The sequence below is a fragment of the Tissierella sp. P1 genome, assembly GCF_002266425.1.
Lineage (GTDB): Bacteria > Bacillota > Clostridia > Tissierellales > Tissierellaceae > Tissierella > Tissierella carlieri.
The window spans coordinates 115,344-173,014 of the sequence record NZ_NPMN01000002.1; the positions used below are offsets into that span (position 1 = coordinate 115,344).

The 57,671-nt window shown below is 30.7% G+C and carries 61 protein-coding genes, 3 pseudogenes and 1 riboswitch (2 of these 65 cut by a window edge); of the genes and pseudogenes, 56 read left to right on the forward strand and 8 right to left on the reverse strand.

The genetic code is table 11. The annotated features are described in order from the left end of the window. The 13 genes from CIW83_RS02215 to CIW83_RS02275 all read left to right on the forward strand — a co-directional run. On the forward strand, positions 1-355 hold the 3' portion of the coding sequence (locus tag CIW83_RS02215) for a DUF523 domain-containing protein (RefSeq protein WP_094899049.1). The gene continues 89 nt to the left of window position 1, outside the view; 355 of the gene's 444 nt are visible here — the last part of the coding sequence; the start codon falls outside the window, past its left edge; its stop codon occupies positions 353-355. 172 nt (positions 356-527) lie between these two features. Continuing rightward, the gene (locus tag CIW83_RS02220) at positions 528-1,031 is read left to right on the forward strand and encodes an NUDIX hydrolase (protein ID WP_094899051.1); all 504 of its coding nucleotides are present in this window, start codon (positions 528-530) and stop codon (positions 1,029-1,031) included. A gap of 100 nt (positions 1,032-1,131) precedes the next feature. After that, positions 1,132-1,881, forward strand: coding sequence for an aminoglycoside adenylyltransferase domain-containing protein (locus tag CIW83_RS02225; protein WP_094899052.1), 750 nt, complete (start codon positions 1,132-1,134; stop codon positions 1,879-1,881). 220 nt (positions 1,882-2,101) lie between these two features. Next, a complete protein-coding gene (locus tag CIW83_RS02230) occupies positions 2,102-2,785 on the forward strand; it encodes a hypothetical protein (protein ID WP_094899054.1) in 684 nt (227 codons plus the stop codon). Positions 2,786-2,958: 173 nt separating this feature from the next. Continuing rightward, positions 2,959-3,294, forward strand: coding sequence for a divalent cation tolerance protein CutA (locus CIW83_RS02235; RefSeq protein ID WP_094899055.1), 336 nt, complete (start codon positions 2,959-2,961; stop codon positions 3,292-3,294). 301 nt (positions 3,295-3,595) lie between these two features. Next, on the forward strand, positions 3,596-4,066 hold the full coding sequence (locus CIW83_RS02240) for a GNAT family N-acetyltransferase (protein WP_094899057.1): 471 nt from the start codon (positions 3,596-3,598) through the stop codon (positions 4,064-4,066). Positions 4,067-4,105: 39 nt separating this feature from the next. Next, on the forward strand, positions 4,106-4,684 hold the full coding sequence (locus tag CIW83_RS02245) for a GNAT family N-acetyltransferase (protein ID WP_094899058.1): 579 nt from the start codon (positions 4,106-4,108) through the stop codon (positions 4,682-4,684). 2 nt (positions 4,685-4,686) lie between these two features. Further along, on the forward strand, positions 4,687-4,941 hold the full coding sequence (locus CIW83_RS02250) for a hypothetical protein (RefSeq protein ID WP_094899060.1): 255 nt from the start codon (positions 4,687-4,689) through the stop codon (positions 4,939-4,941). Between the two features lie 267 nt (positions 4,942-5,208). Next, positions 5,209-5,772, forward strand: a complete 564-nt coding sequence (locus CIW83_RS02255) for a nitroreductase family protein (RefSeq protein ID WP_094899061.1) — start codon at positions 5,209-5,211, stop codon at positions 5,770-5,772. 160 nt (positions 5,773-5,932) lie between these two features. Continuing rightward, positions 5,933-6,478 (forward strand): DUF6144 family protein, encoded by a 546-nt coding sequence (locus CIW83_RS02260; protein ID WP_094899063.1) that lies wholly within the window; start codon positions 5,933-5,935, stop codon positions 6,476-6,478. Positions 6,479-6,618: 140 nt separating this feature from the next. Next, positions 6,619-7,026 carry a DUF3795 domain-containing protein gene (locus CIW83_RS02265; RefSeq protein ID WP_094899064.1) on the forward strand — a complete coding sequence of 136 codons (408 nt, stop codon included), beginning with the start codon at positions 6,619-6,621 and terminating at the stop codon, positions 7,024-7,026. A gap of 94 nt (positions 7,027-7,120) precedes the next feature. After that, positions 7,121-8,344, forward strand: a complete 1,224-nt coding sequence (locus tag CIW83_RS02270; RefSeq protein WP_094899066.1) for an SDR family NAD(P)-dependent oxidoreductase — start codon at positions 7,121-7,123, stop codon at positions 8,342-8,344. Between the two features lie 204 nt (positions 8,345-8,548). Beyond that, positions 8,549-10,690, forward strand: a complete 2,142-nt coding sequence (locus CIW83_RS02275; RefSeq protein WP_094899068.1) for a M1 family metallopeptidase — start codon at positions 8,549-8,551, stop codon at positions 10,688-10,690. 53 nt (positions 10,691-10,743) lie between these two features. Here the strand turns inward: CIW83_RS02275 and CIW83_RS02280 are convergent. The 4 genes and pseudogenes from CIW83_RS02280 to CIW83_RS02295 form a co-directional block, all read right to left on the reverse strand. Next, positions 10,744-11,549 (reverse strand): annotated as a pseudogene (locus CIW83_RS02280) (MetQ/NlpA family ABC transporter substrate-binding protein). Positions 11,550-11,568: 19 nt separating this feature from the next. Beyond that, on the reverse strand, positions 11,569-12,213 hold the full coding sequence (locus tag CIW83_RS02285) for a methionine ABC transporter permease (RefSeq protein WP_094899069.1): 645 nt from the start codon (positions 12,211-12,213) through the stop codon (positions 11,569-11,571). After that, entirely contained in the window at positions 12,213-13,217 is a 1,005-nt protein-coding gene (locus CIW83_RS02290; RefSeq protein WP_094899071.1) for a methionine ABC transporter ATP-binding protein, read from the reverse strand. The genes CIW83_RS02285 and CIW83_RS02290 overlap by 1 nt, the downstream gene beginning before the upstream one ends. 96 nt (positions 13,218-13,313) lie before the next feature. Then, a riboswitch (SAM riboswitch) is annotated at positions 13,314-13,413 on the reverse strand. 89 nt (positions 13,414-13,502) lie between these two features. Continuing rightward, positions 13,503-13,709, reverse strand: coding sequence for a hypothetical protein (locus CIW83_RS02295; protein WP_094899072.1), 207 nt, complete (start codon positions 13,707-13,709; stop codon positions 13,503-13,505). Positions 13,710-13,833: 124 nt separating this feature from the next. Here CIW83_RS02295 and CIW83_RS02300 point away from each other — a divergent pair, with 124 nt between their 5' ends. The 12 genes from CIW83_RS02300 to CIW83_RS02355 all read left to right on the forward strand — a co-directional run bounded on the left by CIW83_RS02300 (position 13,834) and on the right by CIW83_RS02355 (position 23,072). After that, a complete protein-coding gene (locus CIW83_RS02300; protein ID WP_235601199.1) occupies positions 13,834-14,040 on the forward strand; it encodes a hypothetical protein in 207 nt (68 codons plus the stop codon). Positions 14,041-14,055: 15 nt separating this feature from the next. Continuing rightward, positions 14,056-14,349, forward strand: coding sequence for a spore coat protein (locus tag CIW83_RS02305; protein ID WP_235601200.1), 294 nt, complete (start codon positions 14,056-14,058; stop codon positions 14,347-14,349). A gap of 256 nt (positions 14,350-14,605) precedes the next feature. Next, entirely contained in the window at positions 14,606-15,529 is a 924-nt protein-coding gene (gene pyrB, locus CIW83_RS02310; protein WP_094899075.1) for an aspartate carbamoyltransferase, read from the forward strand. After that, entirely contained in the window at positions 15,529-15,957 is a 429-nt protein-coding gene (locus tag CIW83_RS02315; protein ID WP_094899077.1) for an aspartate carbamoyltransferase regulatory subunit, read from the forward strand. The genes pyrB and CIW83_RS02315 overlap by 1 nt, the downstream gene beginning before the upstream one ends. A 1-nt stretch (position 15,958) precedes the next feature. Further along, positions 15,959-17,146 carry a dihydroorotase gene (locus CIW83_RS02320; protein ID WP_094899078.1) on the forward strand — a complete coding sequence of 396 codons (1,188 nt, stop codon included), beginning with the start codon at positions 15,959-15,961 and terminating at the stop codon, positions 17,144-17,146. Positions 17,147-17,163: 17 nt separating this feature from the next. After that, on the forward strand, positions 17,164-18,021 hold the full coding sequence (gene pyrF, locus CIW83_RS02325; RefSeq protein ID WP_094899080.1) for an orotidine-5'-phosphate decarboxylase: 858 nt from the start codon (positions 17,164-17,166) through the stop codon (positions 18,019-18,021). Continuing rightward, positions 18,011-18,745 (forward strand): dihydroorotate dehydrogenase electron transfer subunit, encoded by a 735-nt coding sequence (locus CIW83_RS02330; protein WP_094899081.1) that lies wholly within the window; start codon positions 18,011-18,013, stop codon positions 18,743-18,745. The genes pyrF and CIW83_RS02330 overlap by 11 nt, the downstream gene beginning before the upstream one ends. Further along, positions 18,738-19,634: a dihydroorotate dehydrogenase gene (locus CIW83_RS02335; RefSeq protein ID WP_094899083.1), complete on the forward strand. Its 897-nt coding sequence runs from the start codon at positions 18,738-18,740 to the stop codon at positions 19,632-19,634. The genes CIW83_RS02330 and CIW83_RS02335 overlap by 8 nt, the downstream gene beginning before the upstream one ends. Positions 19,635-19,796: 162 nt before the next feature. Beyond that, the gene (gene pyrE, locus CIW83_RS02340) at positions 19,797-20,351 is read left to right on the forward strand and encodes an orotate phosphoribosyltransferase (protein ID WP_094899084.1); all 555 of its coding nucleotides are present in this window, start codon (positions 19,797-19,799) and stop codon (positions 20,349-20,351) included. 319 nt (positions 20,352-20,670) lie between these two features. After that, positions 20,671-20,934 carry a CD3324 family protein gene (locus tag CIW83_RS02345; RefSeq protein WP_094899086.1) on the forward strand — a complete coding sequence of 88 codons (264 nt, stop codon included), beginning with the start codon at positions 20,671-20,673 and terminating at the stop codon, positions 20,932-20,934. Positions 20,935-21,141: 207 nt separating this feature from the next. Continuing rightward, the gene (locus tag CIW83_RS02350; protein ID WP_094899087.1) at positions 21,142-22,140 is read left to right on the forward strand and encodes a GNAT family N-acetyltransferase; all 999 of its coding nucleotides are present in this window, start codon (positions 21,142-21,144) and stop codon (positions 22,138-22,140) included. A 137-nt stretch (positions 22,141-22,277) separates the two neighbouring features. After that, the gene (locus CIW83_RS02355) at positions 22,278-23,072 is read left to right on the forward strand and encodes a bifunctional 2-polyprenyl-6-hydroxyphenol methylase/3-demethylubiquinol 3-O-methyltransferase UbiG (protein ID WP_094899089.1); all 795 of its coding nucleotides are present in this window, start codon (positions 22,278-22,280) and stop codon (positions 23,070-23,072) included. Between the two features lie 242 nt (positions 23,073-23,314). Here CIW83_RS02355 and CIW83_RS02360 read toward each other — a convergent pair whose 3' ends face one another. Then, positions 23,315-23,578 (reverse strand): hypothetical protein, encoded by a 264-nt coding sequence (locus tag CIW83_RS02360; RefSeq protein ID WP_094899091.1) that lies wholly within the window; start codon positions 23,576-23,578, stop codon positions 23,315-23,317. A 252-nt stretch (positions 23,579-23,830) separates the two neighbouring features. On the opposite strand from CIW83_RS02360, the gene CIW83_RS02365 reads away from it, so the two are divergent. Then, the gene (locus CIW83_RS02365; RefSeq protein WP_094899092.1) at positions 23,831-25,477 is read left to right on the forward strand and encodes an ABC transporter ATP-binding protein; all 1,647 of its coding nucleotides are present in this window, start codon (positions 23,831-23,833) and stop codon (positions 25,475-25,477) included. After that, positions 25,474-27,087 carry an ABC transporter ATP-binding protein gene (locus CIW83_RS02370; RefSeq protein WP_094899094.1) on the forward strand — a complete coding sequence of 538 codons (1,614 nt, stop codon included), beginning with the start codon at positions 25,474-25,476 and terminating at the stop codon, positions 27,085-27,087. Before CIW83_RS02365 ends, CIW83_RS02370 begins: the two co-directional genes overlap by 4 nt. Positions 27,088-27,158: 71 nt before the next feature. Here CIW83_RS02370 and CIW83_RS02375 read toward each other — a convergent pair whose 3' ends face one another. Then, positions 27,159-28,382 carry an MFS transporter gene (locus tag CIW83_RS02375; protein WP_158219985.1) on the reverse strand — a complete coding sequence of 408 codons (1,224 nt, stop codon included), beginning with the start codon at positions 28,380-28,382 and terminating at the stop codon, positions 27,159-27,161. Positions 28,383-28,509: 127 nt separating this feature from the next. Here CIW83_RS02375 and CIW83_RS02380 point away from each other — a divergent pair, with 127 nt between their 5' ends. The 29 genes and pseudogenes from CIW83_RS02380 (at position 28,510) to CIW83_RS02520 (ending at position 55,822) form a co-directional block, all read left to right on the forward strand. Next, a complete protein-coding gene (locus CIW83_RS02380; RefSeq protein ID WP_094899097.1) occupies positions 28,510-29,112 on the forward strand; it encodes a hypothetical protein in 603 nt (200 codons plus the stop codon). A gap of 117 nt (positions 29,113-29,229) precedes the next feature. Beyond that, a pseudogene (locus tag CIW83_RS23525) lies at positions 29,230-29,433 on the forward strand (holo-ACP synthase); the annotation flags it as partial. A 96-nt stretch (positions 29,434-29,529) separates the two neighbouring features. Then, positions 29,530-30,378: an NAD(P)H-hydrate dehydratase gene (locus CIW83_RS02385; protein WP_235601201.1), complete on the forward strand. Its 849-nt coding sequence runs from the start codon at positions 29,530-29,532 to the stop codon at positions 30,376-30,378. 14 nt (positions 30,379-30,392) lie between these two features. Further along, positions 30,393-31,010 (forward strand): outer membrane lipoprotein carrier protein LolA, encoded by a 618-nt coding sequence (locus CIW83_RS02390; protein WP_094899099.1) that lies wholly within the window; start codon positions 30,393-30,395, stop codon positions 31,008-31,010. 13 nt (positions 31,011-31,023) lie between these two features. Continuing rightward, positions 31,024-32,193 carry an alanine racemase gene (gene alr / locus CIW83_RS02395; RefSeq protein ID WP_094899100.1) on the forward strand — a complete coding sequence of 390 codons (1,170 nt, stop codon included), beginning with the start codon at positions 31,024-31,026 and terminating at the stop codon, positions 32,191-32,193. Between the two features lie 109 nt (positions 32,194-32,302). Then, on the forward strand, positions 32,303-32,593 hold the full coding sequence (locus tag CIW83_RS02400) for a CopG family ribbon-helix-helix protein (protein ID WP_235601202.1): 291 nt from the start codon (positions 32,303-32,305) through the stop codon (positions 32,591-32,593). Then, entirely contained in the window at positions 32,590-32,940 is a 351-nt protein-coding gene (locus tag CIW83_RS02405; RefSeq protein ID WP_094899102.1) for a type II toxin-antitoxin system PemK/MazF family toxin, read from the forward strand. Before CIW83_RS02400 ends, CIW83_RS02405 begins: the two co-directional genes overlap by 4 nt. Before the next feature lie 183 nt (positions 32,941-33,123). Next, on the forward strand, positions 33,124-33,597 hold the full coding sequence (locus tag CIW83_RS02410; RefSeq protein ID WP_094899103.1) for a hypothetical protein: 474 nt from the start codon (positions 33,124-33,126) through the stop codon (positions 33,595-33,597). A 10-nt stretch (positions 33,598-33,607) separates the two neighbouring features. After that, on the forward strand, positions 33,608-34,678 hold the full coding sequence (locus tag CIW83_RS02415) for a GNAT family N-acetyltransferase (protein WP_158219986.1): 1,071 nt from the start codon (positions 33,608-33,610) through the stop codon (positions 34,676-34,678). Between the two features lie 29 nt (positions 34,679-34,707). Continuing rightward, positions 34,708-35,988 (forward strand): nucleotide sugar dehydrogenase, encoded by a 1,281-nt coding sequence (locus CIW83_RS02420; RefSeq protein ID WP_094899106.1) that lies wholly within the window; start codon positions 34,708-34,710, stop codon positions 35,986-35,988. 1 nt (position 35,989) lies between these two features. Beyond that, the gene (locus CIW83_RS02425; RefSeq protein WP_094899108.1) at positions 35,990-37,246 is read left to right on the forward strand and encodes a glycosyltransferase; all 1,257 of its coding nucleotides are present in this window, start codon (positions 35,990-35,992) and stop codon (positions 37,244-37,246) included. A gap of 23 nt (positions 37,247-37,269) precedes the next feature. Then, positions 37,270-37,737, forward strand: coding sequence for a DUF4330 family protein (locus CIW83_RS02430; protein WP_094899109.1), 468 nt, complete (start codon positions 37,270-37,272; stop codon positions 37,735-37,737). Continuing rightward, entirely contained in the window at positions 37,738-38,232 is a 495-nt protein-coding gene (locus CIW83_RS02435; protein ID WP_094899111.1) for a DUF4330 domain-containing protein, read from the forward strand. Between the two features lies 1 nt (position 38,233). Next, positions 38,234-39,805 carry an O-antigen ligase gene (locus tag CIW83_RS02440; RefSeq protein ID WP_094899113.1) on the forward strand — a complete coding sequence of 524 codons (1,572 nt, stop codon included), beginning with the start codon at positions 38,234-38,236 and terminating at the stop codon, positions 39,803-39,805. Between the two features lie 18 nt (positions 39,806-39,823). Further along, the gene (locus tag CIW83_RS02445) at positions 39,824-40,945 is read left to right on the forward strand and encodes a glycosyltransferase (RefSeq protein WP_094899114.1); all 1,122 of its coding nucleotides are present in this window, start codon (positions 39,824-39,826) and stop codon (positions 40,943-40,945) included. Between the two features lie 54 nt (positions 40,946-40,999). Then, the gene (gene csaB, locus CIW83_RS02450; protein ID WP_094899116.1) at positions 41,000-42,103 is read left to right on the forward strand and encodes a polysaccharide pyruvyl transferase CsaB; all 1,104 of its coding nucleotides are present in this window, start codon (positions 41,000-41,002) and stop codon (positions 42,101-42,103) included. An 8-nt stretch (positions 42,104-42,111) separates the two neighbouring features. Beyond that, on the forward strand, positions 42,112-42,867 hold the full coding sequence (locus CIW83_RS02455; protein ID WP_094899117.1) for a WecB/TagA/CpsF family glycosyltransferase: 756 nt from the start codon (positions 42,112-42,114) through the stop codon (positions 42,865-42,867). 15 nt (positions 42,868-42,882) lie between these two features. Next, on the forward strand, positions 42,883-43,743 hold the full coding sequence (locus CIW83_RS02460; protein WP_094899119.1) for a YitT family protein: 861 nt from the start codon (positions 42,883-42,885) through the stop codon (positions 43,741-43,743). Between the two features lie 10 nt (positions 43,744-43,753). Next, complete coding sequence (locus CIW83_RS02465) at positions 43,754-44,569, forward strand: transketolase (RefSeq protein ID WP_235601203.1); 816 nt, start codon at positions 43,754-43,756, stop codon at positions 44,567-44,569. Then, positions 44,562-45,491: a transketolase family protein gene (locus CIW83_RS02470; RefSeq protein WP_094899122.1), complete on the forward strand. Its 930-nt coding sequence runs from the start codon at positions 44,562-44,564 to the stop codon at positions 45,489-45,491. The genes CIW83_RS02465 and CIW83_RS02470 overlap by 8 nt, the downstream gene beginning before the upstream one ends. A gap of 258 nt (positions 45,492-45,749) precedes the next feature. Beyond that, on the forward strand, positions 45,750-46,187 hold the full coding sequence (locus tag CIW83_RS02475) for a protease complex subunit PrcB family protein (protein ID WP_094899123.1): 438 nt from the start codon (positions 45,750-45,752) through the stop codon (positions 46,185-46,187). Positions 46,188-46,486: 299 nt separating this feature from the next. Further along, a complete protein-coding gene (locus tag CIW83_RS02480) occupies positions 46,487-47,272 on the forward strand; it encodes a LysM peptidoglycan-binding domain-containing protein (protein ID WP_094899124.1) in 786 nt (261 codons plus the stop codon). A gap of 326 nt (positions 47,273-47,598) precedes the next feature. After that, positions 47,599-48,549, forward strand: a pseudogene (locus CIW83_RS23530) (substrate-binding domain-containing protein). Continuing rightward, positions 48,550-49,458: a ribokinase gene (gene rbsK, locus CIW83_RS02495; RefSeq protein WP_094899129.1), complete on the forward strand. Its 909-nt coding sequence runs from the start codon at positions 48,550-48,552 to the stop codon at positions 49,456-49,458. It abuts the pseudogene before it with no gap. A gap of 14 nt (positions 49,459-49,472) precedes the next feature. After that, the gene (locus CIW83_RS02500) at positions 49,473-50,966 is read left to right on the forward strand and encodes a sugar ABC transporter ATP-binding protein (RefSeq protein WP_094899130.1); all 1,494 of its coding nucleotides are present in this window, start codon (positions 49,473-49,475) and stop codon (positions 50,964-50,966) included. Between the two features lies 1 nt (position 50,967). Next, positions 50,968-51,906 carry a ribose ABC transporter permease gene (gene rbsC / locus CIW83_RS02505; protein WP_094899132.1) on the forward strand — a complete coding sequence of 313 codons (939 nt, stop codon included), beginning with the start codon at positions 50,968-50,970 and terminating at the stop codon, positions 51,904-51,906. Positions 51,907-51,919: 13 nt separating this feature from the next. Continuing rightward, entirely contained in the window at positions 51,920-52,318 is a 399-nt protein-coding gene (gene rbsD / locus CIW83_RS02510) for a D-ribose pyranase (RefSeq protein ID WP_094899133.1), read from the forward strand. 65 nt (positions 52,319-52,383) lie between these two features. Continuing rightward, complete coding sequence (gene rbsB / locus CIW83_RS02515) at positions 52,384-53,286, forward strand: ribose ABC transporter substrate-binding protein RbsB (protein ID WP_094899135.1); 903 nt, start codon at positions 52,384-52,386, stop codon at positions 53,284-53,286. Positions 53,287-53,434: 148 nt separating this feature from the next. After that, positions 53,435-55,822, forward strand: coding sequence for a Lon protease family protein (locus tag CIW83_RS02520; protein WP_094899136.1), 2,388 nt, complete (start codon positions 53,435-53,437; stop codon positions 55,820-55,822). A 62-nt stretch (positions 55,823-55,884) separates the two neighbouring features. On the opposite strand, the gene CIW83_RS02525 is transcribed toward CIW83_RS02520, so the two are convergent. Then, positions 55,885-57,069, reverse strand: coding sequence for a coenzyme F420-0:L-glutamate ligase (locus CIW83_RS02525; protein ID WP_094899138.1), 1,185 nt, complete (start codon positions 57,067-57,069; stop codon positions 55,885-55,887). A 79-nt stretch (positions 57,070-57,148) separates the two neighbouring features. Then, positions 57,149-57,671: the 3' portion of a 5-formyltetrahydrofolate cyclo-ligase gene (locus CIW83_RS02530; RefSeq protein WP_201259640.1), read on the reverse strand. The gene runs 53 nt beyond the window's last position; 523 of the gene's 576 nt are visible here — the last part of the coding sequence; its start codon lies off the right edge, out of view; the stop codon is at positions 57,149-57,151.

Below are 57,671 nucleotides of genomic sequence, written 5' to 3' on the forward strand. Positions count from 1 at the left end.
TCAAGGAAAGGCAATACCTGTGTGTCCAGAGCAACTAGCTGGATTATCTACCCCAAGGTCAAGCTGTGAGATTGTTATATATGAGAATGGAGATATAAAAGTAATTAGTGAGGACGGACAAGATTTTACTAAACAATTCATTGAAGGTGCGAAAAAGACTCTAGCAATTGCCAAAGCCATAGGCATCAAAAAAGCAATATTAAAGTCGAAAAGTCCTTCCTGTGGTTGTGGATTTATATATGATGGAACATTTTCAGGTAATTTGATAGAAGGAAATGGCTTAGTTGCAGAACTATTAATTAAAAATAATGTTGAAGTATATACAGAAAATAATTTAGATATGTCAGTGGTATAATCGCAATATCGGATTTAGAAATTGAACTGTTTTAGAAGAAAAAATTGTGTTGTCGCATTTTACAATAATATATGACCACAAGAGCTATGTTGCATTGCAGAGTATAGGGTTAGAGATATCCAGCCCCCATATTTTAATAAGAACAGGCATATAAACTTAGGAGGATAAAGTTATGGAACTGTTTTCTAAGCCTGGTGTAGGCGGAATAATTGAGAAAAATATATCTGGAATAGATTACATATTAATTCAAGATAGGTATAAAGACGATGCCAAATCAGAATCAGGATTGATTGAAATACCTGCAGGTAAGATTAGAGAATTTGAAAACATCTTCGATTGTTTAAGAAGGGAAATTTGGGAAGAAACAGGGCTGGAAGTTACATATATTGAAGGCGAAAATGAAGCTCTAATTTTTCAAGAAAATGATTATAAAGTTTTAAATTATATTCCTTTTTCATGTAGTCAAAATATCCAGGGTACATATCCCATAATGGTACAAACATTCATCTGTAAGGCCAATGGAGAATTATTGAGAAATACAAATGAAGCAAAAAATATTAGATGGATATCATTGAATGAGTTGCAAGAACTATTAGAAGGTAATGAAAAAGCCTTTTATCCCATGCATGTTGTAACATTAAAGAAATACTTAAAATATAAAATAAAATCTAGATAGAGTATGAGATTATGATAATTATATATCTATAACCAATCTTAAAGGGTATCATAGCATTACTTTCAGATTTTTTAGAAAAATATTAGAGCAAGGTGAGAAGATGGAACCTAAGAAAATATTAGATATTATAGTTCAAAGGTATAAAAATATATTAGATAAAAATCTTGTGGGAATATATTTACATGGTTCATTGGCGATGGGATGCTATACAAATGAAAGTGATATAGATTTTCTTGTTGTAGTAAGAGAAGCTATAGATGTTGCAACGAAGAAAGATATTATTGAATCAATAATACATTTAGACAATTTACCTAAAAAAGGAATAGAGATGAGTATTGTTCTAGAAAAGTATGCGAAAGAATTTATATATCCCACACCATTTGAATTGCATTATTCAGATTCTCATAGAGAGAAGTATCTATCTTATAATAATTATATTTGTGGAAATTCCACGGACGAGGATTTAGCTGCTCATTTCACAATAGTTATAAATAGAGGTATTTGTTTATATGGTAAAAAGATTGAGGAAGTATTTGAAGATGTACCAAGAAAATATTATATAGATTCAATTGTTAATGATATAAAAAATGCTGAGGAAAATATAGTGGAAAATACGGTTTACATTACTTTAAATTTATGTAGGGTATTATATTATATGAAGGAAAATGTAGTTTGTTCAAAGCTAGAGGCTGGAAACTGGGCTAAGAAAGTGATGCCACAAAAATATAGAAGAATTGTGGAAGATGCTGTTAATGTATATACTAATAAATTAAATCAGATGAAATATAGCAAGGATATACTAAAAGATTATGCTAATTATATGTTAAAAGAAATAAAGGTATATAAATAGAAATAGTGCTTGTTGTGGAATGAAGTTTAAAGGGAGTGTAGAGAATGTACTATATTCGTTCTGCAAAACATCTGAAGTGATTGAGATACAAATTTGAGGATGATTAACTTGAGTTACAAGCTATGTGACTCTTGTTTAGTATTATTTGGATAACTTTTTTATTTGATACTATGTTGTCGAAATAAAAAGATATAATAAAGAACTATAGGGAGAATATGAAATGGATATAAAATCTTGGAATAAAGATATAAAACAATTGAGGGAGATAATTCTTAAACGAGATAATATTGAAGAAAGTATAAAGTTATGTTTGGAATTACATTCAATGGTTCATTCATCCAATATGTCAGGAATAGATAAGAAAACATTTGAAGATGAATTATGGGAAGGATTAGATGAAAATACATTTAGAACTTCCACAAATGAAAAAGGGCGAACTATAGCATATGGCATATGGCATTCTTCAAGAATAGAAGATATAACAATGAATATATTAGTTGCTGGAAGTGAACAAGTTTTTAATGTGGAAGATTGGAAAGAAAAAATAAATTCCAAAATAATTGATACAGGAAATGCAATGACAGGAGAAGATATAATGGAATTCAGTAAACATATTAATATGGAGGAATTAAAAAATTATAGAGTAGCTGTAGGAAGAAGAACAATAGAAATTATAAAAAGTCTTAAACCAGCTGATATGAAAAGAAAAATTGAAAAAGATAGATTGAATCGTGTTTTGGAAGAAGGTGCAGTTTTAGATGTTGAAGGAGCAAATTGGTTAATAGATTTCTGGGGAAGAAAAAATGTAGCAGGGATAATATTGATGCCAGCTACAAGACATCATGTAGTTCATATAAATGAATCATTAAGTGCAAAAAAGAAAAATAGACCAAGAGAAAAGTAAGAGTCTAGATATGAGGCATGTTATGTTTATATGAGTGGCTAATTAATGTCTTGATGGTATCAATATTATTTGAAGTTTTTTTAAAAGTAAAGATGAAATTTGAAAACTTTACAATTGGTAGAGTTTGTAATAATAAATGCAAAGGTTAAGGTATAATAGGAGTGAATAAAACTATGGAAATTAAAGAGGTAAAGATTGAAATCTATATTCCAGAAGAATATATCATAGACCTAAGAGATGAGCTGAATAGAGCAAATGCCTGTAGAGTAGGAAATTATGATAATTGTATGTCTGTAACTAATGTTAAGGGATATTGGAGACCCTTAGAAGGAACTAATCCTTATAATGGTCAGGTTGGAGAGATCTGTGAAGGTGAGGAGTGCAAGGTTGAAGTAAGGTGTAAAATGGAATATGTTAAAAATGCAATTGAAGCTATTAAGAAAATTCATCCATATGAAGAGCCATTATTCAATATAATCCCAATCATAAATGATTTATTTGAATTATAAAAGTGAATTTTTATAGAAATAGGGCACATGGAAATCAAAAGAAAGTTCACATTAAAAAAGCGTGTAATCAAAAGAAAGATTACATGCTTTTTTAAAAATGATATTTTCCAAAATATTAATGAGAAAAAGAAGGGATTTAATAAATTTTATAGAATAAATAGTTATGTATAAGTTTTATTATAAAATTAAGAAATCTTAAATAGCATATATATGATATTTAAGATTCTCTTAGTTTTTAATGGGATTAGCTTTTTTTGTTAGAAAAATATAGAGTAAAAAGAAGATAAAGGAGTTAATAGAGATGAAGTTTATGTTAAAAAAGAGTTTGGTAAAGAACATAGAAGTCTTTCCAAACTGGGAGGTTCAAGAATTAATCTTAGAAGATTCAGAGTTAATTGAAACTCTAAGACAATGTTTACCAAATATTATGGAGGGAATTTTAGATCCAGATATTGCAGGTAAAAAACCAGATGGATTTTTGAATGCTCTACAGAGTGGTAGATTAGGTGATTTTCCACAGAGATATATTCTTACAGCGTATGATAATAATAAAGTTATTGGCTTATTAGTAGGTTTACCGGAGGGAAATGAGAATTTACATATTTATTCAATGGGAGTTCTAAGGGACTATCGTAATATGGGGGTTGGATCTACTTTATTAGCAAAGTGTATAAATGATATGATCAAAAGAAATATAAATGAGGTTGTATTGGATGTTCATAGCGATAATATACCTGCTTATAATTTATATAAAAAACTTGGCTTTTTATAAGAAACTTTTTGTAAAGCCTTTATAGAAAGGAAGAGAGAAATGATAAAAATTAGATATGCAGAAGCTAAAGATATTGAAGACATGATAGATGTAAACTTAAAAACATGGAGGACTACCTATGCCAGCATTATAGATGAAGATTATTTATTGGAAAGGGAAAAGGAAAAGGAAAGAGAAAATAGAGTAAAAAGAGACAAAGATAATTTTGGTAGACTTGAGGTAGAAGGCAGAAAATTCTATAAATGTGTAGCAATAGATAATGAAAAAGTTATAGGCACAGCAACTTATGGCAAGTGTAGACAAGAAGATAGATATGGTTTAACAAATGCTGGGGAAATCTATGCTATTTATATATTAAAGGAATATCAACAGAGGGGTATAGGTAAGAAATTAATAAATTTTGCAGTAAATGATTTGATTAATGAAAATTATGGTAAGGTTGTAATATGGGCGTTAAAAGATAATCCTAATGTGAAATTTTATAAAAAAATAGGTGGAAATAGTAAATTAACAAGAAATATACAAATTGGTAAGCAAACACTAGAAGAAATAGGGTTTGTTTATGATGATATAGATGAACTCTTAAATAGTACCAAAGATATGTCTATGATGCTATAAATATGCTAGCTAAAAACAAGTCAAGAATAACAGACAAAAATAAGCAACTAATACATTCAGATTTGGGTGCCGACAACTTTATTTTTAAAGATGATATTAATATTGAAAAAGATGCTTTCTACTTATTACTATTAAATGCAGCATTATATAGAATGGTAGGACCTTTGATAGATAAATTAAATAGGAATATTAAAGACTACAAAGGGTTAAAAAAGCGATTTTTTATTTTAAAAGAAGTGTTAAATTTGAATCAATAGCTTGTTAAACTAGATTTATAAGTTTTGTGAGTGTTGTAGGCAATAAGAATTAACTTTACAAGATATTACATTAAGACGAAATACTATTAAAAAAATTAGGTTGTTATTTTAAGTAAGACTTATATGGAAGGATAGGAAGATAAGAACATTTTATAACAATATATTTACCTCAAGCATTAGTTATGTTCTTGTATTTATAGATTAATGATTATTAAGTAAAATTATTTATAAAAAAACCATATGCTTTGAGCTGAAAGGGGTTTTAGAGTGGAAGTAATCGAAATGATTTATAAGAGAAGAAGTATAAGACACTATTTAGACAAGAAAGTTGAAAAAGATATGATTATAACTTTGTTGAAAGCTGCTACAGCAGCACCTACAGCGGCAAATTGTCAACCATGGGAGTTTATAGTTGTTGATGATGATGAAAAACTTTCTGAATTAAGAGATAAATTGATTTTTGCTAGATACAATGCACCTGTTGCTATTGTTGTATGTGGGAATATGAAATTAGCTTTTAAAGGTCCGTCTCAAGAAATGTGGGTGCAAGATTGCAGTGCTGCAATAGAAAATATTTTAATCGCAGCGACTAGTATGGGACTTGGATCAGTCTGGATAGGAATATATCCTTTGGAAAGCAATATAAGACCATTAAAGAAGATACTTAATATACCTGGGTATGTTACTCCTTTAGGTATTGTTTATGTTGGATATCCTGCAGAAGAGAAAGAGGCAAGAACACGATTTAATGAAAAAAGAGTATATTGGCAGGAATACGAACCTAACCGCAAGCATAGAACAAAGGATAAGTCGGTTATAGGACATTACTAGAGTACTACCTTTAAGCAAGTTAAACTAATAAACTTCACTAGAAGATTAGTTGACTTTTCAAGGATTATAGATTTATGTTTAACCCAAATATTAAATATGACATACTGTCGTCATATTAAGAATGGCATTATAGATATAAAAGGATTATGGGGTGATATAGATGGCAATTTTTAAATTTTATCAAATATTTCGCAGTATAAAGGAAGAATTGGGATATGATATGGCAATTAAGATATTTCCTGAATACTTGACACTTCCAGATAAAATGCCTGCACAGGAACAAGCAAAATTAGGGAAAATAGTCATGGATAGAATGGACGAGCTACTTGATAGAGATACAATTATTAAAATAAGACAAAAATATACGTGTAATTTAACCAAAAAACAGGCTCAAGAAATCAATGAGTTGAAAGAGAGAAGCCAAAGTCTTGATGAATTTTGCGTAGAGTACTCAAAACTACTTTCTCCAGGATATGTAAAAAAAGACGAGGATCTGCTTATTGTTTCTTTTGGATGGAATAAATGCGTATGTGGAATGTTTAGAAAATTAGATAGTTATGAATCTATGTCAAAAACATGGTGTGAATGTTGTAATGGTCATGTAATAAAAACATTTAATTTTATTTGTGGCAAAGCGGTTGAGTCAGAAATTCAAGAAACTGTGGCATGTGGTGGAAAAGATTGCATTTTCAAAGTAAGGATTTAGAATGTTAATAAATAATGTAATTAGTAGATTTGTGATGGTGAATTGCTCTGGATTAATGTATATGATATGAATTTAACTGAAGATATAAAGAGATTAATTTTAATTAAAAAGAAGCCAAAAAGAAAGGTGTAAGATTATCTATGGAAGAAATAACAATGTGTGGATATAAGTGTGATTTATGTAAGGCTTTTGCCCCTAATATAATAAATAAAGATGAAAGAGAAATCTTAAGTAATATGTGGAAAAAATATTATGATCTTGATATACCACCAGAAGAAATATACTGTGATGGATGTAGATGTAATAAAGAAAATGCCAAGCGTATAGATGATGATTGTCCTGTTCGTAAATGTGTAATAGATAAGAAAATTGATAATTGTGGAGAATGCATTGATTTTCCGTGTACAGTTTTTAATGAAAGAAGAGGACTGTCTTTTCAAGAGGCCAAAGAAAAGCTAGGAAGTAATTTTTGTGCTGATGAATATAATAGTAATTTATTAGCTTATGACAATTTCACTAGGCTAAAGGAATACATAAAGAAAAATTAGGACTTTATAGCCTGTGGGTTTTGAAGGTGTAGATTCCTAGATGTAAATGTTTCAAATTTTTAGAATTAAGATTTCTGGTATGGAGGGATAAGTTTTGTCAAATGATACTCTAATTATAAGCAAGGGCTCACTTCATAAGGGACAATTAAAAGGAAAGGTTGCACTTATTACTGGTGCAGGCGGTGGAATAGGATTTGAGGCCGCCCGTTCTCTAATTTGGCTTGGTGTGAAGGTTATTATTGGTGATATAGATAAAAACAAAGGTAGATTGGCAGAGAAAAAACTAAAATCAGAGTTTGGATCAAATTGTTGTATTTTTATTCATACAGATATAGGTTGTGAAAGAAAAGTAAAAAAACTATCACAAAAAATATATGCAGAATTTGAAAAGTTAGATATTCTCATAAATAACGCAACAGTCGCTCCCATAGGTGCAGTGCATAAGATCGGAATTGAAAACTGGGATTTAAGCTATAGAACAAATCTGAGGGGTCCAGTACTTCTTATTGAATATTTTTTGCCTAAGATGCTAGAACAAAAGTCAGGAGTTCTAGCTTTCGTTCCTTCTTCAGGTGCCGCGCCTTATATGGGTGCATATGAGGTCTTTAAAACATCACAAGTAGAGTTATCAAATACTTTAACTGGAGAGCTAGATGGTACAGGAATTATTACATACTCCATAGGGCCTGGTATGGTTAAAACAGATACCGCACATAAAGCTATAACTGAAATAGCTCCATTGTATGGTAAAACTGTAGATGAGTTTTATAAAATGAATGAATATGTATTGCTAAGTGTGGAAGAAGCTGGAGCAGGTTTTGCTGCATCTGTAGCAAATGCTAACATTTATAATGGGTTGGAGATAAGCTCAATTCAAGCTCTAATGGATATTGGAGTGTCAATTAATGAGCCGAAAGAAAATAATAGAATCATACTTTCTGATGATGAAAAAGGTAAAGTATTAGAAATTATGACTGAGATTTTACAGACTTTTTTAGAACAAGTTGACGGTTGGCAAGACAGACCTGTATTTGAGCGTCAATGGGTACTTCGAGATTTTAAAAAGTATACAGGTGCAGCTCCGGAGTATTTTTCTGATAGATTAAGTGAATTCAAAAAAGGAATTACTAACAATGATTTGACTAAAGGAGATTTTAAAGAATTACCAGTTGAAAAGCTAAGAGTATATTATGAACATCAAATAGATTTGTTGAAAGGATATGAAAAGAATCCAGATAGAGTAAAAGAATACTATGATATTATATCAAGCTGGATTAATACCATTGAAAAATTTAATGAGTTTAGGAGGAAAATATAGTATGTAGAAATTATCAAAGGAAACTTTTAATGAAATTTAATGGGTTATGGATATAATACTGGTATTATAATACCAGTATTATTTTTAACCTTTACCTATTGGAATTAATTTTAATTTATTTTAAATATACTATATATTCTGGAAATTATAGGCAATCTATGATAAGATGATAATAAAATTACCAAAAATCAGGGGGGATATATCATGAACAAAAAAAGGTTTCTATCAATTGCATTAATTTTAGTAATCCTATTAAGTAGTTTTCAATTGGGATTTGCAGTAGACTTAGGTAATCTAACTCAGTATGAAATGAACATTATTTTAAATACTGAGGATCATATTGTAGAGGGAGAGCAGAAAGTTATTTTTACTAATAATTATAATACAGACTTAAATAGTCTAGTGTTTCATCTTTATCCCAATTCTTATGAATCCTATGAGACATTACCAGCTATAGGTGGTATGTATCTAATGGAAGGGGAAGAAATGCCTAAGTTAACCGAGGAACAGAAGGGTAATATTAAGATAAAACAGGTTTATATTAATGATAAAGAAACTAAATATACAGATGAGAATCAAATACTAAAAATAAATATGGAAGAACCATTAAAAAAGGGTGATAAGGTAGAAGTGAAAATTGGATTCACTGTAAAAATTCCCGAGGGACATCATCGCCTACATCATTTAGAAGGAGTTTATTCCTTGACAAATTGGTATCCGATCCTATCTGTCTATAATGACAAGGATAAGAAATGGGATGAAAATCCATTCCATACCATAGGAGAGTCCAACTATAGTGATATTTCAAATTATGATGTAGAGCTTACTGTACCTAAGAGGATGGTAGCAGCGCCAACAGGAACCATAATAGAGGAGAAAGAAAATGGTGAAAATAAGACTATAGTTATAAGAGCTGAAAAGGTTAGAGATTTTGTTGTTTTTATGAGTGATAAATATAAAGTAGAGACTAAGGAAGTAGATGGAATTAAAGTCAGTAACTACCATATCTTAGAGGAGGGCAAAAAAGATAGTAAGACTGCAGATATATTATTAGATGAAGTAGTTAAGACCGTAAGGTTTATGAATAAAACCATAGGGAAGTACCCTTATGATGAACTGAGGATAGCAGAAACATATTTAGGTGGGGGAGCTATGGAATACCCTCAAGCAATACAAATGGGAAGATACTGGGATATGGAAGATATTAATATAGAAGAAAGTGCTTCATTTCTAATAGAAGCAGCAGTTCATGAAACTATTCATCAATGGTGGTATGTAGCAGTTGGAAATAATGAATTTGAGGAGCCTTTTTTAGATGAATCATTAACAGTATTTACTACTGCTTACTACTTTGAAAAAGAATATGGAAAAAATCATCAAAACGGAATTGATTCTGCTATACGAAATTCAATATATCCATCAACTTTATTACCGTTAAATAGTAATGTAGACCAGTTTAAGGATTGGGGAGATTATGGAGAAGCTATATATAGAAGGGGACCTGCCTTCTTTGAATCTCTCAAACAAAAAGTAGGAGAAGAAAAATTTATAAAAATATTAAGGACTTATTATGAAAGAAATGAGTTCAAAAATGCAACCATAGAGGGATTATTAAATATAATAGAAGAAGTGGCAGGGAAAGATATAAAGATTTCTATGGAGTCTGCAGTAACACAACCCAACTATTATCCGGAGGATATTGAATTAACACAAGAGGAACGAGATGTTTATTATCTAAATCAGGAGAAGCGTTATTTGAAGGAATCAGAAAAAAGAAATGGATTGATCATAGGCAGTATAGCTCTTAGAGCCTTAGAAGGGGAAGATGTAATAATAGTAAAACCAGAATATTTAAGTGAAGAAGATCTAACTAAATTCGAGCAGTTTACCCAAATGTTAATAAAGGATGGCACAGGTAGATTTGACTTACAAATGAAGGTTAAAGAAGAAAAAGATATAACTGAAACAGATAAAAAGGGTAATTTAATTTTAATTGGATATCCAAATAAGCATAGTGTGATTAAAGAAATGAGCTCTGAATTACCTATAAAGTTAGATGGAGAAACCATTGATATAGAAGGGATATCCATTAAAAATGAAAATATTACAGGAACTTTTATAGCTGAAAATCCTAACAATCGAGAAAAATTAGTACAGGTAATATTCTTGTATGAGAATACTGCTGTAGAAAAAAATAATATAAATAATGGGATAGAAGTAAGAGAAGGTTATATTATATACGATATTTCAATTTATAAATATAATCCAATGTACAGCCATGATAAGCAGTTTATAATAGATACAAAAGATATAGAGATCCAAGGAAAATATAAATCAAGTAAATAATTTCTATAATACAAATTTATTAATAGAGGCAAGTTTACCTTGCCTCTATTTCTTTAAAATGCTGGAACTACAGCACCATCATAATTTTCTTCTATATATTTTTTTACCTTTTCAGACTGTAATGCTTTCAATAATTTAACGAATTTATCTTGTGTTTCTTCTCCAGTTCTTACGGCTATAAGATTAGCATAAGGTGATTCTCCGCCTTCAATCAAAAGACCATCTTTTACAGGATTAAGTCCTCCCTCAAGGCATAGTTACCGTTAATTATAGCGCCATCAACATCATCTAAAGTTGTTGGAAGGAAAGCAGCTTCAAGAGCCTTAAATTTAATGTTTTTAGGATTATCTACTATATCAGTCTTTTCGTTAGCTGCATATCCAACATCATCTTTTAGTTTGATTAATCCATTAGCTTCGAGTAAAAGTAAAGCTCTACCACCATTTACTGTATCATTTGGTATAGCTATTACAGCACCATCTGGTATTTCATCTATAGATTTATATTTAGAAGAGTATAATGCCATTGGCTCTACATGAATTTTTCCTAAAGAGACTAAGTCTAAGTTTTGTTTTGCTTTAAAATCATTGAAATAAGGTTCATGCTGAAAGAAATTAGCATCTATATCTCCATCATTAAGAGATAGGTTTGGCGTTACATAGTCTGCTGCGAATTCAATTATTTCAATTTCAATTCCTTCTTTTTTCAGATCATCTACAACTAAACTAACTAATTTAGCATGTGGATCTGGAGATACACCTATTTTAATTTTGTTCGTTTCGGAAGGCTTAGAGCTACAGCCTGCTAAAACTGATAATGATAATACGACAATTAATACAAGTGATAATAATTTTTTCAATTTAATTCCCCCATTTATTTTATTTATTTTTATTTATTTTTAAAGAAATATAGTTACCTAAAAGTTGTACTCCTTGAACTAAAATTATAATGACTACAAGGGCTACAAACATTACATCTTTTTGCCATTTATATAGTCCAAAACGAATAGCTAGATCACCTAATCCACCACCTCCTATAGCACCTGCCATGGCCGAATATCCAATTAGATTTATTATAGTTAAGGTTACTCCAGACACTATAGAAGGAAGTGACTCTGGAATAAGAACCCTTCCAACAATTTGTTGAACTGTAGCCCCCATAGCGAGACTAGATTCAATTACGCCCCTGTCGATTTCCTTTAAACTCCCTTCCATAACTCTAGCTACGAAAGGAGCTGCAGCTAAGGACAAAGGTACTATAGCTGCTGTTGTACCTATTTTTGTACCTACTATAAGCTTTGAGATAGGAAATGCTAAAATCATTAAGATAATAAAGGGGATAGATCTCATTACATTTATAATACTTCCTAAAATCTTGTTAAATGTAGGTTTTTCCCATATATTGTCTTTTTCAGTAATTACCAATAGAATTCCTAGTGGAAATCCTAGCAATAATGAAAATACTGTTGAGAAAAATACCATATATAGAGTTTCTAATAAAGAAGGTATAACTAACTCAGCCATTATATCACCTCCACGTGAACATCTTCATTCTCTAAAAATGAAAGAGCTTTATCTATTTCTTCATCTTCTCCAATTAATTCTAATATTAGATGGCCTACACTAGTGGATTGCAATTTGTTGATATTTCCTGATAATATATTCACATCAATATTAAAATTTCTTATTACTTTAGATACAATTGGTTTTTTAGCACTATCTCCTAAAAAACTTAATCTAATAAGCTTTCCCTTAAAATCATTTGGATTTATAATTTCTTCTTCTATATTTCCTTGTAAAGAACTGATGAAGGCTTGGGCAATCTTTGTCTTAGGTTCTCTAAAGAGATTTTCTACAGTATTTTCTTCTACAACTTGTCCATCTTCCATAATAGCAACTCTATCGCATATTTCCTTTACTACTTCCATCTGATGGGTTATCATCACTATGGTTATATTTAACTCATCTCTTATTTTTTTTAGTAATTCTAATATAGACTTTGTAGTCTTCGGGTCCAATGCAGAGGTTCCCTCATCACTAAGAAGTATTTTAGGATTATTAGCAATAGCCCTTGCGATAGCTACTCTTTGTTTTTGGCCTCCGCTTAGTTGACTAGGATAGCTGTTTTTTTTATCTTTTAAATCTACATATTCTAAAAGCTCATTAACTCTATTATGAATTTTTTCAGCATCCATTTTTTCTAATTGCAGTGGAAAGGCTATATTTTCATAAACAGTTTTTTGGGATAATAGATTAAAATGTTGAAATATCATACCTATTTCTTTTCGCTCTTTTCTTAAGCTTTCCTTGTCAAGTGCTGTTAAATCTATTCCATCAATAAATATTTTTCCTTTTGTTGGTTCCTCAAGTCTATTTAAACATCTGATTAAAGTGGATTTTCCAGCGCCACTTAATCCAATAATCCCAAAAATCTCTCCTTTCTTTATATTCAGGTTTACATTGTTTACTGCTGTTAATTTCTCTTTGTCACTAAAAAATATTTTAGATAAATTATCGATTTTAATCATTTAATATATTCACCCCTTAAATTACTAAAACAAAAACCTCTTTTTAAAGAGGCTTAAATAAAAAAACCTCTTCAGAAGAAAGAGGTCTACATTCCTCTCTCATCTTTCGGTACAAATACCGTTGGATTTAGCACCTTGTAATAATACAGGTTGCCGGGCTTCATAGGGCCATTCCCTCCGCCACTCTCGATAAGAGTTATATTCAGTTGATTTTAAAGTTCATTTTAATACTATTTTTTAATTTTGTCAACTATAAATTTAAAAAAATTTTACTTTTGCCTTTTTTTATAATTCATCGTACCATTCTAAATCATCAAAATTAGTAAAAAAGGATTGTGGATATAAAAATATATCATTGGAAAAGCCTACATAAGCATCTGGTCTTCTAGAATCCAAATTTTCATAGCTTGTAAAATCTGTGTTTTGAAGATTTTCACTTTGGTAATATATGTCGAATTCAGGATTGTTTTTTATACTAGGGATTCTTTCCATTTTTACACCTCCTGAATTTAGTTTTTCCTATTTATTTAATTATATTTAAGAATCTTTTGGAAGAATAAAAAAAATATTTTAACAAACAATAAAGGAGAACAAAAAAATTGAAAGGAGTGTATTTATGGCACTTAAAAATACTGTAAATTTAAATAGTGTAACTCAACAAGAACTTAACTGTGTAAAGGAAATTGCTGGTGGTCATTTAACTATGAGCAGTAAGTTTGGAACTTATGCAAATCAAGTTCAAGATCCACAATTAAAGCAAATGCTTCAGCAAGCAAGTACAGACGCAAAAACTACTGCTACTAACCTAATTAATTCATTATAAGAGGAGGGAAAATAAATGATGCAAGAAAGAGATATTGTAAATGATATTTTAGCAGGGGCTAAAGCCAGTATAAATACTTATACAACGGCTATAATGGAATGTTCAAATCAACAATTAAGATCAACCCTACAAACATTAAGAAATGAAGCAGAACAAATGCAATACCAATTATACCAAATAGCCGAGCAAAAAGGATATTATAAGCCAGCGCCGCCAGCTAATAAAAATGACGTAAATCAAATAAAGAACACATTAACATCAGCTGCTAATAGTACAACTACAACAAATACAAATCAGCAAATGCAATAGTAAGTATTGAGAACTCCAAATTGAGGAGTTCTCAATTTTTAAATAAAAATTTTTAATTACAACTAGGACAAAATTTATAGACATTTTATTTTTAATATGCTATTATATTATAGATATAAATACCTTTAATCTAATCCAGAGAGGTTAGGAAGGAGAGCGTAGATAAATATTTATGGTATACTTGTGCCTTCCTATTTGGAAGGTTTTTTCGAACGCTAATCCTTTAAAAGGCTACTAAGTTAAAGGAGGAATTAAAATGTTAAAAGGAAGACATCTAATTGATCCACAGGATTTTACTGTGGAAGAGCTAGAAGAGATATTTCAATTAGCAGAAGAAATTATTGAGAAACCAGAAGACTTTACCCATATTTGTGATGGAAAAGTTTTAGGGACATTATTTTTCGAACCTAGTACTAGAACTAGGTTAAGTTTTGAAGCTGCAATGCTTAGGCTAGGAGGAAAAATAGTAGGTTTTTCAGAGCCAGGTTCAAGCTCTGTAACTAAAGGAGAGAATTTACCTGATACCATAAGAACGGTTGCAGCGTACACAGATATTATTGCTATGCGTCACCCAAAGGAAGGGGCACCAAAATACGGTTCACAGTTTTGTGATATTCCTCTAATAAATGCAGGTGATGGCGGCCACCAGCACCCAACTCAAACACTTACAGACCTTTTGACTATTAGAGTTGCAAAAGGTAACTTTTCTAATTTAACCATAGGACTATGTGGAGATCTTAAATTTGGTCGTACAGTTCATTCTCTAATAAAAGCAATGTCAAGATATGATAATATTAGATTTATATTGATATCCCCTAATGAATTACAAACTCCTGAATATATTAAGACTGAGATTCTAGATAAAAAGGCTCTAGATTATTTAGAGGTAGAAAGACTTGAAGAAGTTATTGATCAGTTGGATATACTATATATGACTAGAGTACAAAAAGAACGTTTCTTCAATGAGGCTGATTATATAAGGCTAAAAGACAGCTATATATTGGATAATGTCAAGTTAAAATCAGCTAAGTCAAATTTAACAATTCTTCATCCTCTTCCAAGAGTAAATGAAATAAGCATGGAAGTAGATAATGACCCTAGAGCTTGGTATTTTAGACAAGCAAAATATGGAATGTTTGTTAGAATGGCTTTAATTGCTAAATTATTGGGGGTGAAATAATGTTAAATATTAATAGTATTACAAAAGGCATTGTTATAGATCATATTAAGCCAGGATATGGATTTTTTATATTTAAACATTTAAAACTAGATGAGGCTGATTTTACTGTGGCTCTTATAATGAATGCTGCTAGTAAGAAGCATGGACGTAAAGATATGATTAAAATTGAAAATGTTATAGATATAGATTTAGCAATGCTAGGATTTATTGATCCAAATATTACAGTAAACATTATTGAAAATGAAAGAATTACAGAAAAAATCAATTTATCATTGCCAGATAGAGTAGAAGGAATTATTGAATGCAAGAACCCTAGATGTATAACCTCTAATGAAAGAGGAATAGTTCATAGATTTGTTTTAATCGATGAAGATAAGGGAAGATATAAATGTCAATATTGTGACCAGATATATTCTTGGGAGGGATAGAGTGGATATTCTAATAAAAGGAGCAAGAATAGTAGATGAGTCCAAAGATTTTCTTGGAGATTTATATATTAAAGATGGAATAATGGAAGATTTTGGTGTAAATTTAGATTATAATTGTACAGAAATAGATGGAGAAGGCTTAGTTCTTATGCCTTCCTTCATCGATCTACATGTTCATTTTAGGGACCCAGGATTTACTTATAAAGAGGACTTATTGACTGGAGGACTGGCAGCATTAAAGGGTGGATATACATTAGTCAACCTAATGGGAAATACTAATCCAATTTGCTCTTCAATGGAGACAGTAGAATATGTATTGAATAGAGCAAAGGGACTGGATTTGGTGGATGTTCATCAAACTGTTTCAATCACAAAGGACTTTGATGGACATACTCTTGAACATTTGGATAGATTAGATAATAGAGTAAAATTTATTTCTGATGATGGCAAAGGAATAAAATCGAATATCGCTATGTATAAGGCTATGACTAAGGCTAAGGAAAAAGAACTAACTATCATGACCCATGCAGAAGATGATAATTTAACTCCAATTGACTATAGAATATCGGAAAATATTATTACAATAAGAGATATTTATTTATCAAAGGCAACTGGGGCAAGATTACATTTATGCCATGTAAGTACGAGAGAGGCCATTGAGGAAGTAAGAAAAGCAAAAGCAGAAGGAGTTAATGTTACATGTGAAGTAACACCACATCATATAGCACTTTGGGATAATGATTTTAAGGTTAATCCTCCTATAAGGACAAAGGAAGATGTAGAATCACTTATTCAAGGGATAATAGATAGCACTGTAGATACTATAGCTACAGATCATGCACCACATACCAAAGAAGATAAAGAAAAAGGAGTTCCGGGACTATCTGGAATAGAAACGGCTTTTCCTGTTTCTTATACGACTTTAGTTAGGTCCAGTAAAATAGATTTAATGAAATTGTCTAAAATAATGTCAGGAAATGCAGGAAGAATAATGGGGGTCAGAAAAGGTAAAATAGAAAAAGGCTATGATGGAGATATAGTTTTATTGGATTTAAATAAAGAAATTATAATAGATGGAGAAAAATTTATATCTAAGGGAAAGAATACTCCATTTAACGGAATGAAGTTTTACGGACAGGTAATCATGACATTAAAAAATGGAGAGGTTAAATATATAAATAAGGATTAAAAATTTGGGGTGAGAATGTGATAATTGATAGATTATATGATGAGGTAGAGAAAAAAGGAAATGTTTGTGTTGGATTAGATACTAGTCTAGACTATATTCCTGAAAAAATAAAGAAGAAGTACAAAGATATAGACGAGGTTATTTTTCAATTCAATAAGAAAATAATTGATTGTACAGAGGATATAACTGCAATTTATAAGCTGCAAATTGCATATTATGAAGCCTATGGAATTCGTGGCCTATTTGGCTATATGAAAACCTTAGAATATCTAAGGGGCATCAATGCACTATCCATAGGAGATGTAAAGCGTGGAGACATTGCTTCTACAGCAGATATGTACGCTAAAGCACATTTTGAGGGCGATTTTGAAACTGATTTTATTACCCTTAATCCATATATGGGCTTTGACAGCATTACACCATATTTTAAATATCTAGACAAAGGCAATAAGGGGATATTTGTACTTCTTAGAACTTCTAATCCGGGTGCAAAGGATATAGAGTATCTAGATGTAGGAGGCAAGAATCTCTATTATCATGTAGGTGACAAGCTAGAGGAAATGGGAAAAAAATATATTGGTAAATCTGGATATAGCTTAATTGGAGCTGTAGTCGGTGGTACTCATACAGATGAAGCAATTGAAATTAGAAAAAGATATAAAGACATGTACTTTCTAATACCTGGATATGGAGCCCAAGGAGCTGGAGGTAAGGATGTAAGTCTCTATCTTAATGAAGGAAATGGGGGAGTTGTAAACTCATCAAGAGGTATAATTACAGCTTATAAGAACTATGAAGATGGAATTAAAAACTTCGAAAAATATACTAGAGAAGCAGTGCTTTCCATGAGGGAGGATATTGGCTATGGCAGATAGCTATAAAGATGGAATAATTTGTTCAAATACTGAAATAAGTCCAAATATATATGAGATAGTTCTTGAAGGAGAATTTAAGGGAGCACCAGGACAATTCTATATGATAAGAGGATGGGAAGAATTAGATCCATTTTTACCTAGACCTATTAGTATTGCAGATGTGGAAGGTAGAAGAATAAAGTTTTTATATGAAGTTAGGGGTAGAGGAACTCATATTATATCAAAATTAAAAAAGGGAGATAGATTAAGTATACTAGGACCATTGGGCAATGGATTTGATCTAAAAATCCAAGGGAAAATAGCATTGATATCTGGTGGTATAGGTATTGCACCAATGTTATATTTAACTAAAAAACTTTTAGGAGAAGTTGATATCTACGGTGGATTTAGAAGTAATGCTTACTTTTTAGACCAAATAAGACCTTATGTAAAAAATGTATTTATCGCCACAGAAGATGGATCTACTGGTCATAAAGGATTTGTAACAGAATTATTTGATCCAAGTAAATATGATTTGGTTTTAACCTGTGGACCAACTCCAATGATGGAGGTAGTGATAAGAATGTGTAAGGATAAAGTTCCAGTATATGTTTCTATGGAAAATCGTATGGCATGTGGTATAGGTGCTTGCCTTGGATGCACAATAGAGACCATAAGAGGAATGGAAAGAGTATGTAAGGAAGGACCAGTATTCAAAGGTGAGGAGGTTGTATTATATGACTAAGGTAAATATATGTGGTGTAGAACTTAAGAATCCAGTCATAGCTGCCTCAGGAACCTTTGGCTTTGGTAGAGAATTCGAAGAATATTTTTCTATAGAAAAATTAGGAGGTATATCTACTAAAGGTCTTACCCTAAATAAAAGAGATGGAAATAAAGGAATAAGAATATATGAAACTCCCTCAGGATTGATGAATAGTATAGGGTTACAAAATCCTGGAGTAAGGGGATTTATTGAGGATGAACTACCATTCTTGGAAAAAAAAGATACAGTAATATTAGCCAATCTAGGAGGAAGCACTTTAGATGATTATCTACAGGGGATAGAATTATTAAATAATACTTCAGTTCATTTTATTGAGCTTAATATCTCATGTCCTAATGTAAAAGAAGGTGGTATGGCCTTTGGTATAAAATGTAACACAGCATCAGAAGTAGTGAAGGAAGCTAAAAAACTATCTAAAAAGCCAATAATAGTAAAACTATCTCCTAATGCTGAAAATATAAAAGAGATGGCATATACATGTGTAGAAGCAGGGGCAGATGGACTTTCTCTTGTGAATACTTTTAATGCTTTAGCAATAGATATTTATAAGAGAAAGCCTATATTTAACAATATAACAGCTGGTTTATCGGGACCATGTATCAAACCTATAGCTTTAAGAATGGTATATGAAGTAAATCAGGTTGTAGATGTACCTATAATAGGCATAGGTGGAATAACAACAGCAGAGGATGCTATAGGATTTATTATGGCAGGAGCCATAGCTATTCAAGTAGGAAGTGGTAATTTTATTAAACCAGATATCTCTGTGGATATTATTAGAGGTATAGAAGATTTTATGAATAAAGAAGGAATTAAATCACTGGAAGAAATTAGAGGAATAATTTAAGATAATTAACAAAGAACAATTAACAAAGAACAATTAACAAAGAACAATTAACAAAGAATAATTAACAAAGAACAATTAAAACATTGATTTATTAATTGGTTTTATGGTTTTCAATTGTTAACTGTTAATCGTTAATTGCCAATTGAAGAAAGGGGTTTTAGTATGATAATCGATTTATTAAAGGAATCAAATGCATTGCTTGAAGGACATTTCTTATTATCATCAGGGAAACATAGTGATAGATATGTGCAATGTGCGAAACTATTACAATATCCAGATAAGGCAGCAAAAGCCATATCTTTTATAGTAGAAAAGGTTAAAGACTTAGATATTGATATAGTTGTAGGACCAGCTATGGGAGGAATTATAGTAGCTTATGAGCTAGGACGTCAGCTAGGTAAACCTGCTATATTCACCGAACGAGAAGAAGGTGAAATGAAACTAAAAAGAGGTTTCCATATCGAAAAGGGACAAAAGGTACTTATCACTGAAGATGTTGTAACCACTGGAAAATCGGCATATGAAGCTATCAGAGTTGTTGAGGAATATGGTGGGGTTGTTGTTGGCATAGCATGTATAGCTGATAGATCTAAAGGTGATATTAAATATCCAGTATATGGAGGAACTAAATTAGAGATAAAAACCTATGATATAGAAGATTGTCCTTTATGTAAGGAAGGGTTACCGATAGTAAAACCAGGAAGTAGAAAAATTTAGTGCTGCATGGGATGGATTCTCATGTAGCATTATTTTTGTTTTTCCATGTAAATTTGCTTTTTCAAACAATATATTATAATATAAAAATGTGGTTTTAACGAGATGATAGATTTATAAAGGTGGTGTTTTTATGCGTTTAAGGAATTATAAAACAGGCACATCCTCCATGCAAAGTCATACAAGATAAACGGTGGCAATTAGTTTGTATGGAGTAAAATAGTATAATTGCCAATATTCATTCTAACTTGTTTGTGAATAGATTGTTTATAATGTAGACTTTGCTTCCTTAGAACGAAATTTTTTAAGGGGTGGAGTTAGAATGAAATATATTAAAGCAAATAATATTTTTCCGGAAGAATTATTAAAACAAATACAGAAATATGTACAAGGGGAATTAATCTATATCCCTAAGCCAGAGGGAGTTAGAAAAAAATGGGGAGAAAATTCAGGTCATAGAGTATATTTAGATCACAGAAATAGCCAAATTCGTGAAAAATTTCTTGTGGGATTATCTATGGATGAACTGGCAGAAGAATTTTGTCTTTCCATTGAAAGTATTAAAAGAATTGTTTATTCTAAATAAAATATTAAGAAGATTCATCTAATTTTAAATAGATGAATCTTTTTTGTTAAGAACTTATATTAATTGTTTTTGACATATTATATTTAAGTAATACTCTATATAATAAAATTTAAGCTGTATATCATAATAGATAGTCTAATCTATGATTAATTATTATCTCATAGAAATAATGAGAGAGAAAATAAAGTATAGGAATGAGGTGTATTTATGCTAATTCGCAGATTATCTAATGAGGAACTATATAAGGCTGTTGATTTACGAATTAAATGTTGGAATAATGATTATAGAGGTGTTATTCCACCTAATGTAATGGACAGAGAAGAAGAACTGGAATTCCTTATATCATGGATAAACGAAAAATGTGATGACATAAGGCGTATTTATGGGGTTTTTGATGGGGAAAAATTTGCTGGTTTTGTAGGAGCAAGTATAGCACAGAAGGAAGATAGTGATAAAGGAGTAGAATTAAATTATCTGTTCGTAAAACAGGAATATCGGGAACGTGGACTTGGTATTAAATTGATTAAAGCCATAGTAGATGAATTTAAGGTGTATGGATTTAGAGAACTAATAGTGTATAATTGGCATGAAGTGCCTTCTAATAAATACTATTTATATTTAGGCGGAAAAGTAAAAAAACAGGTTATTCAATCTCTTAAAGGGCAAGATACATTAGTTGACGTGTTTGTTTGGGATTTAGTAGATATTGTCAAAACATTAAATAATATGTTATATGCAAGAGATGTTCAGCATGGTGGGCTTCATGTGAAGAAAAAGTTTGATGAAAGCGTCATAATTACGACAGAGTGCTCAGATGGTGATTTTGATTATGTTTGTAATGGATTATTTAAACACAATGTAATGAAGACAGAAGGAGTATTAAGAAAGCCAGGTATTGATATTAATTTATATCTTAAAACTTCTGATGAAGAAACAATAGGAGCAATTTTATGTGATACTTTCAATTATTGTCTGTATATTGATGTAATGTGGATTAATGAGAGATATAGGGGAAAAGGATATGGTAGGCTACTGATTACTGAAGCAGAGAAAATAGCTAGAGCATATGGATGTGTTTTTGCCCATACTTGTACATTTAGTTATCAATCGCCTTGGTTCTATAAAAAATGTGGATATGAAGTGTTCTCTATATTAGACGAATATCCTGATGGTATAAAGCAGTACTTTCTAAAGAAAAAGTTCTAGGATAAGGTTCAGGAAAGGAAGAGGTAAGCTATTTTTAAGGTGTTTAAAACTAGTTATAATGATAGTAGGATTAATTGTAAAATTATTTTAAATTCTGTGAATGAGTTAGAAAATTTATGTTTATGGAGGGTAAATAAATGAGAGAAATTGATTCAAATAAACATGCTTGGGGACAAGTATCTCAAGATCATTATGAAGCATTCAAAAAAAAGCTATTAAATGGGAACCATCAGTTTAATATGTATATAAAAAATGAAATTGGTGATTTAAGAGGCAAGAGAGTTATACACTTACAATGTAACACAGGAGCTGATACAATACTTTTAGCAAAAATGGGAGCAAGAGAAGTTATAGGTGTTGATTTAGTCCCAGACAATGTTTTTTATGCTAAAAAGCTTGCTAATGATTTAAACATTGAAAATATCAATTTTATTGAGTCTGATATTATGACATTAATGGATAAACATGATGAAAAGTACGATATGGTCTTCGTTTCAGAAGGTGCCATTGGCTGGCTTCCAGACCTAAGTCAATGGGGAAGAACAATTCGTCATCTCTTAAATAACAATGGATTTGTTTACGTTTTTGATTCGCATCCATTTTTCTTAACTTTTAATACAGATAAACTTGCGAAAAATGAAATAGAGATTCAGTATCCCTACTTCAGCAAAATTCCCGATGAAGAAGATTCTATTGGTGGATACGTTTCAGCACCTAAACGTGACGTAAAAGCATATTTTTGGATGTACACAGTTTCTGACATCATTAATGCTCTTACAAATGCTGGTTTGCATATCAATTATTTTAATGAGTATAAGGAGAACTTCTTCAATGCTGGTGGAATGAAAAATGTAGGAAATGGATTGTTTAATCTTGAATATAATATTGATAAATTCCCGATGTCATTTAGCATAAAAGCCACTGTTTATTAGTTCAGTAATAATTACTCGTTATACAGACTATAATCACAATGATATAGTGTGATAACATATATTTTCTTAAAAATAAGTCGTGTGAAAAAGGAATGAATCGTAAGATTAATTCATAGTATACATTCTTCAGTTTAAGATAAGGGATATATACAAATATTAAAAAGCTATGAGATTTCTGAAATCACATAGCTTTTAATGTTGTGTTTTTGAGGAAATGATGAAACAGAATATTAACTTGGAAATTATTTATTATTTTTTGTTTCTTTATATAAATCTGAATTAATATTATCATTCTTATCTTGAATTATGGAATCTAATGATTTTGCATTGGGTCCAAATAATACATCTTCTGGTATATTTATAAAACTTCCCCTAGGAGGAAAAGTCTCGCTATTTTGATAAAAACTATTGTTGTCCAAATTTTCTGTTTTATCAGGCAAATTAGATTGTGTTTTATTAACAGGCTTAGTATAATAGGGTTGGTTAAGCTTTTCTTTATGATTCATATCCATCACCTCCAGTTATAACAATAGTATTAACCATAAAATCATTAATACTAAGGTAAAATTTCCTAAGAAATTAGAATTGCATAATAAATTAATATATTTAATTAGGGTATTAATATATTTAAAATAAAGATTAAAAATATTAATATGACTATTGACATTTTTAAGAATTAATACTATCCTATCATTAGGAACTAGAACAATTAATAATTGTTAATTGTGCATTGTGAATTGATTAAACGGGGGGATACAATGAAAGAGCTTTTACTTAAACGGAAATCAAGATTTATATTTTACATACTGGCCTGCTTTATACCAGTGTTAGATAACACATTGGTAAACTTGGTTATGTCAATGATTATAGGTAGTATTCAAGTTGGAACAATGGAAAATTTCATTAGAATTTGTTTTATTTCACTGGGAGTAACAGTATTAGGAGCTGTAATGTATATAGTATCTAGATTTATGAGAATATCCTTCATGAGGGATACATTGCTAGATGTTAGACTTTTAGCATTTGACAAGATATTAAACTCATCCTATAAAGAGTTTAGTAAGAAATCCAAGGATAGCTATATTTCTAATCTAATCAATGATATTAATATATTTGAAAGTAACTTTTTTCTACAGCTTATTAATGTAATATTTCGCGGTGGAGTATATGTAGTATCACTTACTATAATAGGGTTTTTAGATATAAAATTTTCCATAGGTGCTTTCGTTATCTCTATAATATTATTTTTTATTAGCAAGAGTTTTGAAAGTAAGACAGTTAAACTTCAAGAAGAAGTATCTGAATATAATGAGAATTTTGCCATAGAGATGTCAAATATTTTTAATGGATTAGAGATATTGAAATTAAATAATATAGAAGACCAATTTCTATCTAAGGCATTGAAATCTATTACTGGATTAGAAAGAAAAAAGTTTGAATTTAATATATATACAGATAGCCAAAGAAGAATTATGGAGTTCCTAGGCTTCGGATTCTTAATAGGATCTATGGTTTATTTGTCTACTTTATTAGGAAAAGGTATATCTTTAACCAAAGTAACCTTTATGGTGCAATTAGCAAATGGTTGTATATGGAATGTTACTTCTATTTTACCTCTTTTTAATCAGCTCAAATCATCAGCTAAAATATATGATAAGATAACAAAGAACAATGAAGATGATTCGGTTTATATACAAAAGGAAAAGGATTTTACATTTAAAAATGAAATAGAAGTTAAAAACCTATATTTTGAATATGAAGGAAAAGAAATTTTGAAAGATACATCCTTCAAGATTGAGAAGGGTAAGAAATATTTACTCAAAGGGACAAGTGGTGCGGGTAAATCGACATTGATTAAATTACTATCAATGATTTATGATGATTATAAAGGTAAAATAACTGTGGATGGCGTAGATTATAGGGAAATTAAAGAATCTAGCTTAAATGATAAAGTTTCTTTCATATACCAAGATGTATTCTTATTTGAGGATACCATATATAATAATATAGCATTATATAAATCCTATCATGAAGGAAAAATTCAAGAGGCAGCCAATAAAGCAGGACTAGATAATCTACTTCAAAAAAAGGAAAATGGAATTCATGAAATGTTAATGGAAAATGGAAAGAATTTATCTGGCGGAGAGCGACAAAGGATTTCCATTGCTAGAGCCATAGTTAAGGATTGTGAGATTTTATTTGTAGATGAGGGGACCTCAAGCCTTGATGAAGAATTGGGAAGAAAGATAGAAGAGACAATACTTTCTTTAGATTGTACAGTTATTGCTATTTCTCATAGATATTATGAAGGAATAACAGAAAAATATGATCATATTTTAGAAATTAAAAACAATCAAATTAATGAATATAATTCAAATGAATACTTTATGGAGGTGGCAATATGAAAAGGTCCATAAAGAAATCTTGGGTATATCTAGCCCTAGCATTTTTAGTGCTGACTATTGGAATAGCCTTAGACGGATATATAACTATTAAGATTATGAGGATAATTGATGCGGCTATGGAAGGAAATATGAACTTATTTAAAGAAGAAGCTATAAAAGCCTTCTTATTTATTGGATTATCACTTCCATTTAACATCCTTTCTTCTTATACAAGGGGACTATATATATATAAATCCTTAGTTAAAACAAAGGTCAACTATGTAGAGAAATTATTTGGTAAAAATATTAATGAATTTCAATCTGAGAATAATGCAAAATATTTATCTGCTATAACTAATGATATGAACAATATAGAGAAGAAGTACTTAGAAGGAATATATGAAGTAGGAAGCAGCTTTATTGGGTTTTTAGTATCCTTTATAGTTATTGCCTCAGTAAGTCCATCAGCTCTGTTTATTGGAATAGGCATATCTATAATATCAGTGGTTTTATCAATGGCAGTAGGAAAGCCGTTACAAAGACATGAAAAACATAGGTCAGATCTATTCGAAGGATATACATCTTATATAAAAGAAGTCCTAGGAGCCTTCCAAATTATTAAGGCTAATAATCTAAATGAAAAAGTTAAAGAAGATTTTTATAATAAAAGTAAAGATATTCAATATAAGGGATATACAATAGATAAAATCCATACTTATACTTTATCTTTGCAGCAACTTGTAATGTATAGCTCAACATTTGGAATTCTTATTATATCAGCTTTTATGGCTATAAGGGGATCAATAAGTACTGGGGCTGTTATTTTAATAGTAAATAATATGAGTAGAGTGATTTTTCCTCTGATGAACTTAGCGGAATGGTTCCCAAAGATATTTTCAGTCAAATCATTATTTGAGAAAATGGATGAAGGTCTTAAAAATTATGACAACCATAAAGAAACAATGGATATAAATGAATTTAATAATAGCATTGAATTTAATGATGTATCCTTTGGATATGAAAATAAGGAAGTATTAACAGGTGTTAATTTAAACATCGTGAAAGGAGAAAAGTATTTAGTTGTAGGTCCTAGCGGTGGAGGAAAATCAACATTATTAAAGCTTTTTAGAAAATATTTCAATCCGACCAATGGAGATATATTAATTGATGGCAAAAGTTTGAAAGATATTAGGAAAGCAAGTTATTTTAAGAATATTTCTAATGTAGAGCAACAAGTATTTCTATTTGAAGATACACTTAGGAACAATATTACCCTATATAAGGATTATAGTGAAGAGGAAATTGATCTTGCTATAGAAAGAGCTGGATTGAAAGACTTTGTAAAAGGTTTGCAAAACGGACTTGATACTATGATATATGATAATGGAAAGAATATCTCTGGAGGAGAAAGATCAAGAGTTGCCATAGCGAGGGGACTCCTTTCCAAATCAGACATAATTTTTCTTGATGAAGCTTTCGCAAGTCTAGATTCTAAGGTAGCTAAAGAGATAGAAAATACATTATTAGATTTAGACGGTGTAACTGTAGTAAATGTAAGTCATGTAATATTCCAAGAAACAAAGGATAAGTATGATAAAATTTTTGTAGTTAAAAATAAAGCAGTTATATAATAAATAGCTAATTAGCTCATTTTTTATTATATATAGGAAATCTACTATTCTTAATCTAGATGAAAGTCTTTTTATTTCATTCTATAAAAAAATATACTTGATGCCAGTCTAATCACAGCTACTGCAATTAGTGCAATGTATATATTTGTCATATCCATTACCTTTACACCGAGAATAGGAGAAATACCAGAGATAATAGCTATAAGAGTATTATAGATAGCTATATAAATAGTTCTATTTTCATTTGGAATGATTTCTAATAATATATTAAATAATAACAGAACTGTACCGGCCACTGATACTCCTATTAAAACATTGAATAATACTAACAGCCATATTTGGTTAGAGACTGCATATAGAAGGGGAGTTACACCCATTCCTATAATAGCTATAGCTAAAGTTACATTATTTCCGTTTTTATCTGCCCATTTTGGCCATTTAGTATATGTCCATATTGAGGAAATGGCACTAGCTATAGATATGGCAGCTAACCAATTTTCATCAGCTTTCAATATCTTTATAGTATAAATATTAAATAAAGGTTGAGCACCTACCCAGCCAATATGAAAGAAAAGTGATGCAAAAGTAAATAGAAGGAATTTTTTATTATTAGGTATTTCCTTTAGTACCTGTTTTAAAGAAGATAAATAATTAGATTCTTTTTTATTTTTATTTGTAAAACCTTTAAATTTAAAGAAAGAAATCACTTCAAATACAGATACTATAAATGCAATAATGAAGAAAATCTGATAGAGCTTTATAGTATCTTTATCTGTTTTTGGTATAGATGTAAGTAGCTTCCCAGATATAAATGTTATAATTATTCCAACAAATGAAGAATATTTATTTCTAAGGCCCATTGCTTCGCCTCGTTCTTTTATGCAAAAAACATCTCCCATACTAGCTTGATATCCCATAGTTCCAATACTACCTGGTAAATTCATCAAACCTATCATTAGGACAAATAGACTAGCCTGATTTACATTTAAAAATGGTATAATAGCTATAAATAAAAAGAAAATCTTATGTAATAACATTGTACAGCCTATGGTTTTTTGTTTATTGCTTAATGATTCAATCAGTATAGCTCCAGGTATAAAAGCTAATATGCTTATAAAATGAGGTAAGGATGTAAGATAAGCTATCTGGTAATCAGTAGCTCCTAATCTTTCAGCAAACTTTGAATAATATGGGTTAACTAAGTTGGTTACAACGGCAGCTAAAATTCCATTTAAAATATTAATTTTCTTGTTATAATCAAAATCATATTGGAGAGAAATGGAGCTTTCGGTCAATTTATACACCTTCTATTATTTATTCAGATTCTAGCAACATTATATAATAAGTTCTGAATTAAATAAAGAATTATATTGTTTGTAATATTCAAATAAAATAGTAAAATTATATATAGGGAGTGGTCTCATGTTTGGTAGAAATATTAGTTTAGATCAAAGTATATTGCTTAAAAATAAAATACCTTTACTGTATAATGATGAATCTTGGGTTAAATTGTTTGGAGATGTTAATGATAAGAATATTCAAAATGCTAAAGAAGAACTTATTGAGCTTGTATCAAAAGAAAGAGAGTTAGAAATTCAAAACAGGGAATTGCAGAGGGAAAAATTAAAATGTATGAAAATGATTCTTGGGATATCAGATTCAATAAATAACGATAATAAAGTTGAAAATATAGCACTTTTAGATGATTATAAAAATCGAATGATTAGTATAAATGAAGAGCTAGAGGAACTGACTTTTCAACTTGAGACAATACCAAAAGAAATAAGAGAGGCAAATCTTAAATTGTTAAATCTGACAATTGAATATGGTTATGATGAGCTTAAAGTCAAAGAAAAGGTTGTTGCTCAATCAATAGGTGAAATAGAAGCTTTAAGACAGAAATTAAAGAATTTAATAAAAACAAAGCATGATTATGAAGAATGGATAAATGAGACATATACTTTTCTTCATGGACTTTTAGGATCAGAAGTTATAGAAAAAATTGATAAAGAGAGATTTAAATAAAATGATATGTGAAGATAGAATATCCATGGGAACAGATATCGTGAATATAAATAGAATAAAAAAATAATATCAGAGAAAAAGAGTAGATTCTATGATAAGATATTTACAGTAAAAGAAATAGAATATATTTCTAAAGGTGGTCATAAGTGCACAACTATAGCAGGTATTTTTGCTGCTAAGGAAGCTATTAGCAAGGTTCTAGGAACAGGGATAGGGTCTGTAGGCTGGAAAGAAATAGAGATACTTCATTGTGCGAGTGGAAAACCCTATGTAAACCTTATAAATAAGGGAAAAGAAAAATTAGAAGAACTGGGTTTAGATAGTATAGAAATATCTATTTCTCATGAGGAAGATTATGCTTTAGCCTTTGCAATAGGATATAGAAGCAATAATATAAATATAGAAATAGATGATTCTATGAAAAAATTACTGCCTAGAAGAAGTAGAGATAGCCATAAGGGAACTTATGGTAGAGTGGCTGTTATAGGTGGAAGTAGAGGGATGGCAGGTGCACCTTATTTAACGTCAATGGCAGCATTAAGAACTGGAACAGGTCTTGTATATAGTATAGTACCTAAATCTTTAGAAAATATTATGTCCATAAAACTTACGGAAGTAATAATAAAATCAGCAGAAGATAAGAATAAAGGATATTTTACAAAAGATTCATTATCTGATATTTTAGAAGGAATAGAAGGAATGGATGCAATAGCCATAGGGCCTGGTATTGGAGCAGATAAGGAAAGAACTTATCTAATTGAAGAAATTATAAATAATTATAAAGGGCCCATAGTTATAGATGCAGATGGAATAAATTGTTTATCCATTAATCCAGATATTTTATATAAAAGAGATCAACCAATTATCATTACCCCACATCCAGGAGAATTGGGAAGATTCCTAGGTATAAGTACAAAGGAAATCCAAGAAAATAGAATTTATTATTCTAAATATACTTCTGAGAAATATAATATAATAGTAGCTTTAAAAGGATTTAATACCGTAGTTGCATCACCTAAGAATGAAATATATATAAATGCAACTGGGAATCCAGGAATGGCTACTGCAGGATCAGGGGATTTACTTACAGGAATTATAGCCTCTTTTATAGGTCAAGGATTAATATCAATTGATGCAGCAAAGCTAGGTGTATTTTGTCACGGATTAGCAGGAGACTTAGCTAGTATTTATAAAGGAGAATATGGAGTTATTGCTACAGATATATTAGAAAATATCCCCTACAGTATTAAAAAAATTCAAGAGTAAAGGTTGGGGTGATATTGAAAAGGCTCCTATTATTTATATTGATCCTTATGGTTTTATTAACATCATGTAACTTTTCTTCTAAGGAGAAAATTCTGTATAAAGACAAAAGAGTCTTATCTAAAATAGAAAAAACATATGAAAAATATAACGGATATAAATGTAAAGCTAATATTAAAATTATTTCAGGCGAAACAGAATCAATATATTTAATAGAAGAAACATATAACAAACCTAACAAATATAAATTAGAAATTTTAAAGCCGAAAGAAAGCAAGGGTATAATAATACTAAATACTGATGATAAAGTTTTTGTTGAACATCCATCGATTAACCAATCCATATCATTAATAACAATAAAATCTTTAAATAAGCAGATGCTAATAGGAGGATTTTATGAAAATATATCTAAATCAAATACAATTAGTACTCAAGAGATAGATAATGAAGAATATCTTACTTTTGAATTTAAGCTTGAGGAAAAAAATAAATACAGGGATTCTGCAAAGATTTGGATAGAAAAGAAAAATTATACTCCATATAAATTAAATATATTTGATGAGAGTGGTGCATTACAGGTAGAAATTACTTATGAAAACTTTAAATTTATTAGAAACCTAAAGACAAAATTATAAGGGGGATTATTAAATGTATACTTTAGATGAAACAAGGCCAGTATGGGCAGAAATCAACTTAGATAACTTAGCTCACAATATTAGAGAGGTGAGAAAACATACAAACGAGAATGCATTAGTTACTGCTGTAGTAAAAGCTAACGGATATGGTCATGGTTCTGTAGAGATATCAAGAACTTTCCTAGATAATGGTGCAGATAGATTAGCAGTAGCTATTCTAACAGAAGCTATAGAATTAAGAAAAGGAAATATAACTGAACCAATATTAATTTTAGGTTATACACCTCCAACACAATATGGAAAACTATTGGACTATGATTTAATTCAGGCTATATATAACTATGAAGAAGCTAAGATATTATCAAATAAAGCAGTAGAACTAGGGAAAACAGCCATAATTCATATTAAGATTGATAGTGGAATGGGTAGAATTGGATTTCTTCCAGCTAAAGAATCTATAGAAGATATAATAAAGATATCTAAGCTTCCTAATATCTATATAGAAGGAATTTTTACTCATTTTGCAAAAGCTGATGAAACTGATAAATCTCATGCAAGAAATCAATTTGAAAAATATGTAGACATAGTTAATGATTTGGAAGAACAAGGATTAAATATACCAATAAAACATGTATCTAATAGTGCTGCAATTATTGATTTGCCACAGTATAATCTAAATATGGTTAGAGCAGGAATAATGATATATGGTTTTTATCCTTCAGATGAAGTGAGAAAGGATATAGAGTTAAAGCCAGCAATGACTTTGAAAGCTAAGATATCTCACTTAAAAGCAGTACCTAAAGGAACTGGGATCAGCTATGGACAAATTTTTGTTACAGAGAAGGAATCAAAGATAGCAACTATACCCATAGGATATGCAGATGGATTTACTAGATTGCTAACTGAGAAAGCTGAAGTAACTATAAATGGTAAAAGGGCAAAAATAATAGGGAAAATATGTATGGATCAATGTATGATAGATGTCACTCATATAGAAGACGTGAAACTAGGAGATGAAGTGGTAATATTTGGATGTGAACCAGAATATCCTCATGCCGATGAACTCGCAGAAAAAATTGGTACAATAAATTATGAAATTGTATGCATGGTAAGTAGAAGGGTTCCTAGAGTCTATATATCTAATGGAAATATAGTGAAGATAAAAGATTATTTACTGGAATAAAGCTTAAAAGGAATAAATTGATGAATAGGTTGACATTGGCAACGAAAAGCATATATAATTGTTTTAGGCTATTTTATATATTTTTTATCCAAGATTTTGTGTGGGGGGTGTGCCTTTATGGCTGAGACTGCCAAGGATAACAGTTAGTTTACCCAATAGCCTCCTAGAAGAAGTTGATGTTATGGTTCCTATGGAGTATAAAAACCGTTCTGATTTTATAGCAGAGGCCATGAAACTCTTTATTAGTGAGAAAAAAAAATTAGATATTATTGAGAAATTGAGGGAAGGATATAAGGAAATGAGTCAAATTAATTTAGCTTTTGCTGAAATGGGGTTAGAACAAGATATTCTTGAACTAGCCACATATGAAGCAAGTCTTAAGAGGCAGGCGATATTATGATAGTTAAACGAGGAGATATATATTATGCTGATTTAAGTCCTGTTATAGGATCTGAACAAGGAGGGGTAAGACCAGTACTTGTTATCCAAAATGATGTTGGAAACAAATATAGTCCTACTATTATTATTGCTGCAATTACTTCCCAGATAAATAAGGCGAAATTGCCTACACATGTAGAGATAAATGCTCCAGAATACGGACTACCAAAGGACTCAGTAGTCCTTCTGGAGCAAATAAGAACTATAGATAAAAAGAGACTTCGAGAGAGAATAGGAAGATTCAGTGAAGAAATGATGTCTAACGTAGATGAATGCTTGAAAATAAGCTTAGGATTAATAGAACTATAGTGAATACATACATATTAAAAATAGGCATTACTTAATGCTTATTTTTTATTGGTTTTGTAGTATAATTAAAAGCAGTGAAGAGTTAAAAGTGAGAAGTGAATAGTTTTAAGTAAAGATTTAGGGTCTTTTAACTATTAGTTATTCACTATTAGCTATTAACTAAATTTTAGGAGGTTAATACATATGAAAAATAAAATTAAGAGAATAGGAATTGGATTAAGTGCAATAGTTATATTATTAGGAGCAACAAGAGTATTTTCGGAACCAGGTTCTGAATCAGATCCATTAGTCACTCTTAGTTATGTAGAGAAAAAAATAGAGCAATTAAAATACTATGTAGATACAGAATTAGGAAAGAAAAATACTGGAAATGAGACTACGGGATCATGGGCAGTAGTTGAAGTACCAGCAGGAAAATCTTTAATCTGTAAAGATGGGACAGAGATCATACTACGTTCAGGAGAAGCTAGAGCTATAGCGATAGTAGTCAATGGTGTAATGAATGGACTAACAGATATTACTGTAGGTAAAGATTTGGCAATGGAAGAAAATATTATAGCAAATCATTTACTTATAATACCTAGAGATGATGGAAGAGGAGCTAGAGCTTTAACAAATAGTTTTTTCCTAGTTAAAGGAGATTATGAAATACGATAGGAGGAGTACTTTGATTGATATAAGGGAGTACAAAAGTGGTGATGAAAAGGGAATATTAAATTTATTTAATGAAATATACACTGCATCTAGAGAAGAAGAATATTGGAGATGGCAATTCATGGAGAATCCATGGGGAGAGTCAGTTATTGTTGTAGCAGAAGAAGACTCTAAGATAATAGGACAATGTACACTTATCCCTACAAAGATTATAATTAATGACAAAGAGATATTAGCAGGCCATTCAGTAGATACTATGATTAGCAAGGAATATAGAGGAAAAGGTATATATGAGAAAGTGGCTAAAAAGTCTTATGAATTAGCTGCCCTAAAAGGAATAGAAATCAGAGTTGGATTTCCAACTAACGAAGCATTGAGAGGCCTACTAGGAGATGATATTAGTGCAGCTTTAGTAGGGGATATTCCACTACTACTTAAGCCTTATAAATTAGATAATTTTTTATCTAGCATAATAAAATTGAAACCTTTAGCTAAAGCATTGGCTTTACCTAGTACCTTATTCATAAAATTTATCTACAAGGAAAGGACAATGAAGATTAATAAGTCTTATATATTTAAGGAAGTAAAGGAATTTAATGAAGACTTTGATATACTTTGGGATAAAATAAAGACAAGTAGTCAAATAATGACAAAAAGGGATAGTGAATTCTTAAACTGGAGAATCAAAAATCATCCTAAGAATCATTATAAGACCTTTGGAGCTTATTTAGAAGATGAATTAATGGGATACATGGTAGTAAAGATAGAAGAACGAAGTTTGAGAGGCAAATCCAATGTAAAACTAGGAAGTATTGTAGACATGATAGGTATAGATGAAAGTATATTAACAGGTCTTTACTTAGAAGCAAAAAAATATTTTAAAGTTGAAAAAATAGATTTTGTAGTATCTTGGGCTTCTGAATCTATGAAATATCGTCAATTTCTAGTTAAATTAGGTTTTTTCAAGTCTAGGTCTTCAATAGCTTTTGTAGTTAAGGATTTAACACAAAAAAAAGAATTGGAAAACTACATCATCAATGAGAAAAACTGGTATGTTATGCCCATTGAATCAGATATCTACTAAATGATGCAAGGCGAAATGGAGGAGAATTTATGACATCAACGAAGGATATGAAAATAACTATTATTGGATTAGGTTATATTGGCTTGCCTACTGCTGCCATATTTGCTAAATCAGGAATGACAGTATTAGGCTATGATATTAATGAAAAAGTAATAAATGCTTTAAATCAAGGGAAAATTATAATTGAAGAACCAGGTCTTGAAGATTTAGTTAATGAAGTTGTAGAAGAGGGGAGATTAAAAGGTATTAGCAAATTAGAGGAAGCTGATGTTTTTATTATTTCAGTTCCTACACCAATTAACAAGGATAAGACTGCTAATATGGATTATGTTAGAAAAGCAGCTGAATCTATAGTTCCCGTACTTAGAAAAGGAAATATAGTAGTTCTAGAATCTACTTCCCCACCAGAGTCTACTGAAAAAATAATATTACCTATACTTGGTAAATCAGGGCTTGATATAGGAGAAGAAGTTTTTGTTGCTCATTCACCAGAAAGAGTTTTACCAGGTAAGATAATTCAAGAACTAATTGAAAGCGATAGAATTATTGGGGGAATAAATGAAAAATCTGCTGAGTTAGTTAAGAATTTATATAGTGTTTTTGTTAAGGGGGAGATTTTTACAACTGATTCCAAAACAGCAGAAATGTGTAAGCTTATGGAAAATACTTATAGGGATGTTAATATTGCCTTGGCAAATGAGCTTGCCATAACTTGTGAAGAGATGGGAATAAATGCTTGGGATGTTATAACTTTAGCTAATAGGCATCCTAGAGTTAATATTCATCAGCCGGGACCAGGGGTTGGAGGACATTGTTTAGCAGTTGATCCTTGGTTCATAGTAGAAAGACAAATTAAAGGAAACATTATTAAACTTGCTAGAGAAACAAATGATAATATGCCAAATCATATATTAGATAAACTAAAGGAAATTTTCCCAGATGAAAATGCTAAAATATCTATATTAGGACTTACATATAAACCAAATATAGATGATATGAGGGAAAGCCCTATAGTAAATTTGGTAAAATTATTAAAAGAAAATACCAGATTTACTTTATCATTACATGACCCTCATGCATGTAAGGAAAACTTTGAGTTAGGTAATCTTATGCTTGATTCCTTATATGATGTAGTTAAGGATGCAGATTTAATGATACTGGCAGTAAATCATAACGAATATAAAAATATAGACTTTAAAAAAGTAGCTACATTGATGAAAGACAAGCATATCTATGATACTAGAAATTTCTTAGATGAAGCTTCCCTTAAAGATTTAGGTTTTAAAATTACACTATTAGGTAGGGATTAAAATGGAGAAGGTATTGATTATTGCCAATGAGTTTCCACCAATGGGTGGTGCTGGAGTTCAAAGAACTACAAAATTTGTTAAGTATTTACCCAAATTTGGTTACGAGCCAGTAGTCATAACTAAAGAACATGTGGCAGATTTAACTGATAAAACTTTACTAGAAGATTTACCAAAAAATTTAAAAGTATATAGGTTAAAACCTTATGATACAGTAAATAGGAAAGGAATCTTTAGGCTACCATTTAAGTTCTTAGGTACTAGAATATTATCACCAGATTCAGAATTCTTTTGGTATTATTTCAATAGGGACAAGATAGCTGAGATAATTAAGAAAGAAAATATAAATATCATTTATACGACTTCTTTTCCTTATAGTTCACATTTGATGGGATTATATATCAAGAGACTCTTCTCTAATATTAGATGGATAACTGATTTTAGAGATGAATGGACTAACAATCCATATCATTTGGATAGTTGGTATAAAAAAACAAAATTAAATCTTGAGAAGAAAAAGGAATTAGAAGTTACTAATGAATGCGATTTTCTTATTACTAATACACCTTTTATGTTAGATAATTTTATTAAAGATAATCCGTCTTTAGTAGGACGCTCTACTTATATACCAAATGGATATGATGAGGAAGATTTTGTTGGACTTAATAATGCAAGAGATGGTGGAGACAAGTTTGTAATCACATATACAGGTTCTCTCTATGGCAGACGAAATCTAACTGAATTTTTAGATGGATTGAAAATGGCAATTGACAATAAAAAAATTGATAAGGGTAAATTAGAAATAAGAGTAGTAGGTAATATATATCAGGAGGTTTTAGATGAATATGCTAAAAAATATGATTTAGTGGATAGTATGAAATCCTTTGGATATTTGCCTCATAAGGAAAGTATACAAATGCTATATAATTCAGACATTCTCCTACTGGTAATTGGTAAAGGTAAAGGATCTAAGAACTTTTATACTGGAAAGATATTTGAATATATAAGAGTGGATAGACCTATTTTATCTATTGTTCCAGAGGATGGTGCTGCGGCACAAGTAATCAATGAGACTAATACAGGCACTGTAGTAGATCCAGAAGATATAGATGGAATAAGTGTTGCTTTAGAAAAGTATTATAAAAGCTGGACAGAAGGTAAATTAACTCATGAACCAAATTGGGATAAGATACAAGTATATAGTAGAGAATCTCAAGCGAAAAGACTGTCTGAAATATTCAAGGAATCAAAGGATATTTAGTAATAATTTAGGAAGGTGATTTTGTGAAGAAAAAATGGAATTGGATAGATACAACTATAACAATTATCATATTGTTAGCAGTCGTAGTATTTTTAAACAGAGGTAAGATAATTAAAAAATCTAAGGATGTTGTGACAGCAGGCGGCAAGAACATAGTCATAACTGTTGAAGCCAGTGAATTAACTGAAGAAATGGTAACTGATTTAAAAATAGGAGATCAACTTTTCTCCCAAAACAATTTACAAAAAGGTTTTGTAGAAGAAATAAACATTGACCCAAAAGTGAAATCTATTGTAGGTGAAGATGGAAAAATTACTACTTATGAAGATGCAGGGGAAGTAACAGTAACTGTAAAGATTAAAGCAGAAGTTGCTTCGTCAGGTCCTTATATGGATTTAGGCGGTCAAGAGATAAAAGTAGGACTTCCTATAATAATGAAAACAACTACAGTTGAATTTCCTGGTACTATAAAGCATATAGAGGTGAAATAATTGAAACTAATAGATAAAGAAGGTAGAATTTTTGGTAAAATAAATATTTTGGATTTTCTTGCTATGATTTTAGTAGTATTTTTAATATTTTTATCTCTTTTAAAGATATTAAATAAAGATCTTGCAGATTTATCTGTAAAGGATGAAATAGTTAATATAGAAGTAGAGGCAACTATTGTGACAGATAAGGGATATCTTGATGTGATAACAGTTGGAGATCAATTAGGCGAGATGAAGCATTATTTAGACGCTTATGTAGAAGAAGTTGAAATATTACCTGTAGAGGCGACAAATTTAGATAAGGATGGAAATGTAGTTACCTCAATAGATCCAATGATGGAGAAGGCTAGGATCAAGTTTAAAGCAACTACTCCATATAAAAATTATAGCTATAAATTTGGAAAACAAGAGTTGAGACAAGGTAAAATAATCTTTATAGAGTCTGATTTATATAGGTTAAAAGCTCAAATAGTAAGTTTAAAGGTAGTGGATTAATATGGATATAAGAAAAGCTATTAAAGGAAGTTTTATTTTCAACCTATTACTTAGTCTTAAAAAATTATCAGATAATAGTTTTTTATTTAGGATGCAAAATAAAACCGATAATAAAGGAAAATATAAGCCAGAAGAATATAAAACTTGGATGAATATTAGTTTTATTTATATATTTCTTATGAATTTAGATAAGAAATTTATGAAGATGGAAGAATTTATATTTAACTCCTTAAGAAATAGTGTGATTTTAAGACCTTTTATGAAAAAGATAAATATAGAAGAGGTATCTCCAGAAAGACCTATTAGAGATAATAGCTATTTATATAAAATAATCAAAAAAATAAAAGGTAAAGGTACCTGGTTAGATTTATTGATATTTATTCCTGCTTCTTATATAGTTGTGGATTTTGTAATTAGAAGGACCAGAGGATTAGCTTCTTTAGGTTCTATATGGGATGAATTATTATTAATTCTTCTAGTTGGATATATAATTCTTAAAAGAATATTATCTGGTGGAAAAATTAAGCATAATTTTACACCTATGGATTTGCCCGCGGCTATCTATATTGTTTTAGGAATTTGCCATGTGTTTATAGTTGCTCCTAATCTGGGTATAGCAATAGAAGGATTTCGCGCAGTTTTCCAGCATATTCTTTGGTATTTTGTGGCTACACAATTTATTAGAAGCATAGAAGATTCTGAGAGAGTGATTAACTTAATGCTTTCTACAGGATTGTTCATGGGAATCCATGCAGTATATCAATATATTGCGAAGGTTCCTATGCCTGGGAATTGGGTAGATACAACTGAAAATATTAGAACTAGGGCTTTTTCTATAGTTGGTAGTCCTAATATATTAGGTGTTATTTTTGTTTTACTTATTCCTATTGCAATTTCAATGCTTATTACTCATAAGGATAAATATATGAAAGTATTTTATTTTAGTGCAACTATGTTTATGACCATAGGTTTACTTTTAACTTTATCTAGGGGAGCATGGTTAGCCTTTGCTGGAGCTATGTTTATCTTCATTATTACTTTAAATCCAAGGTTAATAATACCTTTTATGGCTCTTGTAGGTATATTTATTTTATTTGGTGGTTCTTTAAGTCAAAGACTATTGTTTATGTTATCTCCTGTATACCTAATAAAATCTGCGGCTGGAGGTAGATTATATAGATGGGAAATAGGGCTTACTATGTGGCGTAGAAACAGATTATTCGGCGTTGGACTTGGCAGATATGGTGGAGCAGTAGCAATTAATAATCAATTGGCTCCTTTCTATCTAGATAATTACTATCTTAAAACGTTAACTGAAATGGGAATATATGGTATAGTTGGTTTAGCTTTTGTTATTATATGCTTTATTATTTTTGCTATGAAGATAATAAGATATCAGGATGATATTAAAAAGAGAATCCTTGCTATCGGATTATTTTCAGGAGCAATGGGGGTACTAGCACAAAACTTTGTTGAAAATATATTCGAAGTGCCGGCTATGGTCATATACTTTTGGATTGTAATTGCATTAATAAATACTCTTGCACCAAAAGGAAAGACAGAAACCAATTAATAGAAAGGAGGGTCTTAAATGAAGGTACTTCATCTAATAAGTGGTGGAGATACAGGTGGAGCTAAAACTCACATAATCTCTCTTATAAAGGGTATCGATAAATTGATAGATGCAAAAATTATATGTTTTATTGAAGATACATTTTTCTATGATGCTAAAGCTGCTGGTATAGATATTGAGGTATTTGAGCAGAAAAGCAGGTCAGATATGTCAGTAGTACATAGACTAGCTGATGAAGTTGAAAGAGAAGAATATGATATAATTCATTGCCATGGAGCCAGAGCAAATTTTATTGCCATGTTCTTGAGAAAAAAAGTGAAAAGGCCATTTATCACCACTATTCATAGTGATTATGAATTAGATTTTAAGGATAATTTCTATAAAAAAGTTATTTTCACTTCTTTAAATAAGTTTGCTCTTAAGAGATTTAAATATTTTATTGCTATTTCAGATACTTTTAAGGATATGCTAATAAATAGAGGTTTTAAAGAAGAGGAAATATTTACAGCATACAATGGTATAGATATGGAACAGGAATTAAAATATATCTCTAGAGAAGAGTTTTTAGGAAGATATGGAATTAACTATGAAGGCAAAGTTATAATTGGTATTGCAGCAAGACTAGATAAAGTAAAGGATCACGAGACTTTTATTAATGCTGCATCTATTGTACTTAATAGACGAAAAGATATAATCTTCTTAATTGCAGGAGATGGCTATGAAAGAAGGAAATTAGAGTCACAAGTTCAAGAACTAGGTATAGAAGAATATATCTACTTCTTAGACTATGTAAAGGACCCATTTTCATTTTTTAATGCAATAGATATAAATACTTTAACTTCAGTAAGTGAAAGTTTTCCTTATGCGATATTAGAGGGTGCACTAATGAAAAAGCCTATTATATCAACAAATGTAGGTGGACTAAGTAAATTAATAGAAGATGACAAAAATGGTTATTTAATTCCTGTCGGTAATAGTAAAGAATTAGCTGATAAAATAGATATTTTATCATCAGATGAGTCTAAAATTAAAGAGATGGGAGAAAAATTATATAAAAAGGTTGAAGAAAATTATTCTTCTAACGCAATGGCAAGAAAGCATGTTGAAATTTATCAAGAAATACTGCGTGATGTGAAATGAACCATATAATATTTTTATTGAAAAAAGAATGGCTGCAGAAAAAGGAGAATTTCTATGAGATTTAAGGACTCAATTCTTATATCAGGATATTATGGTTTTGATAATAGCGGAGATGATGCTATTTTAAAAGCCATAGTGAAAGACATTAAAGAATATAATAAAGAGATAAATATAACTGTGCTTTCTAAAAATCCTCCTAAAACTGAAAATATGTATCCAGTGCAAGCTATCAATAGATTCAAAATTAAAGAAGTGTTTGGAGCTATGAAAGACTCATCTTTATTTATTTCAGGAGGAGGGTCTCTATTACAGGATGTAACAAGCACTCGTTCTTTATTATACTATTTAACTTTAATGAAGATAGCTAAGTTGTATAAGAAACCTGTAATGATATATGCTAATGGTATTGGACCAATTAAAAAGAAACTAAACAGGTTTTTAACAAGAAAAATATTAAATAGAGTAGATATCATAACATTAAGAGATGAAGACTCCAAAGAATTTATAGCTGACTTAGGAGTTAAAAATAAAAACATAGTGGTTACGGCAGATCCTGTATTTACTTTGGAGCCAGTATCGGAGGATAGAGTTAGAGGAATACTGGAGAGTGAAAAAATACCTACTGATAAGAAATTTATAGGTGTCTCAGTTAGACAATGGAAAAATGCAGAAAATTTAATTACGATTATGGCAGATGCCATAAGGTATATAATAAAAGAGTATAATGTAAATGTATTAATGATACCTATGCATTATCCAGAAGACTTGGAAATAAGCATTGAAATAGATAAATTAGTAAATCAAGAAGGATGTTATGTAATATCACAAAAATATAATGTGGAAGAAATAATGGGCATAATTAAAGAAATGGAGATAATAGTAGCAATGAGGCTTCACTCATTAATTTATGCGGCTACTCAGCAAGTCCCAATGGTGGGGTTATCTTATGATCCTAAGGTAGATGGGATATTACGTTCTATTGGAATGGATTATATATGTAATGTGGAGAAATTAGTCTATGATGATTTAATAGAAAAAATAGATTGTGTATGGAATAACAGAAATGATATTAAAGAAGATTTAAAAAGACAAAATGAGGAATTGAAAAATAAGGCGTTATCTAATGTAACTATGGCATTAGATTTATTAAAGGGGTAGATTGTTATATGGATAGTATAGAAATATTTGGAGTAAAAATACATAATATAACCTTTGATGAAGCTACCAAAGAAATGATAAATTATTTAAGAGGTAGTGAGCTAAAAACAATTTATACTCCAAATACTGAAATTGTTATGGGGGCTAAAGATAATGAGCAACTTAAAGGTTTGATAAATGAAGGTGATTTAATAACAGCAGATGGTATAGGATTGATTTATGCCTCTAGAATTAAGAAAAAGCCTTTAAAGGAAAGGGTAACAGGATATTACCTAACTATTAAATTACTTGATATAGCTAATGAAAATAATTATAGTGTGTACTTACTAGGCTGCGAAGATGGTGTCGCTAAAGCAGCAGCAGAAAATATAAAGAAAACCTATCCCAATATTAGAATCGCAGGTTATCATCATGGATATTTTAAAGGTACCCATAATGGTTACGAGAACCATGAAGAAGAGATTAAAGTTATCAATGATATAAATTGTTCAAATCCAGATATAATTTTTGTTGGACTAGGATTTCCTAAGCAAGAAAATTGGATAGATACTAATAAGGGAAATGTTAAGGGAAAGATTATAATAGGTCATGGAGGGGTAATGAATATCTTGGCAGGCAATACTAAGAGTACACCTAAGATATTTGAAAAATTAGGTTTAGAATGGTTTTATAGATTAGTGAAGGAACCTTCTAGGATCAAAAGACAGATAGTGTTGCCTAAGTTTATGCTAAAGGTATTGTTTTCTAAGGATGTAATTAAATAAGGAAGGAGGAATTTTATGGGGCATAAAGAAAAGTGGTATAAGATTGTATATAGCTATATTTTAATAGGTGTTGGTGCACTTTTGATGGCAATGTCTTTAATTTATTTTCTTGCACCAAATACTATAGCACCGGGAGGTGTTACTGGTTTTGCTGTAGTTATAGAAAAAACTGTGAAAGTTCCTATATACATTACGAACTTAGCATTAAATATTCCTTTGTTTATTTTTGGTACTAAAATTCTAGGAAAAGAAACAGCAATGAAGACATTGTATTCTACCATATTATTGTCCCTATTTTTGAAAATTCTTCCACCAATAGTTCTAACCCATGATCTATTACTGTCCTCTATATTTGGAGGGGTATTATGTGGTATAGGCCTGGGTATAGTTTTTAAATTTGGAGGGACTACGGGAGGTACTGATTTAGCAGGAGCAATATTAAATAGTAAATTTCCGAGTTTAAGTACAGTGACTTTTATGACAATGATAGATTTATTTGTAGTTATTTTCGCAGGTATAGTAGAGAGAAAAATTGAAACTTCTTTATATTCTATTATTGCTATGTTTGTTATAATGAAGGTAATAGATATGATTTTGGAAGGTATTGGATACCTAAAGGGATTTTTTATTATTTCGGATAAACCTGAGGAAATAAGCGAAAAACTTATGACAGAATTAGGTAGAGGAGTAACTTTGTTAAAGGGAAAAGGTATGTATTCCAAGGAGAATAAAGATGTTCTTTTATGTGTGGTTCCTAGAGCCCAATTTACTAGAGTAAAGGATATGGTAAAAGAATTTGATCCATATGCCTTTGTAATGGTGTCTGAAATGTATGAAGTGCTAGGTGAGGGATTCACATATGAGAAAAAACAATAGGAGGGATATAATGGAGTTAAAAGAAATAGCTCGAAGTATTAGAGTAGATATAATTAATATGCTGGAAAAATCTCAGTCTGGTCATCCTGGTGGTTCTTTATCAGCAGTGGAAATCTTAACAACTTTATATTTTAAAGAAATGAGAGTAGATACTACTAATCCGAAATGGGAAGATAGAGATAGATTTGTATTATCAAAGGGACATGGTACTCCGGTATTATATGGAACCTTAGCGGAAAAAGGATTTTTCCCAAAGGAAGAGTTAGATAGATTTAGAAAGCTTGGTTCAATGTTACAAGGTCATCCTGATATGAAGGATATTCCAGGTGTTGATATGACTACGGGCTCTTTAGGACAAGGGCTAGCTGCTGCAAATGGTATGGCCTTAGCAGGTAAATTAGATAATAAAGACTACAGGGTATATGCTATGATAGGAGATGGAGAATGTCAAGAAGGGCTAATTTGGGAAGCTGCTATGCTGGCTGCACATTATAAACTAGATAATATAACTGTATTTTTAGATCATAATGGACTTCAAATTGACGGTCCAAACAAAGAAATAATGAATATTGAACCTATTGATGAGAAGTTTAAATCATTTGGATGGCATGTACTAACCATTGATGGTCATTCTTTTGATGAAATATTAACTGCTATAGAGGAAGCAAAAAATACTAAGAATAAACCTACTATAATTATTGCTCGTACTCATAAGGGAAAAGGAATATCATTTATGGAAGATCAAGTAGGTTGGCATGGAAAAGCTCCATCAGCTGAAGAAGCTTCTAAAGCTTTAGAAGAACTAGGAGGTGGTTTGAATGGCTAATATGATTGCAACAAGAGATGCATATGGTGAGGCACTAAAAGAGTTAGGTGGAAATAATAAGAATATAGTAGTATTAGATGCAGACCTTTCAGGCTCTACTAAAACTTCAGTTTTTGCTAAGGCTTATCCTGAGAGATTTTTTAATGTAGGTATAGCAGAGCAAAATTTAATAGGTACAGCAGCGGGATTAGCAACAGCTGGTAAAATTCCTTTTGCAAGTACCTTTGCAATGTTTGCTACAGGTCGTGCCCTAGAAATTATTAGAAACTCTGTATGCTATCCAAAATTAAATGTAAAAATTGCGGCAACTCACGCAGGTTTAACTGTAGGGGAAGATGGAGCAACTCATCAAGCATTAGAAGATATTAGTTTAATGAGGTCTTTGCCAAATATGGTGGTTTTAAGCCCAGCAGATGCAATAGAAACAAAACAATGTATATTTAAGGCAGCAGAACATGATGGACCAGTATATATAAGACTTGGGAGAGCAAAAGTCCCTGTAATATTTGATGAAAATTATGAGTTTGAAATAGGTAAAGGTGTGGAACTAAAAGAGGGAACAGATGTAACTATTATAGCTACAGGTGTTATGGTTGAAAAAGCATTGTCTGCATCAGAAAAGCTAGCAGAAGAAGGTATATCAGCAAGAGTTATAAACATGTCTAGTATTAAGCCTATAGATGAAGATATTATAATAAAGGCGGCTAAAGAAACTAAAGGCATAGTTACCGTTGAGGAGCATAGTGTAATTGGAGGATTAGGCAGTGCAGTAGCCGAAGTAGTGGTGGAAAACCAACCAACTCGTGTTATTAGGATAGGAACTATGGATACTTTTGGTGAGTCGGGAGATGGATTTGAATTATTGGAAAAATATGAGCTTAATGTAGAGAATATTATAAGTAAGGCAAAAGAAATATTATAGATAAGGAGACCTCTGATATTAGTATCAGAGGTTTTTTTATAACGAATTGGAAAGTTCTACTCTTTGTTTTTTTACTCTAAGAACTTGATCCTAATGAGTTTAAAGCAGATTGCTGAAATCTTTAATTTCGTACAAGTTGTTTATGCAGTGATCAAGAAAAGCCTTTAATGATTCATTAAAAGCTTTTCTTATAAAATAAACATAATAGAGTTCTCCATAGAATATTAATTATATAAGATTAATATTGGGGGGATTAGATTGAAAAGGAATCAAATTATTGCCTTGGCAATTATTTTAGTTATTGGGATTCTATTCATACCTAAATTGTTAAAGGGAAATGAAGGACAAATAAAATTTAAAGAAGTAAAAGAAGAAGAGATTCCAGATAAAATTTCTGAAGTATTACCTAAATACTTAATGGAAGAAAGAGCTTTAACATGCAAATATAAAGATGACATATATGTTGTAGTTACAAGAGGAGAAAAGAAATCAAAAGGATACTTAGTAGAAATAAATCAAATCATTAAGGAGAAATATAGCAAGGATGTATTTGATATAGTTGTATATGCAAGGTTTACAGATCCAGATCCTAATGAAATAGTAGAACAAGAATACGATTATCCATATATTGTAGTGAAAACAAACCTAAAAGATATGCCCGAAGAAGTGCATCTAGATATTGAATATGTTGAATAGGATTTAATGTCTAGAAATTTATTTATAATATATTTTTCAATAAACTGCAGGGGGAAAACTATGCTATATCCTGCAGTTTAATTTTTTATAACGAATAGGAAAGTTCTACTTGAATACCTCATATCAAGAGAATTTTGTAATGAGTTTTAAAAAAGTTTCCTCTAATGAGACCTTAAAAACCTTTCTTATATATTTCATTGGAAAATATTACATAGAGGATTTTAGGAATTTATGCCGAATTAATATAAATAGGTAACAAAAAGGTTACAAAATTAAACGTAAATTGGAGGAACAAAGATATGAAGAAAACTACAAAAACAGTAATAGGGACTGCAGTATTGACTTTTTGTATTGGTACAACTAGTTTAGCAGCTAACCACACAGTAGCAAAAGGAGATACATTTTGGAAGATTTCTCAAAAATATGGTATAACATTGGAAAGTATATTAAAAGAAAATAAAGCCAATCAAAAAACAATGATTTATCCTGGACAAGTTATAAAGATTCCTGAAAGAGCAGTGAATAAAAATGCTCCTAATAGAGGAACTGTAGATAGAGTAACTGCTGAAGAAGTGGTAAAAATGCAAGAATCACAAGAAGTAGTGCAAGATACTACATATGGGGAATATCTTAATTGGTTTACTGAAGTAGACAATATAATTCCGAGAGGAGCAAAGTTTAAAGTAATAGATTTTTATACTGGAAAATCCTATATGGTACAAAGATCCATAGGATCAAATCATGCAGATTGTGAGACTTTAACTAAAGAAGATACTGATATTATGAAATCCATATGGGGAGGATTTAGCTGGGTAAGAAGACCAGCTATTATAGAATATAATGGCAGGAGAATAGCTGCTAGTGTAACTTTTATGCCTCATGCAGGCCTAGATAGTGTGGCAGGTGGAGTAACAGCAAATAATAGATCTGGAGGATATGGAAGAGGAATTAATTTCGATTATATAAAAGGCAATGGAATGGATGGTCATTTTGATATACATTTTGCAGGTAGTACAAGACATATGGATGGAAAACAAGATCCAGAGCATCAAAAAATGATAAAAATAGCAGCAGGTATAAAATAAGTGAAAACTCCTAGAAGGATATCCTTCTAGGAGTTTTTTATAACGAATAGAAAAGCTTTACTTTTCTCTTTTTTATTTTAAAAAATTGATATCCAAAGAATTTTAAGGAGTTTTCCGAAATCTTTGATTTTGTGGAAGTCGCTTATGCAGTGTCTAAGAAAAGCTACCTTCAACGCTTTGATAGTGTTCACAATTTATATAAAAAAACCATATTGATTTTTATTAGAACCATGATATAATTTAGGTAATCGATTACCTAAATTATTATAGTAACTTATTAAGGAACGTGATAATAATGACAATAAAAAGAATTGCGGAATTAGCCAATGTATCTAGTGCTACGGTTTCTAAGATTATTAATGGAAAAGATAAGCATATAAGTGAAGCTACGAGGCAGAAGGTACTGGCAATAATTGAAAGAGAAGGATATATTCCTAATGGAATTGCAAAAAGTTTGAAGATGAAAAGAACTAAAACCATAGGAATTATTATGCCTGATGTTATGAATCTTTTCTTTTCCGAAGTTGCAAGGGGTGCAGAAGATGCTGCGGAAAGAGAGGGATATTCAGTTATTTTGTGTAACTCAGATAATAAACAATCAAAGGAAGAAAGATATATTCAAATTCTTCAGGAAAAGATGGTAGATGGCATAATACTAACAGCCTCTGAGAGTAGTATAAGTAAATCTTTAGATCGATGTAATACTCCTATGGTATTAGTAGATAGAGATATTGCTTCTGATAAAAAAGTAGGACGTATAGTTGTAGATAATGAAGAAGGAGCTTATAATGCTACAAATTTTCTCATAAAAAAAAGGATGCAAAAACATAGGTTTTATATCTGCGGATAGTAAAACCAAACTATCAGCGGAGCGTCTAAATGGATATGAAAAAGCTCTTATAGATAATGGATTTAAAATAGATAAGGAAAAAATATTTTTACAAAATTATACCATAGAATCTGGATACCAAGGTACCATGGCCTTACTTATGCAAACAGAAATAGACGGAATCTATTGTGGAAATGATTTAATTGCTATTGGTGCTATTAAAGCTCTCAAAGAAAAAAATATTAAAATACCAGAAGAAGTTAAGATAATAGGATTTGATGATATATCAATATCTCAATACATTGATCCTCCATTAACAACTATTAAGCAGCCTATATACCAAATGGGAGAAGAAGCAGTAGAAATGTTGATATCGATGATTGAAGAAAAAAGTATTAAGATGACCAAAGTTTTAGAAACAATATTAGTTGAAAGGGGGAGTAGTTAATTGAAGCCTATAATCACAGTAGTTGGAAGTATGAATATGGATTTGGTGATAAAAGTAAATGAAATTCCCCAAATAGGTGAAACCCTATTAGGAAATGAATTATTGCAGATTCCAGGGGGTAAAGGAGCTAATCAAGGGGTAGCCATAGCCAAATTGAATAACGAGATTATATTTTTGGGTAAGGTAGGTAAAGATGTTTTTGGAGATGCATTAATTGAATCTATGAAAGAATCTGGAGTTAATATAGAACATATAGAAAAGACAGATGAATCTACAGGGATTGCAGTTATTAATGTAGATAAGTATGGTAATAACAATATAATAGTTATACCCGGAGCTAATGGAGACGTGGATAAAGGATATCTACAAAGACATCTTATAGCTTTTGAAAAGGCTGATATCGTAGTATTTCAGTTGGAAGTTCCTTTAGAAACTGTAAAAGAAGGATTAAAGATTGCAAGAAAGTTAGGTAAGACAACCATATTAAATCCAGCACCAGCATATGAATTAGATGATGAGATAATCCAAAATGTAGATATATTAATTCCAAATGAGCATGAATTAGAAAGAATATCAAAGATAAAAATTACTGATCAAGATTCAATATTAAAAGCCGCAAACATACTCCTCCAAAAAGGTATAAAGCAAATAATAGTTACATTGGGCGGCAAAGGAGTTCTATATATCGATATAAATGGATATAAATTTTTTGAGGCTTATAAAGTAAATGTAGTTGACACAACAGCGGCTGGAGATAGCTTCATCGGTGGTTTTGTTTCTTCTTATATAGAAAATGGAAATATAGAAAAATCTATAGAAATAGGGCAAAAAACAGCAGCATTAGCAATACAAAAAGTAGGGGCTCAGAGTTCTCTTCCGACAAAAGAAGAAGTGGATAATTTTAGGTAAAGGAGGTGTCGATAATGGGAAAACCAATGTTAGTCATGGAAATGATATCCAAGAGTTTTCCGGGAGTAAAGGCTCTAGATAGCGTAAATTTTACAGTATATGAAAATGAAGTGATGGCCCTATTAGGTGAAAATGGTGCAGGAAAAAGTACATTAATGAAGATATTATCAGGAGTATATAAAAGAGACTCAGGTCAGATAATTCTTGAGGGCCAGCCAGTGGAGATGATTTCACCAAAAGATGCTACTGATAAGGGAATAGCAATAATTCATCAAGAATTAAATTTGATCCCCTATCTGACAGTATACGAAAATATATTTTTAGGCAGAGAATTGAAGCTAGCAACAGGAGTTCTTAATAAAAGAGAAATGATAAGACAATCAGATGAATTGTTAAGAAAACTAAAAGTAAATATTAATCCTAATGTAAAAGTGAACACATTATCTATCGCTCAGCAGCAAATGGTAGAAATAGCTAAAGCACTCTCATTAAATGCTAAGATCATTATAATGGATGAACCTACAGACACCTTAACAGATCAAGAAGTAGAAAATTTATTTGAGATAATTCGGGAGCTAAAAAAAGAAGGAAAAGGAATAGTATATATATCTCATAGACTAAAAGAGGTCTTTGAAATATGTGATAAACTTACAGTTCTTCGAGATGGACAGTTTATAGCTGAGAAAAAAGTATCAGAAGTAGATGAAGATGAGATTATACGACTTATGGTAGGTAGAACGCTAGAAGAACAATTTCCATATATAAAAACTAATTTTCAAGAAGAAGTATTAAATGTAGAGAATTTAAGTAATGAATATATTAAAGATATTGGATTTACACTTAGAAAAGGTGAGATACTTGGGATTTCCGGATTAGTAGGTGCTGGTAGAACGGAATTAGCAAAAACACTTTATGGAGTATATAAAAAGGATAGCGGCACAGTGACATTAGATGGTGAAAAAGTAAATCTTAGAACTCCAAAAGAGGCATTAGATAAAGGTATAGTATATGTGTCAGAAGATCGAAAGCATGACGGACTTATTTTAATGATGGATGTAAGGAGTAACATGACCATATCTGCATTGGAGAAATTCAAAAGATTTCTAGGTATAGATAAAAAGAAAGAAAATAGAATTGCATCAGAATATAGAGAGAAAATTAATATAAAGACACCTTCTCTTCATCAGAAAGTTCAGAACCTGAGTGGTGGAAATCAGCAGAAGGTAGCAATCGCCAAATCACTTCTTACAGACCCAAAGGTATTAATTTTAGATGAACCAACAAGAGGTGTTGATGTAGGAGCCAAAAAAGAAATATATGATCTTTTAAATAAAATCAAGGAGGAAGGCAGATCAATTATAATGATTTCATCAGAAATGCCAGAGATACTAGGAATGAGTGATCGTATATTAGTAATGCATGAAGGACAATTAAGAGGTGAGATATCTAGAGAAGAAGCTACACAAGAAAAAATAATGAATTATATAGTAAGAGGGGAGGATAGATAGAATGGAAAATAGAAATTTAGACAAGTTAAGACCAATAATTGGACTAATAATTTTCTCAGTAATTATAAGTATTTTAAATCCAAGATTTCTAACTATGGGAAATCTTCTAAATGTATTTAGACAAACATCTATAAATGCAATAATTGCTGCTGGAATGACCTTTGTAATATTATCAGCGGGCATAGATTTATCTGTAGGGTCTATTCTAGGATTTTCAGGAGCTGTAGGGGCGAAGATGCTAGCGTCAGGCTATAATATTTGGTTATCTCTCTTAGTGGCCATAGTTATTGGTGCAGTAGCAGGAATAGTAAATGGAATAATTATTACTAGAGGAAAGGTACAACCATTTATAGCCACTCTTGCTATTATGATTCTTTTGAGAGGTGCAACAATGGTATTTACCTCTGGGAGGCCAATACCTGTTTCTGGAGAACATATATCAGGGGTATTTAGATGGATTGGTACGGGAGTAGTATTAGGTATACCAGTACCAATAGCTATTATGATTATTGTATTTATAGTCTGCTATTACATTTTAAACCACACTCAATATGGAAGACATCTATATGCTGTAGGAGGTAATGAAGAAGCCTCGTTATTATCTGGTGTAAATACTGCTAAGATAAAAATATTAGCATATACAGCTAGTGGTATACTAGCAGCTATTGCTGGAATCATTGTAACATCTAGACTATCTTCAGCTCAACCAACATCAGGAGAGGGCTATGAATTAGATGCAATAGCGGCAGTAGTACTTGGCGGAACGTCTTTAGTAGGTGGACAAGGTACGATAATAGGGACTATTATTGGTGCGTTGATTATAGGAATACTTAATAATGCTTTAAATCTAATGGATGTACAGTCCTATTATCAAATGATAGCCAAAGCAATAGTAATAATAGTTGCAGTGCTGCTAGATAAAAAAGAGAAGACAAAATAAAGGTGGTATAAATATGAAGAAAACAGGTCTTTTACATGGAGAACTATCTAAGGTTATAGCAGAGATGGCCCATAATGATATGATTTTAATTGGAGATGCAGGAATGCCAGTGCCAAAGGGAGTACAATTAATAGATCTTGCAATAACCAATGGTGTGCCAGGTTTTTTTGATGTATTAAAAGCAGTATTAGGCGAATTGTGTGTAACTGAAGGAATAATCGGAACTGAGATGAGTGAAGTTAGTCCTAATTTAAAAAAAGAACTAGAAGAGGTTGTAAAAGGTGAATTTATTTTAAAAGCTATTTCACATGAAGAATTAAAAGAGCTGTCTTATAATGTAAAAGCGGTGATTAGAACTGGGGAATTCACACCCTATGCAAATATAATTCTTAAATCAGGAGTATTATTTTAGTCATTGTTTTCTATAGGGCAAATGCCTAGAAGAAATATAAATTAATTGAAAAGGAGAGAGTTAACATGAAAAAACTATTAGTGCTTTTATTAGTATTAATTCTATCATTATCATTAGTAGCATGTAGTTCTAATACGGGAGGGAAATCAACTGACGGAGCAAAGAAAATAGGACTAGTAATATCAACTCAGACAAATCCTTTCTTCGTATCGCTTAAAGAAGGGGCAGAAGCAAAAGCAAAAGAATTAGGAGTAGAAATTATAGTACTAGATTCACAAGATGATCCAGCAAAAGAAATATCAAATATGGAGGACTTAATAACAAAAGGTGTTGACTTAATCTTAGTTAATCCAACAGATTCTGATGCAGTAGTAAATAGTGTTAGAGCTGCTAATGATGCAAAGATACCTGTAATTACATTAGATAGGGCATCAAATGGTGGAGAAGTTCTATCTCATATAGCTTCTGATAACGTAGCAGGTGGAAAGATGGCAGGAGAATTTATAATTGAAAAATTAGGTGGAAAGGGCAATGTAGTAGAATTAGAAGGTATAGCAGGAACAAGTGCAGCGAGAGATCGTGGACAAGGATTTAATGAGGCTGTAGCTGCCTCTGAGCTTAAAGTAGTAGCAAAACAAACTGCAGACTTTGATAGGGTAAAAGGGTTAGATGTAATGGAAAATATTCTTCAATCACAGCCAGACATCCAAGCACTATTTGCTCATAATGATGAGATGGCTCTAGGTGCACTGGAAGCAATAAAAGCTAGTGGAAGAGATATAATGGTAGTAGGATTTGATGCTACTGATGATGCTGTAGCATCAGTAAATGCAGGAGAAATGGCTGCAACAGTAGCTCAGCAGCCAACACTAATTGGATCAATTGGTGTTGAAACAGCAGTTAAAGCATTAAATGAAGAAAAGGTAGAAGCAAGTATTCCAGTAGAATTAAGTTTAGTTATTAAATAGATAAAATTAAGTAAATAGAAATGGAGTAGAAGGTAACTAAAAATTAGTTACCTTCTACTCCATTTTTACTCAACAAATCCAAATTTTGGAATACATTAAATTATGAAATAGTGTATAATTAAATCAGTTATCTACGGAGGTGATCCAAATGTTAGAAAAATATAAAGTGCCAGTTGAAAAGTTAAGAAATCAATGTGATCCAAATATATTTCCTCATGAAACTACGGAGGAGTGGATAGTAGATAGAGAGCTAATAGGTCAAGATAGAGCTATGGAAGCATTAAAATATGGACTCTCAATGAAGAGAAAAGGATATAATATTTATGTATCAGGTTTTATAGGTACAGGAAGAAACTCCTATTCATATTTAGTTGCTGAAGAATTTGCTAAGAAAAAACCTACACCTTGTGATTGGTGTTATGTATATAATTTTAAAAAGCCAAATTGTCCTAAGGCAATAAATTTACCTTCTGGGAAAGGAATAGGTTTTAAACAAGAAATAGAATCAGCTATAAAGAATATAGAGACTGAAATACCTAGGGCCTTAAGCTCAAAAGATTATGAAGATAGTAAAAATGCTATATTTAATGAAAATAAAAAAGTAGCTGAAAGTATATTAATGGAATTGAATAATTTTGCAAAGGAATATAGTTTCGTATTTAAGCAAACAGATAGAGGTATATTGAGCATACCCTTGATTGATAATAGACCTATGACTGATGAAGAACTTGAAAAATTATCAGATGATGAAATGGATAGACTTGGAGATATATCTATAGAGTTAACTCAAAAATCTTATGATTATATTAAGCGAATAAAGGCCGTTGAAACTAAATTAAAAAATGAAATAAAAAGAATAAAGGAAGAACAAATTGTATTAGTAGCTACTACATTTATAGGGCCAATTCAAGTAAAGTATAGAGAAAATGAAGGAATAACTAGTTTTCTTTTGGATATGAAGGAAGATATAGTAAAAAATTACGAAATGTTTTTAGATAATGAAGAAGAAAACTATGTGGAGAAGATCTTTTTACAAGGGAACAAAAAAGAGGATTTTTTAAAAAGATATTCTATCAATTTATTTATAGATAATTGCTATACTCAAGGAGCGCCAGTTATTAGGGAGATGAATCCTAATTATTATAATTTATTTGGTAAAATAGAGTATGCTAATGAGATGGGTGTTGCAAAGACAGATCATACTAGAATTAAACCAGGTTCTATGCATGAAGCTAATGGAGGATATATATTAATTCAAGCAAAAGACATTTTACAAAATAGGATTTCTTGGGAAGGGTTAAAGAGGACAATAACTACTGAGGAATTAAAGGTTGAAAATATTTACAGTTCAAATCTAACATCTGAAACATTAAATCCTGAGGCAATTCCATTAGATATTAAGATAATAATTATTGGTGATTATATCACCTATCATATTTTGTATGCTTATGATGAAGAATTCAAAAAAATATTTAGAATAAGAGCAGACTTTGATACTGAAATGGAGAGAAATGAAGAAAATATATTAAAAATAGGTTCTTTTGTAGCTTATCAATGTAAAGAGGAAAACTTGCTACCATTTCATAGAGAGGCATTAGGAGCAATAATAGATTTAAGCAGTAGAATAGCAGATGAGAAAAACAAACTTACTGCCAGTTTTAATGAACTTGTAGAGATAATATATGAAGCTGATGGTTGGGCATCAAGTGAATATAAAAAAGTAGTTACAAAAGAAGATGTTGAAAAGGCAATATTAAAGAAACAGTATAGAAATAATTCATATGAGGAAAAACTTTTAGAGTTAATAAATAATGAAACTATCTTGATAGATACTCAAGGAGAAAAAGTCGGAGAAATAAATGGTCTATCAGTTATTGATTTAGGTCAATATTCTTTTGGCAGACCTACTAAGATAACTGCAAATACCTACTTTGGAAAAGATGGAATAATAAATATTGAAAAAGAAACAGAGCAAAGTGGAAATATCCATGATAAGGGAGTTTTAATTATGAGTGGATATTTAGGGGAGAAATATGCTCAAAATATTCAATTATCTATGACAGCTAGTATTACCTTTGAGCAATCCTATGATGGTATAGATGGAGATAGTGCATCAAGTACTGAGTTGTACGCTATATTATCAAGTCTAGGAGATATCCCAGTAAAACAAGGAATTGCGGTAACTGGTTCTGTGAATCAAAAGGGAAAAATACAGCCTATTGGAGGAGTAAATGAGAAGATAGAGGGCTTCTATAAGATTTGCAAGATAAAAGGATTCAAAGGTGGGGAGGGAGTTATAATTCCAAGTAAAAACATAGAAAATTTAATGCTAAATGATGAAGTAATTATGGCAGTAAAAGATGGAAAGTTCACTATTTATGCCATAGATACTATAGATGAGGGAATGGAAATATTAACAGGTATAAAAGCAGGAGAATTAAATGAAAGTGGAGAATACGAAGAAAATACTATTAATGCTTATGTACAAGAAAAACTAATATATTATGCTATGCTAGATAAAGAATTAGAAGAATAGAAAATAGATTTCAAACTAAGATAAGAAAAAGGGATGGATTATTAAAATACCATCCCTTAGAATTATTCAGTTGCATAATTATCGAAATACCCTTGAATAAGTACTATAGGGGTACCTTTATCACCACTACCGCTAGTTAAATCACAAAGGCTCCCTAATAAATCCGTTAATCTCCTAGGAGTTGTACCAAGAGATTCTTCTTTTGCCACCATATGATTATTTTTAGTATTTATTTTCTTTTTAACAGCCTGTATAACTTCATCACCACGTAAAGCATCTAATTCTGTATCAACGATATATTTTAATTTTAATTCATTTGGTGTACCTTCTAACCCCTTAGTGTATCCTGGAGAAACTACTGGATCAGCAAGTTCCCAAATTTTTCCGACTGGATCTTTAAAAGCCCCATCTCCATAAATCATAACCTCAATGTTCTTACCAACTTTTTCCTTAATCTTGTTTTGTACAGATTCTACAAAAACCTGACAATCTCTTGGAAATAGTTTTAGCTCATGGTCAGAAGAAAGGTTTGAACCAAGTACTCCATATTCTGGATTGTAACCAGAGCTATCTATAGGCGAGTTTAAAATATCATCTAGCCCATAAACTAGATTAGCTCCAGCTTCTTTAAGTATTCTTTTAGTTCTATGCCTATCATGAACATTCGCCACCAAGATATCTTTCGTATAGTTTAATATAGTTCTTGGATCGTTAGAGAAAATTATTTCAATATTTTCTTTACCTATTTCTTTATATACATTTACATAGTCTACTCCTGTAAAAGGATGTACTACTTTTTCACCAAATAGTTTTCTATAATCAGATTCCGTTAAGACATCAGTATAAGGATTGATTTTCAATTCATCCATTTTATCTATATCCATTAGGTGATTTCCTACTTCATCTGATGGGTAGGAAAGAAGTAATACTACTTTTCTTCCACTGGATATTATTCCTTTTAATATAATGGAAAATCTATTTCTACTCAAAATTGGGAAAACTAATCCTATAGTTGAAGGGAATTTAGATTCAATATCTTTTCCTATAATATCAGCAGTAGCATAATTACCTTGGGCTCTAGCTAATAAGGATTCAGTAATACCTAAAACATCTCTATCGTTAATATGAAAGTTTTCAGAGTTAGCTGCTAGGAGTAAAGAATCCACTACAATATTAACTAAATCGTCGCCTTTCTTGACAATAGGGGTTCTAATACCTCTTGCTGTAGTGCCTACGGTTCTTACCATTATAATTCCTCCTAAATAACAAATTTAACACCTCATATATTATATCATTAATAATATAAATTAAAAGATAGTGTTAAGTTTATTTTTTCAAACAATTAATTATTTCCTTTTCAGTTATAATTAAATCTACAGGTATATCAAAGGAATCTGTAGGAACTTCATCTGTGACTTGTAGGTCAAAAGCTAATCCAATCTTATCCACTTTTTTTTCAAATTTAGATAAAAATCTATCATAATAACCGCCACCATATCCAACCCTATAACCATTTCTAGCGAAGACCACACCAGGAACTAAAATTAGGTCTATAGTACTAGGATCAATAAATCTTATATATTTTTTCTTAGGGGTAAGGATATTATAGTATCCTAATTCAAGTTCTGAAAAATCTAAGACTTCAGAAACCTTCAATTCTTTAGTTTTAGGTATGGTTATAGGTACAACTATTGATTTATTATGGCTTATAGATCTTTTAATTATTTCATGTGTATTAACCTCGGAATCAAAACTAATGAAAGACATAATGGTTTTAGCTTCTTTATAAGAATCCATTTTATACAATTTCTCCGCAATAATATCGCTATATTCAATAATATTTTTAGGA

Coding starts and splice junctions, on each gene's coding strand:
- CIW83_RS02220 (WP_094899051.1), top strand. CDS start 528: ATGGAACTGTTTTCTAAGCCTGGTGTAGGCGGAATAATTGAGAAAAAT.
- CIW83_RS02225 (WP_094899052.1), top strand. CDS start 1,132: ATGGAACCTAAGAAAATATTAGATATTATAGTTCAAAGGTATAAAAAT.
- CIW83_RS02230 (WP_094899054.1), top strand. CDS start 2,102: ATGGATATAAAATCTTGGAATAAAGATATAAAACAATTGAGGGAGATA.
- CIW83_RS02235 (WP_094899055.1), top strand. CDS start 2,959: ATGGAAATTAAAGAGGTAAAGATTGAAATCTATATTCCAGAAGAATAT.
- CIW83_RS02240 (WP_094899057.1), top strand. CDS start 3,596: ATGAAGTTTATGTTAAAAAAGAGTTTGGTAAAGAACATAGAAGTCTTT.
- CIW83_RS02245 (WP_094899058.1), top strand. CDS start 4,106: ATGATAAAAATTAGATATGCAGAAGCTAAAGATATTGAAGACATGATA.
- CIW83_RS02250 (WP_094899060.1), top strand. CDS start 4,687: ATGCTAGCTAAAAACAAGTCAAGAATAACAGACAAAAATAAGCAACTA.
- CIW83_RS02260 (WP_094899063.1), top strand. CDS start 5,933: ATGGCAATTTTTAAATTTTATCAAATATTTCGCAGTATAAAGGAAGAA.
- CIW83_RS02265 (WP_094899064.1), top strand. CDS start 6,619: ATGGAAGAAATAACAATGTGTGGATATAAGTGTGATTTATGTAAGGCT.
- CIW83_RS02275 (WP_094899068.1), top strand. CDS start 8,549: ATGAACAAAAAAAGGTTTCTATCAATTGCATTAATTTTAGTAATCCTA.
- CIW83_RS02285 (WP_094899069.1), bottom strand. CDS start 12,213: ATGGCTGAGTTAGTTATACCTTCTTTATTAGAAACTCTATATATGGTA.
- CIW83_RS02290 (WP_094899071.1), bottom strand. CDS start 13,217: ATGATTAAAATCGATAATTTATCTAAAATATTTTTTAGTGACAAAGAG.
- CIW83_RS02295 (WP_094899072.1), bottom strand. CDS start 13,709: ATGGAAAGAATCCCTAGTATAAAAAACAATCCTGAATTCGACATATAT.
- CIW83_RS02300 (WP_235601199.1), top strand. CDS start 13,834: ATGGCACTTAAAAATACTGTAAATTTAAATAGTGTAACTCAACAAGAA.
- CIW83_RS02305 (WP_235601200.1), top strand. CDS start 14,056: ATGATGCAAGAAAGAGATATTGTAAATGATATTTTAGCAGGGGCTAAA.
- pyrB (WP_094899075.1), top strand. CDS start 14,606: ATGTTAAAAGGAAGACATCTAATTGATCCACAGGATTTTACTGTGGAA.
- CIW83_RS02315 (WP_094899077.1), top strand. CDS start 15,529: ATGTTAAATATTAATAGTATTACAAAAGGCATTGTTATAGATCATATT.
- CIW83_RS02330 (WP_094899081.1), top strand. CDS start 18,011: ATGGCAGATAGCTATAAAGATGGAATAATTTGTTCAAATACTGAAATA.
- CIW83_RS02335 (WP_094899083.1), top strand. CDS start 18,738: ATGACTAAGGTAAATATATGTGGTGTAGAACTTAAGAATCCAGTCATA.
- pyrE (WP_094899084.1), top strand. CDS start 19,797: ATGATAATCGATTTATTAAAGGAATCAAATGCATTGCTTGAAGGACAT.
- CIW83_RS02345 (WP_094899086.1), top strand. CDS start 20,671: ATGAAATATATTAAAGCAAATAATATTTTTCCGGAAGAATTATTAAAA.
- CIW83_RS02350 (WP_094899087.1), top strand. CDS start 21,142: ATGCTAATTCGCAGATTATCTAATGAGGAACTATATAAGGCTGTTGAT.
- CIW83_RS02355 (WP_094899089.1), top strand. CDS start 22,278: ATGAGAGAAATTGATTCAAATAAACATGCTTGGGGACAAGTATCTCAA.
- CIW83_RS02360 (WP_094899091.1), bottom strand. CDS start 23,578: ATGAATCATAAAGAAAAGCTTAACCAACCCTATTATACTAAGCCTGTT.
- CIW83_RS02365 (WP_094899092.1), top strand. CDS start 23,831: ATGAAAGAGCTTTTACTTAAACGGAAATCAAGATTTATATTTTACATA.
- CIW83_RS02370 (WP_094899094.1), top strand. CDS start 25,474: ATGAAAAGGTCCATAAAGAAATCTTGGGTATATCTAGCCCTAGCATTT.
- CIW83_RS02380 (WP_094899097.1), top strand. CDS start 28,510: ATGTTTGGTAGAAATATTAGTTTAGATCAAAGTATATTGCTTAAAAAT.
- CIW83_RS02385 (WP_235601201.1), top strand. CDS start 29,530: ATGAAAAAATTACTGCCTAGAAGAAGTAGAGATAGCCATAAGGGAACT.
- alr (WP_094899100.1), top strand. CDS start 31,024: ATGTATACTTTAGATGAAACAAGGCCAGTATGGGCAGAAATCAACTTA.
- CIW83_RS02405 (WP_094899102.1), top strand. CDS start 32,590: ATGATAGTTAAACGAGGAGATATATATTATGCTGATTTAAGTCCTGTT.
- CIW83_RS02410 (WP_094899103.1), top strand. CDS start 33,124: ATGAAAAATAAAATTAAGAGAATAGGAATTGGATTAAGTGCAATAGTT.
- CIW83_RS02420 (WP_094899106.1), top strand. CDS start 34,708: ATGACATCAACGAAGGATATGAAAATAACTATTATTGGATTAGGTTAT.
- CIW83_RS02425 (WP_094899108.1), top strand. CDS start 35,990: ATGGAGAAGGTATTGATTATTGCCAATGAGTTTCCACCAATGGGTGGT.
- CIW83_RS02440 (WP_094899113.1), top strand. CDS start 38,234: ATGGATATAAGAAAAGCTATTAAAGGAAGTTTTATTTTCAACCTATTA.
- CIW83_RS02445 (WP_094899114.1), top strand. CDS start 39,824: ATGAAGGTACTTCATCTAATAAGTGGTGGAGATACAGGTGGAGCTAAA.
- csaB (WP_094899116.1), top strand. CDS start 41,000: ATGAGATTTAAGGACTCAATTCTTATATCAGGATATTATGGTTTTGAT.
- CIW83_RS02455 (WP_094899117.1), top strand. CDS start 42,112: ATGGATAGTATAGAAATATTTGGAGTAAAAATACATAATATAACCTTT.
- CIW83_RS02460 (WP_094899119.1), top strand. CDS start 42,883: ATGGGGCATAAAGAAAAGTGGTATAAGATTGTATATAGCTATATTTTA.
- CIW83_RS02465 (WP_235601203.1), top strand. CDS start 43,754: ATGGAGTTAAAAGAAATAGCTCGAAGTATTAGAGTAGATATAATTAAT.
- CIW83_RS02470 (WP_094899122.1), top strand. CDS start 44,562: ATGGCTAATATGATTGCAACAAGAGATGCATATGGTGAGGCACTAAAA.
- CIW83_RS02480 (WP_094899124.1), top strand. CDS start 46,487: ATGAAGAAAACTACAAAAACAGTAATAGGGACTGCAGTATTGACTTTT.
- CIW83_RS02500 (WP_094899130.1), top strand. CDS start 49,473: ATGGGAAAACCAATGTTAGTCATGGAAATGATATCCAAGAGTTTTCCG.
- rbsC (WP_094899132.1), top strand. CDS start 50,968: ATGGAAAATAGAAATTTAGACAAGTTAAGACCAATAATTGGACTAATA.
- rbsD (WP_094899133.1), top strand. CDS start 51,920: ATGAAGAAAACAGGTCTTTTACATGGAGAACTATCTAAGGTTATAGCA.
- rbsB (WP_094899135.1), top strand. CDS start 52,384: ATGAAAAAACTATTAGTGCTTTTATTAGTATTAATTCTATCATTATCA.
- CIW83_RS02520 (WP_094899136.1), top strand. CDS start 53,435: ATGTTAGAAAAATATAAAGTGCCAGTTGAAAAGTTAAGAAATCAATGT.
- CIW83_RS02525 (WP_094899138.1), bottom strand. CDS start 57,069: ATGGTAAGAACCGTAGGCACTACAGCAAGAGGTATTAGAACCCCTATT.